This is a genomic window from Pseudomonas sp. BR20 (genome assembly GCF_050780135.1).
In the GTDB taxonomy this organism is placed as follows: domain Bacteria; phylum Pseudomonadota; class Gammaproteobacteria; order Pseudomonadales; family Pseudomonadaceae; genus Aquipseudomonas.
In genome coordinates this window covers 900,281-957,327 of the sequence record NZ_CP172012.1, presented here as the reverse complement: position 1 = coordinate 957,327, position 57,047 = coordinate 900,281, and the positions used below count along the sequence as shown (strand labels likewise).

Genomic DNA, 57,047 nt, shown 5'->3' with positions numbered 1-57,047 from the left:
GGCATTTTTCGAGCAGCACAGCGACCTCAACGCCACGCACAACTGCTGGGCCTGGAAGCTGGCCGATCAATACCGCAGCAGTGACGACGGCGAACCCGGCGGCACCGCAGGGCGGCCGATCCTGGCGGCCATCGAGGCCCAAGGTTTTGATCAGGTCGCAGTGCTGGTGATTCGCTGGTATGGCGGCATACAACTCGGTACCGGCGGCCTGGCCCGCGCTTATGGTGGCGGTGCGAACAAGTGCCTGCAAAATGCCGAGCGCATCGAACTGATCAGCCGCGTGCCGCTGAGTTGCGCCTGCGCTTTCTCCGAGTTGAACCTGGTCAAACTGCGCGTCGCCGAGTTGGGCGGGCTGGTGCTGGAAGAAACCTTCACCGCCAATGGCGTGGAGTTACAACTGGCCCTGGGCGAAGCCCACATCGACACCCTGCAAACCCAGCTCGCCGACCTGAGCCGTGGGCGCATCCTGCTGCAACGCTGAAACTGCTAATGTTGTCTGCTGAACACCCTGAACCGCGACTTTTAAAGGAAGCCTTCATGCCTATGCCAAAAACCGCACTGATCATCGGCGCCTCACGCGGGCTGGGCCTTGGCCTGGTCAAACAATTGCTCCAGGACGGCTGGGACGTGACCGCCACCGTGCGTGACCCGAACAAGGCCGATGCCCTGAAAGCCGTGGGCCCGGTGCAGATCGAGAAACTCGACATGGACGATCAGCAGGCCGTGATCGCCCTGAACCAACGCCTCAAGGACCGCACCTTCGACTTGTTGTTCGTCAACGCAGGCGTCAAGGGCCCCGCCAATCAAGAACCTGGCCATGCCACCCTGGCGGAAGTCGGCCAGCTGTTCTTCACCAACGCCGTGGCGCCGATCAACCTGGCCCAGCGCTTCGTCGGGCAGATCCGCAAGGACAGCGGCGTGCTGGCGTTCATGAGTTCGGTGCTGGGCAGCGTGACCATCCCCGACGGCTCGGACCTGGCGCTGTACAAGGCCAGCAAGGCCGCACTCAACTCCATGACCAACAGCTTCATTACCCAACTGGGCGATCACAAACTCACCGTGCTGTCGCTGCACCCTGGCTGGGTGAAGACCGACATGGGCGGCGAAAACGCGCACATTGATGTCGACACCAGCGTGCGCGGCCTGGTGGACCAAGTGAACGCCTACACCGGTAAGGGCGGCCATCACTTCGTGGACTACAAAGGCGACACCATCGCCTGGTAAGCCGCACAGGGTCGTTATCGAGCGATTGCCGTCGATAACGATCCACGCGTAGACTGCCCACCTCGCCCTCACCGGCGACCCTGGATCAGCAGACAGGGCATCACTGAGCTGGCAAACCTGAACCCATTATTCAGAGGAGCCGGCCAATGCCTGCGACCCGTATCTGGTTAAAAAACCCCCTCGCGATTTTCACCGCCAACGGCCTCGACGCCCGTGGCGGCCTGGTGCTGCAAGACGGTGTGATCACCGAAGTGCTGGCCCAAGGCCAAGAGCCCGCACAGCCCTGCGCCCAAGTGTTCGATGCGCGTGAGCATGTGGTACTGCCCGGGCTGATCAACACCCACCATCACTTCTATCAAACCCTGACCCGCGCCTGGGCGCCGGTAGTCAATCAGCCATTGTTTCCCTGGTTGAAAACCCTGTACCCGGTCTGGGCGCGACTGACTCCGGAAAAACTCGCCCTGGCGTCGAAGGTGGCACTCGCGGAGTTGCTGCTCTCGGGCTGCACCACGGCGGCAGACCACCACTATCTGTTCCCCGAAGGCCTGGAAAACGCCATCGATGTGCAAGTCGACAGCGTGCGCGAACTGGGCATGCGCGCCATGCTCACCCGTGGCTCCATGAGCCTGGGCGAAGCCGACGGCGGCCTGCCACCGCAACAGACGGTGCAACAGGGCCAGGTCATCCTCGACGACAGCCAGCGCCTGATCCGCGAATACCACCAGCGCGGCGACGGTGCGCAGATCCAGATTGCCCTGGCACCCTGCTCACCGTTTTCCGTCACCCCGCAAATCATGCAGGCCAGCGCCGAACTGGCCAACAGCCTGGATGTGCGCCTGCACACCCACCTGGCCGAAACCCTCGACGAAGAGGATTTCTGCCTGCAGCGCTTCGGCCTGCGCACGGTGGATTACCTGGACAGCGTCGGCTGGCTCGGCCCGCGCACCTGGCTGGCCCATGGCATTCACTTCAACCCGGATGAAATTGCGCGCCTTGGCGCCGCCGGTACGGGTATCTGCCATTGCCCAAGTTCCAACATGCGCCTGGCCTCCGGCATCTGCCCGACCCTGGACCTGATCTCTGCCGGCGCGCCCATCGGCCTGGGTGTGGACGGCTCTGCCTCCAACGATGCGTCGAACATGATCCTCGAAACCCGTCAGGCCCTGTACATCCAGCGCCTGCGTTACGGCGCCGAAAAGATCACCCCCGAAGGCGTGCTGGGTTGGGCGACCAAAGGATCGGCGCAACTACTGGGGCGTACGGATATCGGTGAACTGGCCGCAGGCAAACAGGCCGACCTGGCGCTGTTCAAACTGGATGACCTGCGTTTCTCCGGCAGCCATGACCCGATCTCCGCACTGCTGCTGTGCGGCGCGGATCGGGCGGACCGGGTGATGATCGGCGGCAAATGGCGGGTCATCGACGGGCAGGTGGAAGGCCTGGACCTGAAAGGCTTGATCGCCGATCACAGCCAGGCGGCGCGGCAGCTGATCGCCGGAACCTGAGTCAAACACCGGTCAAAATGTGGGAGAGGGCTTGCCTCCTCCCACATTGGAGTGCGCGGTGCTTACAAGCCCAACAGCGACAACATGATAAAGGTCGCAAACAACACAAAATGGGTCATCCCTTCGATGGCATTGGTTTCGCCATCGTTGAGGTTGATCGCGCTGACAATCAGCGTGATCAACACCATCACCGTTTGCACCGGCGTCATCGCCATCTGGAACGGCTGGCCGGTGTAGAGCGCCATGGCTTCCATCACCGGCACCGTCAGGATCACCGTCGACAACGACGCGCCCAGGGCAATGTTCACCACCGACTGCATGCGGTTGGCCAGCGCAGCACGCAAGGCCGTCAGAATCTCCGGTGCCGCCGAAATAGCCGCCACCACGATCGCCGTGATCACCGGCGGTGCGCCCGTGCCTTCCAGGCCTAGGTCGAGGGTCTTGGACATCACCTCGGCCAGCGCACCAATCACAATCACGCCGAACACCAGGGTACCGATGGAAAACGCCAGGTTCACCGGCGGCGAATGCTCTTCCTCCGGCAGTTTCTTGCGGCGCTTTTCCGGGTAGCTATAGCTGAAGAAATAACTGTGCGGCCCCACCTGCATGCGCAGGAACAAAGTGTAGAGCACCACCATCGCGCCGATGGTGAAGGCCGAGTAAATCCTCCAGTCGGCTTCGGGGATAAATTCCGGCACCACCATCGACACGCCCATGGCGGTCAGGATCATTACGCTGTAGGTACGTGCCGAATCATCATTGTAGGACTGTTCGCCATGCTTGATGCCGCCCATCAACGCTGCCAGACCGAGGATGCCGTTGATATCGAGCATCACCGCCGAATAAATGGTGTCGCGCACCAAGGTGGGTGACGGCTCGTTGCTCATCATGATCGCCAGGATCACCACCTCCACCAGCACGGCGGCGAGGGTCAGGATCATGGTGCCGTAGGGGTCGCCGACCTTTTCCGCGAGTTGCTCGGCGTGGTGGGCCACACGCATCGATGCCACCACGATAAAACCGATCAACACCACGCCGGCCAACAGCGCCACCATTTGCCCCCTGTGCAGCATCCAGTGCTCCAACGGGTAGGCGGCGATGGCGGCAATCAGCGCCAGCAACATGAATTTTTCTTGCTTGAGGGATGTGAGCATTCCGGGCCTTTTAGTACGGCAAATCAGTCATTGATGGGGTACAGACTGCGCCAAGCCGCTAACGTTTCGTTACACCTTAGTTCACACGGTCCTTGCGTGAACAAATCGAATACTCTCCTGCTGGTCAGGTTTTGCCGATTATTTCAGCCATGGCCTGTAGAATGCCGCCATTGCACCTGATGAGAATTTAGAAAATGTACGATTGGCTCAACGCCCTGCCCAAGGCTGAATTGCACCTGCACCTGGAGGGCTCGCTGGAGCCTGAGCTGCTGTTCGCCCTGGCTGAGCGCAACAAGATCGCGCTGCCGTGGAACGACGTCGAAACCCTGCGCAAGGCCTATGCCTTCAACAACCTGCAAGAGTTTCTCGACCTGTATTACAAGGGCGCCGATGTGCTGCGCACCTCCCAGGACTTCTACGACCTGACCTGGGCCTACCTGCTGCGCTGCAAAGCCCAGAACGTGATTCACACCGAACCCTTCTTCGACCCGCAAACCCACACCGACCGTGGCGTGCCGTTCGAAGTGGTGCTCAACGGCATCGCCGCCGCGCTCAAAGATGGCGAGCAGCAGCTGGGCATCACCAGCGGTTTGATCCTCAGCTTCCTGCGTCACCTGAGCGAAGCCGAAGCCGAGAAAACCCTCGACCAGGCACTGCCGTTCCGTGACGCGTTCGTGGCCGTGGGCCTGGACAGTTCGGAAATGGGTCATCCGCCGAGCAAGTTCCAGCGTGTGTTCGACCGTGCCCGACACGAAGGCTTCCTCACCGTCGCCCACGCCGGTGAAGAAGGTCCGCCCGAGTACATCTGGGAAGCCATCGACCTGCTGAAAATCCAGCGTATCGACCATGGCGTACGCGCCATCGAAGACGAGCGCCTGATGCAGCGCATCATCGACGAGCAGATCCCGTTGACCGTTTGCCCGCTGTCCAACACCAAGCTCTGCGTGTTCGACGACATGGCCCAGCACAACATCCTCGACATGCTCGAACGTGGCGTGAAGGTAACGGTGAACTCGGATGACCCGGCGTACTTCGGCGGCTATGTCACCGAAAACTTCCACGCGCTGTACACCTCGCTGGGCATGACCCAGGACCAGGCCAAACGCCTGGCGCAGAACAGCCTGGATGCGCGCCTGGTAAAACCCTGACTGCACGCAATGTCATCATCGCCAGTTCCATGGAATCGAAAAAATCCAGGGCGATGATGATAGGGAGTACGCGGCGGTAACCGTCGGCGCTAGGGTTGTTCGGACATGGCCAATCGGGCGATTTCTGCCAGCCCATTATCGTTGAGCTGCACCGCCCGGGACTCGTTGACCAGGCTGATCCAGTTCGATTGCAGGAACAACTGCAACAGCCCCGCGCCCAGCGCGCCGCCCAGGTGCGGTTGCCGCTGGCTCCAATCGAAGCAGTCGCACACCAGTGGCGACGCCAGCGCCTGGGTGTAAATACCCAGGCCCGCCAAGTGCCGTGCGCCCTTGACCGTGACTTCAATGCGTTGTTCATGACGCTCGATCCACCCCGCCGCCAACATCCGCTCATACAACTGCGCCGCCACTTCGCCGCCGAGGTGGCCCTGGCACAGCCGCGCATGTCGCAACAGTGGCGGCGCCACCAACACCGGCGGTGAAGCATGCGGTGCGCTACGTGCTGCGCTGGCCAGGGTCGTACTGGCCAAGGCATCGATGGCGACGCTGACATCGGCAGCCGCCACGCGGAACAGTCGCTTGCCACGCCCGCCCTCGGTACGCAGCAAGCCACTCCCCGTCAGTCGTGCCAGATGGGCATTGGCCGAGGCGGGTGACAGCCCGGCAAGCGTTGCCAATTCCTCCGAGGACTTGGCCGAGCCGTCCATCAGGGACCAGAGCATGGCGGTGCGTTTGGGCTCGGCGAGCAAGCTGGCGATCTGACTGATGCATGGTGCTTCTTCCATCGATTCACTCCCTATCGAATTATTTTTCTGATGCGGTGGGCGCCAAAGTATAGGTGCGTAAACCAGCGGTTCCGCGGTGTCTGACAGCGTGAGTAGGGACAGGAGCTGAGTGAAATTTCCTTGTGTGATGGAGGCTATTACGTCGTACACAATCGCTCCGGCAATTGAGCGGTCAATATCGCACAGCGCGACACGAGCATTTCCCGCAGCAGGTTGATAGGTTTGCTCAACTGGGCCCGGTGGGCGCACAGCAAATTGAGCGGTGTGCGCTCGCCACGCAACTCAGGCAAGACCAGGCGCAAGCGCCCGGCCAGTACATCGGTGCTCACATCCAGCCAGGATTTGTAGGCAATGCCCACGCCCGCCACCGCCCAGCGGCGCACCACATCGGCATCATCGCTGAAGCGGTCGCCACTGACTGTGAGGCTGATTTCACGTTTGCCATCGTGAAAGGTCCAGTGGTCATGGACTCGGCTGCCAAGCATGTAAAGCAAGCAATTGTGCTGAGCCAATTGCTCCAGGTGTCGCGGCTCGCCATAACGCGCGAGGTAGCTGGGGGCTGCGCATAACACACGAACGTTGTGCGGCGCGATGGGCAGGGCGATCAGACTCGAGTCTTCGGGTTCGCCATAGCGCAGGGCAATGTCCACCGGCTGGCGGAACAGGTCGGCAATCCGATCCCCCAACAGCAGGCGTACGGTGAGTTGCGGGTACTCGTGCTGAAATTCGTCCAGCCAGGGCAGTAATTGGTTGCGGCCGAAATCCGAAGGGGCCGAGAGTTGCAACACCCCGCTGACATGGTCCTGACCACTGGCCAATAAGCGCCGTCCTTCGTCCAGGGAACTCAGCGCAGCACGGGCATATTGCAGGAAGCCTTCACCTTCGGCGGTCAGGCGCAGGCTGCGGGTGGAGCGCGCCAGCAGACGCGCGCCCAATTGCTGTTCGATGCGCTTGAGCGCCGCGCTGGCCACGGCGGGCGACAGGTCCATCACCCGCGCCGCCGCCGACAAACTGCCCAGGTCCGCCGCGCGTACAAACAACTGCAAATCGTCAAAACGCAGCATTCACCCACCCATTATCAAAATATTATTGAAACAGAGTGCTGTTTTAGCCGCTTTTATCTTGCAGGGAAATGGCCAATCATCTACCCATCCCGTTATCACGTGTCTGGAGTTGAACATGTCCACAGCCTTTAACGTCATCGCCACGCTGATCGCCAAACCTGGCCAACAGGCCCTCTTGGAGCCGCTGCTGCGCGACTTGCTGGAACCCACGCGTCTTGAAGCCGGCTGCGAGCAATACGACCTGCACCAGGACCTGCAGCACCCTGAGACCTTCTACATGCTCGAACGCTGGAGCGATGACGCAGCACTGGCCGACCACGACCAGAGCGCGCATATCCAAAGTTTTCGCGCTAAAGCCGCTGATGTCATCGAACACTTCGAACTCAAGCGCCTGAAGTTTCTCGCCTGATCACCGCCCATTCCTGTAGGAGCGAGCTTGCTCGCGAAAAACTCAAAGACGCCGCGTCAAACCAGAATGACTGCGTCATTGATGACGATCTTCGCGAGCAAGCTCGCTCCTACAGTTAATACGCCTTTACCGGAGCCCCCATGAAAGCCATTGCCTACTACGCGTCACTGCCGATCAACGATGAAAAATCCCTGCAAGACATCCAGCTGCCGGAGCCCGTTGCCGGTCCCCGCGACTTGCTGGTGGAAGTCAAAGCCATCTCGGTCAACCCGGTGGACACCAAGGTGCGCCAGAACGTCGCCCCCGAAAACGGCGCGGCCAAAGTGCTGGGCTGGGACGTGGCCGGTGTGGTCAAGGCCGTCGGCAGCGAAGTGAGCCTGTTCAAAGTCGGCGACAAGGTGTTCTACGCGGGTTCCCTGATACGCCCAGGCGCTAACAGCGAACTGCACACCGTCGATGAGCGCATTGTCGGCCACATGCCCAAGAGCCTGGGCTATGCCGAAGCCGCCGCGCTGCCGCTGACCGCCATCACCGCCTGGGAGCTGCTATTCGAACGCCTGCAAGTGCGTGAAGGTAAAGAGGCTGAAGGCCAGAGCCTGCTCATTGTCGGCGCCGCCGGTGGTGTGGGTTCGATCCTGACCCAACTGGCCAGCCAGCTCACCGCACTGACGGTGATCGGCACCGCCTCGCGCCCGGAAACCCAGGAATGGACCAAGGCACTCGGCGCCGACCTGGTGATCGACCACAGCCAACCGCTGAGCGAAGCGTTGAAACAAGCCGGCCACCCGCAGGTAACCCACGTCGCCAGCCTGACCCAAACCGAGCATCACCTGGACCAACTGGTCGAAGCGCTGCAACCCCAAGGCAAGCTGGCGCTGATCGACGACCCCAAGGCGCTGGACGTGAGCAAACTCAAGCGCAAGAGCCTGTCACTGCATTGGGAGTTCATGTACACGCGCTCGATGTTCGAGACGCCGGACATGATCGAACAGCACAACCTGCTCAATCGCGTGGCCGAACTGATCGACGCCGGCACCTTGAAAACCACGCTGGGCGAGCACTTCGGTGTGATCAATGCGGCGAACCTGCGCCGTGCCCATGCGCTGCTGGAAAGCGGCAAGGCCAAGGGCAAGATCGTGCTGGAAGGGTTCTGAAGATAACGTCTGTCAGTGTCGTCCGTTATTCGTGTGAGTGATGGACGACACCACTAGTCAGAGAGTTGATCTTTGTCATATTTGTGAGCGTATTCGGGTTTATATTGGCCGCCTTTGCCACGATTCTTTTACGTGAGGAAGTCAGCAATGAAAATCCTGATAAAAGCGTTAGCAAAATCCCCAGGAAACAAATGGCAGGTTCGTCTCGACGGCGATGCGTTCACCTTCCGCAGCGAGGCCGAGGCCCGCGCCTTTGCCGATACCCTGCAAGCCCGTATCCGGGCCCCCCACCGTTTCCCACTCAGCCAGCAACGCTCCGCCGCTGGCTGACCTGCATTTCAGCCCTGCGCCTGCGTGGCCCTTGCCCGTTGCAGGCGCTGGGTCAACATCGCAATCGTCACCGCCAACACCCCGCACAAGCTGATGACCATCGCCATCGGCATCGCCGTGCCGTCGTGCAGCACGCCCACCAACGAAGCCGCCCCTGCCGCCACACCAAACTGAATGCAACCGAGCAAGGCCGACGCACTGCCGGCCCGGGCGCCCTGCCCGCTCATGGCGCAGGCCGAGGTGTTGGGCAGAATGCAGCCCAGGCTGGCGATACAGATGAACAGCGGTACCAGCAACGGCCATAGCGCATCGGTGCGCAAGGCCGCGATACCCAGCAGTGACAGCGCTGCCAGCAGATAAACCCACACCGTACGCGACAGCAGAAACGCCGGGCCACGTTTGGCCAGCAGCCGCGCGTTAACCTGTGCAACCAGGATGAAGCCGGCGGCGTTGGAGCCGAACAGCCAGCCGTAATGCTCAGCGGGCACGCCATAGAGTTTGATAAATACGAACGGGGAGCCGGCGATGTAGGCAAACATCCCGGCAATCGAAATGCCCCCGGTCAGGGCGTAACCGAGGTAGACCCGGTCTGACAACAGCGCACCATAGCGACGCAGCGAGCCGGACAAGGGTTGACGCGGCTGATGGGCCGGAAAGGTCTCCGGCAAACCGACCGCCACGGCGATCGCCGCCATCACGCTGAAGATCGACAGCGCGAGGAAAATCGACTGCCAGCCCCACAACCCGACCATCACACCACCCGCCAATGGCGCCAGGATCGGCGCCAGGCCGGTCACCAGCATCAGTTGCGAGTACACCTTGGCCGAGCCCACCGCATCACATTTGTCACTGACCACTGCACGGGAAATCACCATGCCCGCGCAACCGCCCAGGGCCTGCACGAAGCGTGCGCCAATCAGCCACTCCAGGGACGGCGCATACGCGCAGGCAAAGGACGCCAGGGTAAACAGAGTCACGCCGCTGAGCAGCGGGCCGCGCCGACCAAAGCGGTCCGCCAGCGGGCCGTAGATCAACTGGCCGATGGCCAAGCCAGCGAAATACACCGCCAGGGTCAACTGGATATGTTTTTCGTCGGTCCCGAAGGCCGTCGCCATGGCAGGAAAGCCCGGCAGATAGAAGTCGATCGCCAACGGCGCGAAGGCGCTCAAGGCACCCAGAATCAGGATTATGCGAAGGTTCATCAGGCACCCAAGTGTGTCGGCAGCCCGACAGTTTAGCCGCGCTTGGGTGCATTGAATACGATAGCTCGCTAACTATTTGAATGGGTCAGGCCAGCTTGGCGGTGTAGCCCTCTTCGGTGATCAGGCTAATCACTTCATCGGCAGACAGACGGCTTTCGACGCCCACCTCTTTCGCCGCCAGGTCGACCTTCACGCTGGCCGCGGGGTCCTGGCTCTGCACCGCCTGGGTGACCGCCCGAACGCAATGGCCGCAGGTCATTCCTTCAACGCTGAATATTTGCATGACATGACTCCTTTGATGAGGTTGAACCCAGTCTCGACCTTGCCACGATGGCAAGGTCAAGTTCTGAAACTTTCGGCCGGGCTGGTATTACACCGCGCCGTCGGCCAAGCTTCACCCATCTTTGATTCAAACCACGGAGCATTCGCCATGCGCTGGTCGTTTTTTGGCCTTGTCGGCCTGATGAGCTTATCTGCCGCTGCGCCCCAGGCCCTCGCCGCAGAAGACTATGCGGTGCTGATCATTTCCCGCGAACGCCTGGAAGTACCGACCAATTGCGAGATCGGCCTGTACCTCAATGACCAGCTCGCGGGCCGGCTGTTCCAGGAACAGTCCACCTCATTCAACTTGGCGCCCGGCAATGTTTCGCTGCGCCTCAAGCTGCTGCCAGGCCAGGCCGCGGGCTGCCTGCCGGGCCTGCTCGCACCACCGGCACAGAACATCACGCTCAAGGCCGGTGACGTACGCAAATTACGCATTGCCCAAGGCCAGGACGGCATGTACCTCAAACCCGCCGCACTGGAATACTGAAGACGCTTGACCTTCCCCACAGGTCAAGGTTGATCCTAGGGGCAACTTCTCTGGAGGACTGCCCCATGAATGGACCCATCACCTTTGACCTGCCCATCGGCGGCATGACCTGCGCCAGCTGTGCCGGGCGTGTCGAGCGCGCGCTGGGCAAAGTGCCGGGGGTGCAAAGCGTCAGCGTCAACCTGGCCAACGAGCGCGCCCACGTCGAAGTGCTGGGCCAGATCGATCCGGCCGTGCTGATCGCCGCCGTCGACAAAGCCGGCTACACCGCCAGCCTGCCGCAAAGCGAAACCAAGACCGAAGCCGATCAGGCCCAACGCCTGCACCGCGAGCGCTGGTCGCTGCTGCTGGCGATTGTGCTGGCATTGCCCCTGGTGCTGCCGATGCTGGTGCAACCCTTCGGCCTGCACTGGATGCTGCCGGCCTGGGTGCAATTCGCCCTGGCGACCCCTGTGCAATTCATCTTCGGCGCGCGTTTCTATATCGCGGCGTGGAAAGCCGTGCGTGCCGGCGCCGGCAATATGGACCTGCTGGTGGCCATCGGTACCAGCGCCGGTTACGGCTTGAGTCTCTATGAATGGCTGACCGCGCCCGTGGGCACCATGCCCCATCTGTACTTCGAAGCGTCGGCCGTGGTGATCGCCCTGGTGTTGCTCGGTAAATACCTGGAGAGCCGCGCCAAACGCCAGACCGCCAGCGCTATCCGCGCCCTGGAAGCCCTGCGCCCTGAACGCGCCATTCGTGTACAGGATGGCCGCGAGGACGATGTGGCCATCAGCGCGCTCAAGCTCGATGACCGGGTGCTGGTCAAACCCGGCGAGCGGTTCCCGGTGGACGGCGAAGTGGTAGAAGGCCAAAGCCATGCCGATGAAGCGCTGATCAGCGGCGAAAGCCTGCCGGTGCCGAAACAACCTGGCGACGCCGTGACCGGCGGCGCCATCAATGGCGAAGGCCGCCTGCTGGTGCGCACCACCGCACTCGGTGCCGAAAGCGTACTGGCACGCATCATCCGCCTGGTGGAAGACGCCCAGGCCGCCAAGGCACCGATCCAGAAGCTGGTGGATAAAGTCAGCCAGGTATTCGTGCCAACCGTGCTGGTGCTGGCGTTAATTACGCTGGTGGGGTGGTGGTTATACGGTGCGCCGCTGGAGACCGCGATCATCAACGCCGTGGCGGTGCTGGTGATCGCCTGCCCTTGCGCCCTCGGGCTGGCCACACCGACCGCCATCATGGCCGGCACCGGCGTCGCCGCACGCTACGGCATCCTGATCAAGGACGCCGAAGCGCTGGAGCGCGCCCATGAAGTGAGCACCGTGGTGTTCGACAAGACCGGCACCCTCACCTCCGGCACGCCAAAAATCGCCCACTTGGTCGCGGTGGATGGCAATGAAGCCTTGCTGCTGCAACAGGCCGGCGCGCTGCAACGCGGCAGCGAACACCCGCTGGCCAAGGCCGTGCTGGATGCTTGCAGCGAGCAAGGGCTGACGGTGGCGGATGTAAGTGCCAGCCAATCCCTGACCGGGCGCGGCATTGCCGGTACCCTCGACGGGCGCCAACTGGCGTTGGGAAATCGGCGCCTGCTGGAAGAAAGCGGCCTGGACGCGGGTGGGCTGGCCGACTCCGCCACGGCCTGGGAAGCCGAGGGCCGCACCTTGTCCTGGCTGATCGAGCAAGGCGCGCAACCGCGTGTGCTCGGGCTGTTTGCCTTTGGTGACACGCTCAAGCCTGGCGCGCTGGAAGCGGTGGCACAACTCAAGGCCCGACACATCAGCAGTCACTTGCTCACCGGCGACAATCGCGGCAGCGCCCGCGTCGTCGCCGAAGCGTTGGGCATCGACGACGTACACGCCGAAGTCCTGCCAGCCGATAAAGCCGCCACCGTCGCCGAACTGAAAAAAACCGGCGTGGTAGCCATGGTGGGCGACGGCATCAACGACGCGCCGGCCCTGGCCGCCGCCGATATCGGTATCGCCATGGGCGGCGGCACCGACGTGGCCATGCATGCCGCCGGTATCACCCTGATGCGCGGCGACCCACGCCTGGTCCCGGCCGCCCTGGAGATAAGCCGCAAGACCTACGCCAAAATCCGCCAGAACCTGTTCTGGGCCTTTGTGTATAACTTGATCGGCATTCCCCTGGCCGCGTTCGGCCTGCTCAACCCGGTGCTCGCGGGCGCGGCCATGGCCTTGTCCAGCGTCAGCGTCGTGAGCAATGCCTTGCTGTTGAAAACCTGGAAACCAAGCACTTGGAAACCGTCAGATTTGGAGGATCAACGCCCATGAACATCGGCCAAGCCGCCCGGCAAAGCGGGCTGAGCGCGAAAATGATTCGCTACTACGAATCCATCGGCCTGCTCAAAGCGGCCCATCGCACCGACAGCGGCTACCGCATCTACGGCGCCGATGACCTGCACACCCTGGCGTTTATCAAACGCTCGCGGGACCTGGGGTTTTCATTGGAAGAGGTCGGCAAACTGCTGACCCTGTGGCAGGACCGGCAGCGAGCCAGCGCCGATGTGAAAGCCTTGGCGCGCCAACATATCGATGAGCTGAACCAGAAGATTCTGGAGTTGGGGCAACTGCGCGATACGTTGCAGGACCTGGTCGAACACTGCCAGGGTGATCACCGGCCGGATTGTCCGATTCTCAAGGAGTTGGCGTCGGGAAGCTGCTGCGCGTGACGGAATCTATCTGAATGCATGCAAAACCAAATGTGGGAGGGGCGGTGCGACGATTCGACTTGCTCCCGATAGCGGTGTGTCAGTTACAGATATAGAGACTGACACACTGCCATCGGGAGCAAGTCGAATCGTCGCACCGCCCCTCCCACATTTTGATCTTCATGTACCCGAAGATCACTGCATCCAGGGCGGCGGCGGTGGTTCTTCCGACGCTTTGCTCGGTGGCGCATCATCTGCCGCCCGAACAGCCTGGCGCCGTTCTTCATCCAGCCGCGCCGCTTCGATCTCGCGGATCACACCGCCCACGTCCGCCAGCTCTTCCGGCTCGTCGAACTCGCCGGTCAATACACTGGCCGGGTGCAAGGTGCCGGCTTCGTAGAGCGCCCACATTTCCTTGGCGTACTTGGTCTTCTTCAACTCCGGGGCAAAACGCCCGAAGTAGGAAGCCATGTTGCCCACATCCCGCTCCAGCATGTTGAACGCGTGGTTGTTGCCCGCCGCATCCACCGCCTGGGGCAGGTCGATAATGACCGGACCGGTCGGCGTGAGCAGTACGTTGAACTCGGACAAGTCACCGTGCACCAGGCCGGTACACAGCATCAGCACGATCTGGGAAATCAGGAAGGCGTGGTATTCACGCGCCTGGTCCGGCTCCAAGGTCACGTCATTCAGGCGTGGCGCCGCATCGCCGTACTCGTCGGCCACCAGTTCCATCAACAACACGCCTTCGAGGAAGTCGTACGGCTTGGGCACGCGAACGCCCGCACCGGCCAGACGGAACAACGCCGCTACTTCGGCGTTCTGCCAGGCATCTTCGGTTTCTTTCTTGCCGAATTTTGAGCCCTTGGCCATGGCCCGGGCCTGCCGGCTGTTACGGACCTTACGGCCTTCCTGGTATTCGGACGCTTGACGAAAACTTCGTTTGTTCGCCTCCTTGTAAACCTTGGCGCAACGCAATTCATTGCCGCAGCGCACCACATAAACAGCTGCTTCTTTACCACTCATGAGTGGGCGCAGCACTTCGTCGACCAGACCGTCTTCGATCAGGGGTTCAATGCGTTTAGGAGTCTTCATCAGCTTTTATTGTGGGTCCTTTATTACCAAATACGCGTATGGCACTCGTTATACGGCAATCAGCTCGCCGGTGGGAGGGGCTACCGACCTCTGACCACTCAAGAATGCATCCAATATGCCAATTTCGGCGAATTCAACGTTCGATGATCGCCGTCACGCCCTGCCCGCCGGCGGCGCAGATCGAAATCAGCCCGCGCCCCTTGCCCGCCGCGTCGAGCAGCTTGGCCAGGTTGGCGACAATGCGCCCACCGGTGGCGGCAAACGGGTGACCGGCCGCCAGCGAACTGCCTTTGACGTTCAGGCGGCTGCGATCGATGGCCCCTAACGGTGCGTCCAGCCCGAGGCGCGTCTTGCAGTAATCCGCATCCTCCCACGCCTTGAGTGTGCACAACACCTGGGCAGCGAAGGCTTCATGAATCTCGTAGTAATCAAAGTCCTGCAGCGTCAGGCCATTCCTCGCCAGCAAACGTGGCACCGCATACACCGGCGCCATCAGCAGGCCTTCGGCGCCGTTGACGAAATCCACCGCCGCCGCCTCGCCATCGCGCAGGTAGGCCAGGATCGGCAGACCACGCTCTTGGGCCCAGGCTTCACTGCCGAGCAACACCAGAGAGGCGCCATCGGTGAGCGGCGTGGAATTGCCGGCCGTGAGCGTGCCCTTTTCGCTGCGTTCGAACGCGGGCTTGAGTGCGGCGAGTTTCTCCAGGCTCAGGTCGGGGCGCAGGTTGTTGTCGCGGGTCAGGCCCAGAAACGGCGTGAGCAGATCGTTATGCCAGCCTTCGGCATAGGCAGCGGCCATTTTCTGGTGGCTCTCGAGGGCGAGTTGATCCTGCTCGACACGGGGAATCTGCCAGTTCTGCGCCATCAATTCGCAATGCTGGCCCATGGACAAACCGGTGCGCGGCTCGCCGTTACGCGGCAGCTCGGGCTTGAGGTGATGGGGGCGAAGTTGTAACAAGACTTTTAACTTATCCGCCATGGATTTGCTGCGATTGGCTTGCAGCAGGATCTTGCGCAGCCCTTCATTCACGCCGATAGGGGCGTCGGAGGTGGTATCCACCCCACCGGCAATCCCGCATTCAATCTGGCCCAGGGCGATCTTGTTGGCCACCAGCAACGCCGCCTCGAGTCCCGTGCCGCATGCCTGCTGAATGTCATAGGCGGGGGTTTGCGGCGACAGGCGTGAACCCAGCACGCATTCACGGGTGAGGTTGAAGTCACGGGAATGCTTGAGCACCGCGCCGGCGGCCACCTCGCCCATGCGCAGGCCGTGCAGGTTGTAGCGTTCGATCAGGCCCTCCAAGGCCGCGGTCAGCATCGCCTGATTGCTTGCCGTGGCGTAAGGGCCATTGGAGCGGGCGAAGGGAATGCGGTTACCGCCAATGATCGCTACACGGCGCAATTGAGTCATGGAAAGCTCCCTGTCGGTTGTGGTCTGGATAACTGAGCCTAGTCGAACGACTGCTACCCTGGGATGGTCAACCCTTTGAACCCCAGCCTTCGGAGAGCGTTCCATGTCTGACCGTTATATCGACTTCGCCAACTCAAGCCTCGGCCATCGCCTGGTCGCCGCCCTTGGCCTGCCGTCACCGGTACGCCTGGAACGCTGGCAAGCCGGGCGCCTGCGTCCGGTGGAAGGTGCATTGCTGCTGGGAGGTGGCGCGCTGGCAAGCAACGTACAGGCGTTTGCCAACAAGCTCACCGACGCCATTTACACCTACGGCGCCGAGGCGTCGACGTGGATTCCCGGCCACGGCCCCAAGCTCAAGGCCGTGGTGTTCGATGCCAGCGACCTCCACCACACCGACCAGCTCAAGCAACTGCGTGAGTTTTTCCAACCGTTGCTGAAAAACCTGGATAACAGTGCCCACCTGGTGATTCTTGGCCGTGCACCGGAGAGCCTCAGCGACCCGTTCGCCGCCAGCGCCCAGCGCGCCCTTGAAGGTTTCAGCCGGTCCCTGGCCAAGGAGCTGCGCAACGGCGGCGTGTTGCAATTGCTCTACGTCGGCGACGGTGCCGAAGACCAACTGGAAGGCGCACTGCGCTTTTTCCTGTCACCGAAAAGCGCCTATATCTCCGGCCAGGTGATTCGCCTGAAGGCCTGTGCCACGCCCGTCGAAGACTGGACCCGCCCCCTCGCCGGGCGCAAGGCATTGGTCACCGGCGCAGCCCGTGGCATTGGCGCGTCCATCGCCGAAACCCTGGCCCGCGACGGCGCCGAAGTGATCCTGCTCGACGTGCCCCAGGCCAAGTCCGACCTCGAAGCCCTGGCCGCACGCCTGGGTGCGCGCACAATCGTGCTGGACATCTGCGCCGCAGACGCCGCCGGCCAGTTGATCGAACACCTGCCCGACGGCCTCGACATCCTGGTGCACAACGCCGGGATCACCCGTGACAAAACCCTGGCCAACATGACCCCGGAATACTGGGACGCGGTGCTGGCGGTCAATCTCAATGCCCCGCAAGTGCTGACCAAGGCACTCCTCGACAGCGGCACCCTGCACGACAACGCCCGCGTGGTGGTGCTGGCCTCCATCAGCGGCATCGCCGGCAACCGTGGGCAAACCAACTATGCCGCGAGCAAGGCCGGTTTGATCGGCCTGGTGCAGGCATGGGCGCCGTTATTGGAAGAACGCGGGATCAGTATCAACGCCGTAGCCCCAGGCTTTATCGAAACCCAGATGACCGCGCATATTCCATTTGCACTGCGTGAAGCCGGACGCCGCATGAGCTCGCTGGGCCAGGGCGGTTTGCCGCAGGACGTCGCCGAAGCCGTGGCCTGGCTGGGCCAGCCGGGGTCCGGTGCGGTCAGCGGCCAAGCGCTGCGGGTGTGTGGCCAAAGTCTGTTGGGAGCATGAGCATGGATTGGCAAACCTTAGGCAGTACGCCGTTTCTGCCGCCGTTGTATTGGCGAGCGGCGCTCAAGCGCAAGATCACCGGCAACACGCTGCCCGAGCAAGGGTTGCGCTGCCGGGTGAGCGTCGACCCCAAGCAGGTGGCGGCGTACCGCAAAGTCTGCGGGTTTACCGAGAGCCCCCTGCTGCCGGCAACTTATCCGCACATCCTCGCGTTCGGTCTGCAAATGCAGTTGCTCACCGACAAAAAGTTTCCCTTCCCGCTGCTGGGGTTGATTCACCTGAGCAACCGCATCCGCATCCATCGCCCGCTGGGCGGTGTCAGCGAATTGTCCATCGGCGTGCACACGCAGAACCTCAAGCCCCACCCAAAGGGCGCGACCTTTGAAGTGGTCACCACGGTTGAAGACTCTCTCGGCCTGCTGTGGGAAGCCGAGAGCCGTATGCTGTGCCGGGGTGTAAAGCTCGAAGGCGAAGCGACCGATGATGCCCGTCCCAGCCCCGCCGAGATCAGCGAATTGACTCGCTGGAAGGCCCCAGCCGATATCGGCCGCCGCTACGCGAGAGTATCCGGCGACTACAACCCGATCCACCTCAGCGCCCTGACCGCCAGACTGTTCGGCTTCCCCCAGGCCATCGCCCACGGACTGTGGAACAAGGCGCACACCCTCGCCGCCTTGGGCGAACACTTGCCGGCCGCCAATATCGAAATAGACGTCGAATTCAGGAAACCGGTGCGCCTGCCCAGTGAGGTGACATTGCTGGCCAGCGCCGCCGGCTCCAGCGGAGAGCTGTTATTGAAAGGGGCCGGCGATATTGAGCACATGGTAGGCACATGGCAACCGATAGCAGCGCTTGCCGCCCCTGAAGCGGGCGCGGACTGATTGTCAGCGTGGGGGATAGCTGGAGAGGATGCGGGTCACCGTCGTGCGGATCGCGTTATTACGATCCTGAGGGTTGGGCGTGCTGCTCATCATCTGTTCATCACTGCCGCGCCATACCAGCTTGCCGTCCTTGCCGTCGAGCAGGTCGATCTGGAGGGTCGCCACCTTGTAGGTGATGTTGCGTGTTTCGTTGTACATCGGCCCGCCCCAGTAGCCGTTCCATGGACCGCCCCAGGCGCCGCCATAGTTGGTAGTGACTTGTTGCTGGCGGTCTTCGACGATCAGGTAGGCCTGCACGTTCAGGTCAGCCTTGGTACCTGCTGCTGCCGGGCGCAGACCGCGTTGATCAAGCTGTTCGCCCACCGCCTGGCGGACGCGTTGCTCGGTAAGGTCGCTCTTGATCCGCGGATCATCGGGGCGGTATTGCAGGGCCGGGTCTTTCCAGGCCCAGCTGCGGTAGGCGCCGAAGTCGCGGCTGGCATCAAAATCATGGTTGACCTGACTGGTCTGGCAACCGCCCAGCAGCACAACAAAAGCTAGCGTAGCGATACGACGAAACATGGTTGATCTCCAACAAACGACCGGGCTTTAGATGAGAATAGCTGTTAACTCGGAGGATAGGCGGTCATCGCCTTTTGCACGGCCTGGCGCAACGCATCGGCGCGCTCGCTGAGGCTGCCCTGGCTGCCGGTTTCCGCGCTGGCGCTCCATACCGGCTGACCGCTGCGGGCGTCGAACAGGTTGACGCGCACCACCACCACTTGGACTTCATAGGTGCGCACGATCGGCACCGAGTTGTACATCCCGTAGCCCGGCCCGTAGCGGTTATAGCCGCCGTATCCGTAGCCGTAATCGTCCTGGACTTGCTTGAGGCGTTTCTCCAGGCGCACATCGGCGCTCACCAGCAGGTCCGCCGGGCGGTTGTCGTGCAAGGGGCGCAGGCCGCGCTGGTCAAGGGCGCCGCTGACCGCTTCGGCCACTTGCGCCGAATCCGCCCAGGCCGTGCCCGCCGGCAACTGGCCGTTACGCCAGGCCCAATTGCGGTAGGCGCCATAGTCGCGCACCGGCGCCGGGTAGGCGCTGGCATCAAAGGTCGTGGCCGCCTGCGCAGGCGCCGGCGGCATGGGCGCAGACGCCGCCACGTAAGGGTTAGGGCTGGAGCAGGCGCCCAGCCCGAGGGATAACAGGATCAAACAGAGACGACGCATTTCGACCTCCGCAGACTGGGCCGCTTATACCGGACGGCAGATCCAGTGCAAATAACGCCCAAGTCCGGCAAAGCTTGGGTGACGACGGTGAGCGAGTTCCATCTCGATAAGGTCCGGTAGGTTCGCGCGGGCCTGGAATTCCACCGGCATATAGTCGTGGAATACCCGCACGCCACTTTGGCTTTCGACCTGCCAAAGGCCCTCGAGTTGCGCCGCCAATTCACGCGGGTCGAGGGGCTGTTGCGGGGTCAGGCTCTGCTTTTCGCCAGCCATGTCATTCTTGCGCATTTTGCGGAAGTGGCCTTTGAGCAGGTTGCGATAAATCAGCGCATCGCGGTTGTAGAACGCCAGCGACAACCAGCCACCGGGCAGCGTCAGCTGGTGCAGCACCGGCAGGATCGCGTGGGGTTCGGCCAGCCATTCCAGCACGGCATGGCACAGCACCAGGTCGTAGGGCTCGGTGATCTGGCCGAGCAGGTCCTGCCAGGGCGCATGGATGAAGGTGGCGCTCTGTCCGGCCTCGGCGAAGCGCTGGCGCGCGCCTTCGAGCATCGGCTCGGCGGGTTCGGCCAGGGTCACCTGATGGCCGCGTTCGGCCAGCCACAACGACATATGCCCCAGGCCCGCGCCGATATCCAGCACGCGCAACGGACGGTCCGGCAGGGCCTCAGCCAGGTCTGCCTGGAGTACCGCCAGGCGAATGGCACCTTTTGCACCGCCATAGATTTTCTCGGCAAAGCGCGTGGCCAACTGGTCGAAATGCCGGTCACTCATGGGCAAACCGCCGTTCGCTGTCGGCCAGCTTGGCGCGCACCACCTCGTTCATATCCAGGCCCAGCTCGCTGCACAGCAACAGCAGGTACAGCACGATATCGCCCACTTCCTGGCCGGCGTGGGCGAGTTTGTCGGCGGGCAACTGGCGGGACTGGTCTTCGCTGAGCCATTGGAAGATTTCCACCAGTTCGGCCATTTCCACGCTGGCGGCCATGGCCAGGTTTTTCGGGCTGTGGAATTGCTTCCAGTTGTTGGTATCGCGGATGCGGTGCAGGCGTTCGGTGAGGTGTTCGAGGTTCATAGGGGGCTCCTGAAGGGGTATAGCTTCAGGGGGATGGAGAGTGAAGGCAAGTGAATAGCGGTGGTGTGCTCAGCGACGCCATCGGCGGCCCTAATCCACCACGCTGAATTCAAGCCTGGCGGTTTGACCGGCCTCATCCAACACACTGAGCTGATAGCGGCCCAAGCGTTCGAAGCTGGCGTTGATAAAGTCCTGGTTGGCGCTGTCGACCAGCGGTGCGCCATTGAGGAACCACCAGCGCCGGCCGCTGCCGCCCAGGGCGGAGAGTTTCAGGCGCAGGGCTTGCTGGCTGGCGGCAGGCAGGCGCAGTTGGTCGCCTTCGCGCACGCCGACAATCGACAACGGCGAAGACGCCGCCAGCGCCGGTGGTGGGCAATCGGGGTCGGCAGCGGGAATCCGCGCTTCACGGCGCTCGACCCTCGGTAGCCACGGTTCCAGCGGTGCGGGCCACAGGGCGATGTTCCTGGGCACGGCGCCCGGGCAATGAGCATCCACCCTCAAGCCCTTGGCGTTGACCCAGACACTTTCCATCAAGCCGACGCTCAACGGTTGGTCCAGCGCCTGCAAGGTCGGTGGCGTGGTGTTGTCCAGGGTCCAGGCAAATCGCTGGCGGCGGCAATTCGGATCGCTGCGGTTCATGGGCTGGCCCAGCGGCCAACAGATCGCCGCCACGCCGACATTGGCCGGCACCGGTAAAACCTGCGCGCTGATGCCGCGCTGGCTGTCGCGATTGGTCAGCACGTCGTGCACCTGCAACATCAGCGGCGCCGCCGAGGCCAAACCGAACTGCCCGGGCACCGGCGTGCCGTCCGGGCGGCCGATCCACACACCGATCAAATAGCGCGGCCCCACGCCAATCGCCCAGGCATCGCGAAAGCCGTAGCTGGTCCCGGTTTTCCAGGCCAGGACCGGGCGCTGCACCAGTTCGGCACGCGGGTCGCGATCAGGCCGCGCCTGGCCACTGAGGATGCGCCGCACAATCCACGCGGCCCCTGGCGACAGCAATGGCCGTTCCCTCAGCGTGTCGTCTGGTTGTAATCGAATCGTTGCGCTCTTGCCGGCACGGGCGAAGGCACTGTAGCCGCTGACCAGATCTTCCAGCCGGCTGCCCGCACCACCGAGGATCAGTGCCAGATTGGGTTCGGCCAACGCCGGCAGGGCCAATGGCACGCCACCGATGCGCATCTGCGCGGCAAAGCGCTTGGGCCCGTAGGCTTCCAACAGCTGCACCGCTGGCAGGTTCAGCGAACTGGAGAGCGCCGTGCTCGCCGGCACTGCGCCGGTAAAGCCCATGGAAAAGTTGCCCGGCCGATAATCGCCATAACGCCGGGGCACGTCCTGCAACAGCGATTCGGAGTGAATCAGGCCCTCGTCCAGGGCCATGCCATACAGGAAGGGCTTCAAGGTAGAACCCGGCGAACGCAGCGCGCTGATCATGTCCACATGGCCAAAACGCTTGGCGTCGTTGATGTCCACGGACCCCAGATAAGCCCGCACGGCCATGCTTTCTTCTTCCACCACCAGGATCGCGGCAGAGGTGTGTTCCGGCAACCGCGCACGCCAGCCCAGCAACAGGTCTTCAAGACGGCGTTGCAGGGTGGCATCCAGCGTGGTGCGAATCAGCGGCGGGCTGTCGGGACGGTTCAGGCGGCGGGCGAGCAGCGGCGCCAGGCTGGGCTCCAGGCGCGGCGCGAGCAGCAATGGTTCTTCGAGGGCTTCATCCACCGCCGACTGCGGCCACACCTGGAACTCGGCGAGGCGGCGCAAGACTTTGTCGCGGGCTTCCTGGGCGCGCTGCGGGTGCCGATCCGGGCGCAGGCGACTCGGCGCCTGGGGCAATACCGCAAGCAAGGCCGCTTCGGCGTGGGTCAGCTGTGCCGGGGACTTGCCCAGATACGCCCAACTGGCGGCCGCCACGCCCTGCAATGTGCCGCCAAACGGTGCGCGGTTCAGGTACAGGTTGAGAATCTGTTCCTTGGACAGGTGCCACTCCAACTGCGCCGTGCGCCACAGTTGGCGCAACTTGCCGTGGAAAGTACGCGAGTGCGGGTCGAGCAGGCGCGCCACCTGCATCGACAACGTACTGCCGCCCGACACCACCCGCGCGCCCGTCAAGTTCTGCCACGTCGCCCGCACCAGCGCCAACGGGTTAACACCGGGGTGATGGTAGAACCAGCGGTCTTCGTAGGTGAGCAGTGCATCAAGGTAATACGGCGACACTTCGCTGGTTTGCACCGGGTAACGCCACACGCCGTTGGCATCGGCAAACCGCCACAACGGCGTGCCATCCTCGGCCAGCACTACCCGTGCCAGATCATCCTTGGGCAACGGCAAGGGCCAGATGCGATCAGCCAGCCACAGCAGGGCGATCACCAGCAACAGGCTCGCGAGGGTCCAACGGGCAACTAAACGCAAATTCAAACGGGCAAACCTCTATGCTTGTAGGGAACTAGCCTGTTGCAATAACAACCAAAGGCACAGATACGCCCACCTTCTTATCAGGACACACATATGCAGGTAGAGAGCTTTTTCGAATGGTTGGGCCAGGCGCTCGGTTCCGTCATCCGCTTTATCGTCGACGGGCTCAGCGGATTGTTCGGAGCCTTGACCCACGCCGGCGGCAATTTTGTCGAAGGCCTGTCACGCACGTTGGGCATGGACACCTCGATCATCAGCATCCTCACCCTGATCGTCGGCCTGCTGTTTCTGTACTCGGCCGTACGCGCCTTCATGCGCGCTTCGATCATCTTCGGGGTGATCTGGCTGATACTTGGCCTGTGGCTGCTCAGTTGGGTCGTCCACTAAACCCAAGAATGCCCCTAATCCTGTGTGGGAGGGGGCTTGCTCCCGATAGCAGTGTTTCAGTCAATGCACCTGGCAACTGACCCACCGCTATCGGGAGCAAGCCCCCTCCCACATTAGTTTCGATTCCAAGTTGAGAGATCAGCGTCCTTTGATCACCAGGTCTGCCGGCGTCTCCCCCACTGCCTGCCAGTTCGGCCGGTACATAGACTCCACCTGCGGCGGTGGCACGCGGTAAGTACCCGGTGTCACGGCACGGGCCAGATACAGCAAGTGCGTGGTGCCGTCACCGTCAAGGTTGATGGCCGCTACGTAACGGTCATCACGAAACTCCTGATGCTTGAGCGCCGCGTTCTGCATCGACTCGCGCCACTCCTTCACCTGGCTGCTGGCGTTCTCCAGGCTGGCAGCACTCTGGGCCAGGTTCTGGTTTTCCAGCTCCAGGCCCGCAGGCAACAGGTCGACCACCAAGGCATCCGGCACGCGCTGCTTGGCGCTCACCGCCAGGTGCACCAGCACCAGGTCGCCGCTATTGAGGTTGCGCAGGTTCAGCGGTTGGCCATTCATGCCCAGGTATTCACGGCGGATGCTCAGGTTGTCGCCGCCCGGCACCGGTGGCAGCTGTGGATAACCCGAGATTGTCAGTTGCTGGTACACCGGCGTATCCCCCTGATTGCTCAAGGCCAGGTCGCTGGACAGCAGCTTGCCTTCGAGCTCCAGGGTCGATTGCTGATTATTCAACTCATGCACACCGCCACTGCCGGTCAGGGACACCTGCCAGTCCGACTCCGGCTTGGCAAACCCGAGGCGCCCGGCCAGGAACAGCGAATTGCGCTCCTGGGTCGACAGATACGGGCTGGCTGCCAATTGGTCCGACAGGGTAAACAAACGCTCCTCACGTTTGCCCTTGGCCAAGTCGTTTTCTTCCAGCAACGCCAGGATCATCGCCTGGTCGCGCAGCGGGCTGCCGTAGTCGGCCAGCCATTCCTTGGCGCTGCGTTGCGCCGCCAGGCCGGCCAGCAAGGCTTGATCCGCGCGCGGCTGGTCACCCATCTTCTGCAAGGCGATGGCCAGTTGCACCAACGGCAACCCGGAGCGCGCGTCACTGCGCCGCTCGAAAATACTCCGTAACGCGCCCAACGGCGCCTGCTGACTGCGCGCCAGCACCATGCCGGCGTAGGCCTGCACGGCAAAGCGCGTGTGGTCGGCGTTGTCGCTGTAGTCGACTTCGATCAGGTTGCGTTCCTGCACATAACGGAGCAGGCGCTCGCTGGCTTTCTTCAACGCTTCGGGCGGTACCGCGAAACCCTGGTCACGGGCACGCAACAGGAAGTCGGTGACATAGGCCGTCAGCCAATATTCCTCTTCGCCATCCGCGCCCCACAAACCGAAGCTGCCGTTGTAGCGTTGCATGCCCAGCAGGCGCTCGATGCCCAGTTCAATCTTGCGTTTGCGCTCGGCATCCGGCTCACCCTTGATACTCAGGCGCTTGAGCAACGCATCGTCGGCATACAGCGACGGGTACAAACCACTGGCGGTCTGCTCCAGGCAACCATAGGGGTAGGCCTTGAGTGCCGAGATCTGCGCGCCGAGGTTCAGCGGTGGCCGGCTCGACAGGCTCAGCAGCGCCTCACGCCCAGAGGCATCGAATTGATCCAATGCGCCGATTGGCAGACTCCACGGCTCGCCCTTGAGCACCGCGCGGTAATGCTTGAGCAACGCCGGGTAGGCCGGACGCACGCCCAGGGACCATTCGCGGCTGAACGGCGGCAGGTGCTCACCGGGCAGGTCCAGGCCATTGACGGTGACCTTCACCTTGCCTTGACCCAAACCACCCCAGGCTTTCACCGGGATACGCAGGGTGGTGCGCTGGCCTTGCTTGAGTTCGACGGTTTGAGCACCACCGTTGACCAGCTCCAACTGCCCTTCGGCACTCAGTTGCACATCGAGTTTCTGCGCCTTGCCCGACAGGTTGGACAGGTCCAGGGCCAACGTTGTCTGGTCACCGCCAGCGAGGAAGCGCGGCGCCGACAGCTCGGCGATCAGCGGTGCTGCGATCACGGTCTTGCCTTCGGCCATGCCGTAGCGGTCATCGCTCCAGGCCTGGGCCATCAGGCGCAGTTCGCCGTTGAAGTCGGGGATATTGACGCTGACCTCACCCTCGCCCTGCTCATTCAAGGTCACCGGCGCGCTTTGCAGGGCAACGATGGTCACGCTGGTGTCCGGCCGCTTGCCGCCCTTGGCCAGCGCGGCGTCACCACCAAAAGCCAAGCTGGCCAGGCGGCCCTGCCCGGCTTCGATCAATTGGCCGTAGATGTCGAACTGGTCCACGCCGTAAGCCTTGCGACCGAACAGGCTGGAGTAAGGGTCGGGTGTCGGGTATTCGGTGATATTGAGGATGCCCACGTCCACCGCCGCCACCAGCACGTGCACCTGTTTCGGTACGCTGCCATCGGCATTCTTGGCGGCAATCTTCACCGTCAGCGGTTGTTTGGGACGCATTTTTTCCGGCGCGGTCAGGGTCACGCCAAGCTTGCGCTGGGTGCGATCCAGCGGCAGATGCAGCAGGCCCACCGCGCGTTTCGGGGTGATATTGGCTTTGCGCTCACCTGGGCGAATCACCAGGGCGCTGACGTAAAGGTCATGGCGCGACCATTTCGGGTCGAGCTTCACGGCAAAACTTTTGCCCTCGGCCGGCACGTCGATTTCCTGCCACCACAGCGGCCCTTCGGCGGATTCCACCAGCAGGTAACCTTTACCGGCAGCCGGCGGCGTGACCGTGACGTTGGCGGTATCGCCGTCGCCATACGCGGGTTTATCCAGCGCCAGCTTGACCTGGTCGGGGCGCACGGCGCCGCCTTCGGTGTTGTCCTGGGCCTGGTAACCGGCCCAGAAACGCAGGCTGCTGACCAGCCCGGTCTGCGGGTCTTCGACCTCGACACGGTACGGGCCCCACTCCACCTGGAAGCTGACCTTGGCGGTATCGCCGGCCTTGATGTTCAGGGTCTGTTCGTCGAGGTTGAGGAATTTCTCGTTGTAGTGATAGCTCCAGCCATCGCTGTCCGAGTAATTCCAGTAGTAGTCACGGCGCTCGCGCACCAGGCGGACCTTGAGGTTTTGCGCGGCGAGTTTCTGCCCGTCCTGGTTGGCCAACAGCACTTCGAATTCCGCCGGGCCATCGCCATTGGTTTCCTTGCCGTCAAACAGGCCGCGCAGGCCCGGCAATTGCTCGGCCGGCCAGATCGGCTGCACCAGGCGCCGGGTGATCGGCCGCCCACCCGACTCTTGCAGGCTGGCTTGCACGATCAGTTGCAGAGGGGATTTGGCGTCGGCCCATTTGCTTTCCAGGGTCAGTTCTTCCTGGCCCTTGGCGTCGAGTACGCTTTCGTCCAGCTCGAAGTCCTGGCTCAGTTCTTCTTCGGTGACGGAGCCGAATTGATAACCCGGCAGCGACTTGACCGCTTCGCGCAACGGTCGCACATAGACTTGCCCGCTGACGCGGTTGCCCGACGCCGGCGCACCATAGAGGTAGCGACCATTGACCTTAATCACCGGGTTATCCGCCGGGCTCAATGCCGTGTCGCTGCCCTTGAGTTCCAGCGCCAGGCGCTCGGGCAGGAAGTCTTCGACGAGGAATTCATACAGCTGCGGCTTGCCATCACCCAGGTCGAACACCAACTGCCAGCGCCCGGTCGGGGCTTCACCGGCCAGTTGCAGTTGATATTGATAGAGGCCGGAGGCGTCGGCATCCCATACAAACTTGCGGCTCACCTGTTCATCCGGGCGACGCACTTCGACGCTCACCGGTTGCGGCTTGACGGCGTTGCCGTCCTTGTCGCGCAGCAGGGCGTTGAGCAACACGGTTTCGCCGGGGCGATACAGGTCGCGCGGGCCGAACACAAAGAACTGCAGGGGGTGCGAAGGCTGGCCGCCAATGTCGAACTCCGCCAGGTCAAGGGCGGCGCTGTCCAGGCGCAGCAGACTGGTCTGCTCGCCCTGCTTGGCCAGCAGCACCTGGGCCTTTTTCGGCAACGGCAGTTCAGCGTGACCGCCCTTCTCGGTCTTGCCCTGGCCCAGCACACGGCCATCGGCATCGAGCACTTCGAGGTCGACGCCATCCAATGCCTTGCCACCTTCCAGCGCCTGGGTAAACACATCCAGGCGATTGGCGTAGCGGTGCACCGACAGGCCGATATCGCTCAAGGTAAACAGCGTGGCCGGTTGCGAATAGTTGTAGGTGCCCGAGGCGCGCATCACCGCCAGGTACACGCCCGGCTGCTGCAATTGCTTGAGGCCGGCGATCGGCAGCAACAGCGTTTCGCGGGTATTGCGCGCCGGGTTCAGGTCGAAACGGCCGCCGTAGACCAGGTCAGCCAGCGGCAGCAATTCGCGGGACTCATAACTTTGCAGGCTGGTATTGCGCCCCCACTGCGCCAGGAACGACGGCAGGGATTCGGGCTTGATCCGGAAGAACTCAACGTCGATCTTGTCGACGTTCAGCGCGATCACCGGCAGGCCTTCGGCCAAGCGCGTCGGCAACAGCGTGCCACGGCTGGCGAAGCCGACGGTGGCTTGCAGGTCGCGGGTCTCAAGGCGCGCGCTGTACTCGGCGGCGAGCGTGTTGGCGTTGACCGCCTTCACCCCGGCATCCACCGTCAGCACCAGTTTGCGCTGGGGCTCCAGGTGGCGCAGGCGCAGTTCCATGAGGTTATCGGACAGCTCCCAGGCGCCGTCGACCTTGCCGGACTTGCTGTCGACCAGATGGAGTTTGTCGGCAAATTTCTGCTCCGGATCCAACGGAATGGAAAAGCTCACCGACAAGGTGCTGGCCCCGTCCAGCTGCACCTCGGACACGTCCACCACACTCAGCTCACGCCCGGCGTAACGCTGCTTCAACGCCGCCACATCCACTGCCGCCTTGGCCGGTTTCGGCGCTGCAGCCACAGTGGGCGCAGGCGGTGCAGCCGGTTTATCGGAGGAATCGCAGGCGCTCAGCAGGGCCAGCGCGCAGGCCAGGAACAATCCTTTGTTAAGCATGGGGCACTCGTCGTCAGAGGGAACCGAGGGATGAACTATATATCAGCGTCGGCAAAGCCGATGTGGCGCTGGTCACATTGACCGACGGAGGGTGGTTTGGTTCTGGGCGTGTTACGCGTCCCAGCCAAATCCCACAGGCATTGGAGATCAATATGTGGGAGGGGCCCCATTCCACATTGACCCTGTTGCGGTGCCAATGGACGGTTACAATGCCACTCCCCCAAGGAGCCTGCATGTCCACCTTACTGACCGACTGGCGCGATCGCCCTACCCATCGCCGTGTATGGGCTCTGGCTGCACCGATGATTCTTTCGAACATCTCCGTGCCGTTGGTGGCACTGGTCGACAGCATGGTCATCGGCCACCTGCCCCACGCCCACCAACTGGGCGCCGTAGCCGTCGGTGCCAGCCTCTATACCTTCCTCGCCTGGGCCATGGGCTTTCTGCGCATGGGCTCCACCGGTTTCGCCGCCCAGGCCGCCGGACGCAGTGATGGTGCGGCACTGCGGCAAATCCTGCTGCAAGGCCTGTTGCTGGCGCTGGGGTTGGCGATGCTGCTCAGCACCGTCGGCATTCCGCTGAGCCATCTGGCCCTGGAGTGGATGCAGCCCTCCCCCGAACTCAACCAACTGACCCGCGAGTTCTTCCACACCCGCCTGTTTGGCCTGCCTGCCGCCCTGGCCAGTTATGCGCTGGTGGGCTGGTTCCTGGGCACGCAAAACGCCCGCGCGCCGCTGGCGATTCTATTGACCACCAACCTGGTGAATATTGCCCTCAACCTGTGGTTCGTCCTCGGGCTGGACTGGGGTGTGGTCGGCTCCGCCCGCGCGTCGGTGCTCGCCGAATGGACCGGCGCCTTGCTCGGTCTGGCCCTCACGCAAAAAGCCCTGCGCGCCTACCCCGGGCATATCGCCTGGGCCGCGTTGAAGCTGTGGGAAAGCTGGCGCCCGTTGCTCGCGGTGAACCGCGACATTTTTATCCGCAGCCTGGCGTTGCAGTCGGTGTTTTTCATGATCACGGTACAAGGCGCACGCCTGGGCGATGCCACCGTGGCGGCCAACGCGCTGTTGCTCAACGGCCTGCTGCTGACCGCCCACGCGCTGGACGGGTTGGCCCATGCGGTGGAAGCCCTGTGCGGCCATGCCCTCGGTGCCCGTGATCGCCAATCGTTGCGGCGCTCACTGGTAGTCGCGGGCGGGTGGTCATTGATCGCCAGCGTCGGTTTCGCCCTGCTCTTCACCGTCGCCGGCCACCTGTTTATCGCCATGCAGACCGATATCTCCAGCGTGCGCGAAACCGCCGATATCTACCTGCCATACCTGGCGGTACTGCCGTTGATTGCGGTGTGGAGTTATTTGCTGGATGGGCTGTTTATCGGCGCTACGCGCGCGCGGGAAATGCGCAATGGCATGTTGCTGACGGTGCTGATGGTGTTGCCCTTTGCCTGGGCGCTGCAAGGCCTGGAAAACCATGGGCTGTGGATGACGTTCCTGCTGTTCATGGCCTTGCGCAGCCTGACCCTGGGCGTCATTGCCTGGCGGCTCAAGCAGCGAGGGGAGTGGTTCGGTACCCGTGCTGACTGAACCTACCTGTTAGTTCTGACAGGTTACAAACCGACACCCCAGGCGTTGAATGGCCGTGGGTAAGAAACATCCCAGACATTCAAGGAGAGTCGGATATGAACATCAAAAAAACGCTGTGGGTCGCCGCCGCTTGCACACTGGCAACCATCGCCGGATGCACCAATGGGCAAGGGCCCAACACGGTGGCGGGCACATTGCGGGTCACAAACAGCAGCCAGTCCAACCTGACGGTGATCCAAGGGGGCGAGTTTCACCCCCTCGCTCCAAACGCACAGATTGAACTGCCCATCAACAGCAGAGGTGTCACGGTGGCGCGTACCAACGGCAATGCTGACAAGATTGACCGGGTTGTCCTTGAATTCAACCCGGGTCAATGCCCGCACAGTCTGTGCCTGGTCGCGCAATGATCCGCGAGAATCACCGCGCGTCATTCAACCCAGTGTCAGGAAGATAGGTAAGAAGACCGCGTCAGCCCCAACCGCAACGCATCCAGAAACTGCGTACGCTCACTGGCACTGATCTTCGCGCTGGCGCACTTGTCACGGTAGTGGGTCATCAACTCCTCCGGCGACAAGTGCACATAACGCAGCATGTCTTCGATGGTGTCGTGGGTCTCGATACCGGCGCTGTACACCGAGCCGTCCTCGCGCTGGTAGATGTTCACCGAGTCGGTGTCACCGAACAGGTTGTGCATGTCGCCAAGGATTTCCTGATAGGCGCCAACCAGGAAGATACCCAGCAGGTAGTCTTCACCGTCGTTCAAGGCGTGCACCGGCAGGCTGGTCTCGATGCTCTGCTCGTCGACGTATTGCTTGATCTTGCCGTCGGAGTCGCAGGTCAGGTCTTGCAGCACCGCGCGGCGCAGCGGTTCTTCGTCGAGGCGGTGCAGCGGCAAAATCGGCAGGACCTGGCCTATGGCCCAGGTGTCCGGCAGGCTCTGGAACACGGAGAAGTTGCAGATGTACTTGTCGGCCAGCTTGTCGTTGAGTTCGTCCAGCACCTGGCGGTGCGAGCGCTGGCGGGCTTTGAGCGAGTTGTGCAGGCGGCGGCACACGGCGAAGTAGCACTGTTCGGCCAGGGCTTTCTCGGCCAGGGTCAGTTTGCCGTCGGCATACTGGGTGGCCACGTCGCTCATGTAGTGAGTGGCGCGCCAGTAGGTTTCGGTGACCATTTCGATGTCGGTCGGGCCGAGCAGGTCTACCAGCCATTGCACGGTTTCCGGCAGGCTTTCCTTGTTTTCGATGACCGGGATTTCGTCGTTGTGTTTCTCGACGTCGGTCACCTGCACCACCAGCATGGCGTGGTGGGCGGTCAGCGAGCGGCCGCTTTCGGAGAAGATGTTCGGGTGCGGCAGGCTCTGCGCGTCGCAGAATTCCTTGAGCATGCCCACGACCACGCCGGCGTAGTCGTCCATGTCGTAGTTGATCGAGCTGGCGTTACGCGAGTGAGTCCCGTCGTAGTCCACGCCCAGGCCGCCGCCCACATCGATGTGGTCCACCGGCAGGCCAAGGTTGCGCAGTTCGCCGTAGTAACGAATGGCTTCCTTGAACCCATGCTGGTAGTCGGCCAGGTTGGCGATCTGCGAGCCCATGTGGAAGTGCAGCAGGCGGATGCCCTGGTCCAGGCCCGCCGCGCGGAAGCGCTCGACCACCGACAGCAGTTGCGCCGCCGACAAACCGAACTTGGACTTCTCGCCACCGGTGTCCGCCCATTTGCTTGACGCCAGGGACGACAGCCGCACACGCAGGCCAACCTGTGGCTTGACCTTGAGGCTGGCGGCCTCTTCGATCACCAGTTCAACTTCTGACTCTTTCTCGATCACGATAAATACGTTGTGGCCGAGCTTTTGGCCCATCAGCGCCAGGCGGATGAACTCGCGGTCTTTATAACCGTTGCAGACGATGGTGCCGCCCTTCGGCGCCAGGGCCAGTACGGCCAGCAGCTCAGGCTTGGAACCGGCTTCCAGGCCGATAGACACGTTCTGGGTGGCGATGATGTTTTCGATCACCGCTTCCTGCTGGTTCACTTTGATCGGGTACAGCGCGGTGTACTTGCTCTGGTATTCCAGGCGCTCGATGTTGGCGTCAAAGGCACCGGTCAACTGGCGGACACGGTCTTGCAGGATATCGGGGAAGCGCACCAGCAATGGCAACGACAGGCCGCTTTTGCGCAACTGGTCGACTTGTTCGTACAGGTCGACAGGCGTGCTGTTCGGGCCGTTCGGACGGACTTCAACGCGACCGGCATCATTGATCGCGAAATACCCGGCCCCCCAATGGCGAATCCCGTAAACACTGCGGCTGTCCGCAACTGTCCATTGGCTGCCATCGTCTTTGCGTGTGCGTCGTACGGACATCGAAGTCCCCTATAAATGAAGGCGAAGGCGCCGCCTCGCGTTCGAGGCTGGCGCAGTCTAAAGAATGAAAATGACGATTTGCCTGTAAGCAAGGTAGACCCCACTCGCAGGACAGAGTTTAGACACAGGTTGGGAAGAGGCTTTCAGCCGCCGGACTTCTTGGCCTTGTAACCGAGCTTGATCAGCTCGGCCAACAGCAGTTCGACGTGATCGCCCTGGATCTCGATAACCCCGTCTTTCAACGCGCCACCGGTACCACAGCGCTTTTTCAGCGTGGTGGCCAATTCCTTGAGCGCGTCTTCAGCCAGGGGCACGCCGGTGATAGTGGTCACCGTCTTGCCGCCACGGCCTTTGCTTTCGCGGCGCACGCGGGCAATACCGTCGCCTTCAGGGATCAGGGTCTGTTTGCAGGTACACGAATCCACGGGCTGACGACAGTCCGGGCAGTGTCGACCTGCGTCGGTGGAAAATACCAGGCCGCCGAGGGCGGCGAAGGATGCGGCTTTTTTGGCCACCGGCAATCCTCTCGGGAGGACAAAGACTGATCGGCCTCCGCTAAGGGACGACCGACCGCGAAGCCCCACTCAGGCAGGGGCAGCGCTACCGAGCCGCCAAGGCGGTTCGGGTGAAAAGTCGCGCAGTGTAACGGCAAAAAGCCGACTTGCTAAGGGCCAAATGGCGCCAATTTATGCAGCTTTAGCGACGTGAGGCCAGATAGCGCCGCAGCCCCTCTTGGGCGTCCGGGCAGTAAGGCTTTTGCTGCGCTTCCTGCAGGACCGTTTCAACGGGCAAAAAGCGCGCTTCCATGACTTCTTCAGGCTGCAGGCGCAGAGGCCCGTCCCAGGTCGCAGAATAGGATTTGCACCAGAGTCGGCTGTCGCCATCTTCGAAGTAGAAATGGTCATGTTCGATCAATTCCACCCCGCCGACACCCAGTTCTTCTTCGAGCTCGCGGGCAGCCGACAACGCGTAGGATTCGCCCGCCGCGACCATCCCGCCCGCCGCCGTATCCCAGAAACCCGGGTACAGGGCCTTGCTCAGGGTGCGCCGATGCACACACAGCTCACCCTTGGAATTGAACAGGAAGATAAACGTGCAACGGCCGATCAGGCCGCGCTGGCGCAGGTCTGACCTGACGAGGTGGCCGAGCAGGTTGTCCTGCTCGTCGACCCAGCAGATCAGTTCGGCATCGGAGGCTACGCGGTGCGCAGCCTCCTTTTGAGTCGCGTCCATCATCAACCCTGGTTGAGCAGTTGACGCAAATCGATCACCGCCGCGTTGGCCCGGGAAATGTAGTTGGCCATGACCAGCGAATGGTTAGCCAACACGCCGAAGCCGCTGCCGTTGAGGATCATCGGGCTCCATACCGGCTCTTGCGAAGCCTCCAGCTCACGAATGATCTGGCGCACGCTGACGGTGGCGTTTTTCTTGGCCAGCACGTCGGCAAAGTCGACTTCGATGGCACGCAGCAGGTGGGACAGCGCCCAGGCCTGGCCACGGGCTTCGTAGAACACGTTATCGATCTGCATCCATGGGGTTTCCACCACTTCTTCGTCGACCTGCGGCACTTCACCCGGCGCCAGGGCTTCGGTTTTCAGTGCGGTGTTCAATTTGACCCGGCCCACGCTGGCCGACAGGCGTTGCGACAGCGAACCCAGGCGGGTGGCCACATCGCCCAGCCAGTTGTTCAGGTTGTCGGCGCGGGCATAGAACAAGGCGCCACGCTGATTCGGGTCGGACAGACGCGCTTCATAGCGGTTCAGGGAGTTGATGCCTTCCTGGTACTCCGACTCACTGGAGGGCAGCACCCAGCTCTTGTTGTCGAAGTTGAAACGCGGCTCGGCCTTGGCCAGATCGGCGTCTTCGGCCGACTGCGACTGGGAACGGGCGAAGTCTTTACGCAGGGCGCGGGTCAGGTCGCGCACCTGCACCAGCACGCCGTACTCCCAGCTCGGCATGTTGTCCATCCACAGGCCCGGCGGGAAACGGTCGTTGGAAATATAGCCACCGGGCTTGTTCAGCAACGTGCCGACCACGGTCTTGAGGGTTTCGACGGTGGTATAGCCCACCACCATCTGCTTGCCTTCCTTCTCGGCGGCAAGCTGCGCATTCTGCTGGACCGGGAACAGCGCCGGCTCTTCGCTCCAGTACCAGCCCAGGGCGCCGGTGACCAACAGATACAGGCCGAGCACGCTGAGCACGGCTCGGCTCATCAGCAAAGTACGAAAATAGCTGCGGTTGGCCGACTTGGGCTCAGGGGCAGGGCCTTTGGCACTGCCCGCACGGTTTTTCCAGTCCAGCATGGCGATATCCTTTCAATCACTTGAGTTCATGCACTTGAATTGAGGGCGTGCGTTCAAACACTCCGACCACAACCCTACCCCATCGTGCCCGCCCATGCGGGGCTTTTCACCAAACGTGCAGACGGGAAGTATTCGACTATAAAGGATGCACGCCTTTTAAGCTGCGCGACCATCAATCAGGTCACCCACTGAATATCAGGGATACGCAGTTAATTGACATATGACACTCATCCCATTGAAAAGAGGTGCTAGCATAGAGCCATCAGTTCGACCTCAGCATGCACCCTAACTAGTAGTCAGGATATGACCGAGCCAGAAGACCCCAGCCGTGAGCGTCTCAAGCAGCATTTTGCCCAGCGGGTAATTCATCAGGCACGTCAAATTCTTGAGATCTGGCAGCGCCTGCAACGCAGCGAATGGTCAAGCGCCGACCTCTCCGAACTCAGCGAAGCCAACCTGCGCCTGCTGCGCTTTGCCGAGCGCTTCGAACAACCCGAGCACGGCCAGTTGGCGCGGCACATCGGCGACTCACTCAAGGCGGTGGACGAAAACCGCGGCCGCTTGAGTAGCCACTTGATCACCGAACTCAACCGCTTGATGCAGCGCTTGTCCCGCACCGGCCTGCGCCAGGGCGACCAGTTGGAACAAACCTTCCTGCCGCCGATGCGCAAGCCGATCTACGTGATGCTGGCCGATCACGACCGCGCCGAGCGCCTGGCCAAGCAGCTGGAATTCTTTGGCATGAGCGCCCAGTCCCTGGACAGCGTGGCGGCGTTTCGCACCTCGATGAGCGAGCGCCTGCCCTCAGTCATTGTCATGGACGTGGATTTCTGTGGCGCCGGTCTGGGCCTCAGGCTCGCGGCCGAGGCCCAGGAAGGCCTGGAGCATAAGCTGCCGCTGTTGTTTTTCAGCCTGCATGAAACCGACACCCCCACTCGCCTCGCCGCCGTGCGCGCCGGCGGCCAGGAATTCCTCACCGGCACGCTGGAAGCCTCCAGCCTGCTGGAAAAGATCGAAGTGCTGACCTGCGTCGCCCAGTACGAACCATACAAAGTGCTCATCATCGATGACTCGCGGGCCCAGGCGCTGCACACTGAGCGGTTGCTCAACAGTGCCGGCATCGTCACCCGTACCTTGATCGAGCCGATCCAGGCCATGGCCGAGCTGGCGGACTTCCAGCCCGACCTGATTATCCTCGACATGTACATGCCGGCCTGTACCGGCACCGAACTGGCCAAGGTCATTCGCCACAATGACCGTTACGTCAGTGTGCCGATCATCTACCTGTCGGCCGAAGACGACCTGGACAAGCAGCTGGACGCCATGAGCGAAGGCGGCGACGACTTTCTCACCAAACCGATCAAGCCGCGCCACCTGATCACCACGGTGCGCAACCGCGCCGCCCGTGCGCGCAACCTCAAGGCGCGGATGGTGCGCGACAGCCTGACCGGGCTGTACAACCACACCCATATCCTGCAATTGCTCGAAGACTGCAGCTTCCGCGCGCGCCGCGAGAACAAGCCGTTGAGCTTTGCCATGCTCGACATCGACCACTTCAAGCGGGTCAATGACAGCCACGGCCACCCCATGGGTGACCGCGTGATCAAGAGCCTGGCGCTGTTTCTCAAGCAACGCCTGCGCAAGACCGATTACATCGGCCGCTATGGCGGTGAAGAGTTCGCCATCGTGATGCCCGACACCGACCTGGAATCGGCCTGCAAGGTGCTGGATGAAATTCGTGGGCGCTTTGCCGAAATTCACTACCCGGCCCAGCCCCAGGACTTGTGGTGCACCTTCAGCGCCGGGGTGGTGGAGCTGTGCGACGACTCCGACAGCCTGATGATGGCCGCCCAGGCCGACGAGGCGCTGTACCGCGCCAAGCATGCCGGGCGTAACCGCGTGCAAGCGGCGCGCACGCAAAGGCAAAGTGCCATCTTTTCACCAGAATCCAGTGATTCCGTCATAACCCTGTAATGAAAACGCAATAACTTCAGGCACTTACCTTTTGCCGTCGGTTGATATCCCGCATGCGCCTGAAGCTGCTGACCAATCTCAATACCCTCCTGCTGGTGGCCGTTTGCCTGGCGCTTGGAGCGACGCTGTGGTGGTCGCAACGGGCGCTGGAACGCCCTTATTTGCTGATGGAACGCTACCTCGGCCTGTCACAGACCTTCCAGAACCAGGCCGCGCGCAATATCGACGACTACCTGGGCAGCGGTGATGCATTGCGCTTGAGCAGCGCCAGCCAGAGCCTGGAAAGCCTGTTGCAGCACCTGGATGAACTGCCAGCCGACCTCGCGCAAAAGCTGCGTCCCAGCCTCGCGGACCTGGATACCTTCAGCAAGACCGACCTGCTGGCGGCCGGTAAGTTGGCGGGCGACCCGCAAGCCTTGTTGCTGCAAGCCGAGCGGGAGCTGGGCGCCAATCTGGAGCAACTGCGCCAGTACGCAATGGGCGTCAACACCCCCGAAGCTGCGCGCTACCTGCCACCGCTGCTGGCCGCCTCGCAACACCTGGGCAAGCTGTCCCTGGCCCGCGGCAAACTGGTGAGCAGCGGTCGCGCGGAACTGGCGGACGATGTAGAGCGTGAAGTTGGCAATATGCGCAGCCAGGCAGATCTGCTCGAACAACTGCCACTGCTCGGGGTAAAAACCAGCGCAGAATCCAACACCGATGATTTTTCGGCCTTGATGGGCCTGGAAAATACGCAAAAAGCCGAAGCCCAGGACACCGGCGTCGACCTCAAGCGCGAACTCAACGGCCTGCTGGCCCGCTACCCCGCCGAACTCCAGCGCACCCGCACGCAGATCCAGCAACGTGCCGACCTGGCCGCTGCCACCCATTTGAAAATCGCTGCCGTTCAACAGGCCATCGCCGGCCTGGAGCCGGTGGTGCGTGCGCAACACGGCAAGATCCAGGGCGAAGTGCGCCTGATACAAGGCGTGATGATCGGCCTGATCCTGCTGATCGCCCTGCTGATCGACACCCTGCAACGACGCCTGGCGCGGGTGCTGACCAACCTGGCCCCGGCCTTGTCGACCTGGGGCGAAGGCGATTTCAGCCAGCCGATTATCGTGGGCAAGACCAATCGCGAACTGCGCGACATCGAAGCATCCCTTAACCGCTTGCGCGCCTATCTGGTGGACCTGGTGGGGACCATCCGTGGCAATGCCGAAGAAGTGGCCGGCAGCAGCCGCGCCCTGGCCGAGCTGAGCAGTGGCCTGCACGACGGCGCCGAACGCCAGGCCGGGGATACCGCGCAGATTCGTGATTCCCTGGGCGAACTGGAAGCCACCATCCAGCAAGTCGCCGGGGATGCCAGCCAGGCGGCCGGCGCCAGCCGCAGCGCGGGCCAGGCGGTCGAGCAAGGCCAACGCGTGATCGGCCTGAGCCTGACCGGCCTGCACGCCCTGGTGGGTGAAGTGCAGCAAAATGCGCAGATGATCGAGAAACTTGCCGAAGAGTCCGCCACCATTGGCGGCGTATTGACCGTGATTCGCTCGATTGCCGACCAGACCAACCTGCTGGCGCTCAACGCCGCCATCGAAGCCGCACGCGCCGGTGAGGCCGGGCGCGGTTTTGCCGTAGTCGCCGACGAAGTGCGCACCCTGGCCCAACGCACCGCTGGCGCCACCGCCGAGATCCAGGGCTTGATCACCGGCCTGCAAACCGCTGCGCACCAATCGGTGCAGGGCATGCGCGCCCAGGTCGAACACGCCGAGGCCACCGCCCAGCAAGCCCAGGCGGCAGATGGCGCACTGGATGAAATCGTCGGCGCGATCCAGACCATTTCCGCCACCGCCGTGCGTATTGCCGATGTAACGGCGCAGCAAAGTGGCGCCGTGAGTGAGATTCGCGATAACAGCGAGCGGATTCATCAGCTGGGTGAGGACAACCTGCTGCGCATCGGCCAGGGCCGCAGCCAGGGTGAGCATTTGCTGGTGCTGGGTGGGCAGCTTAATACGGCTGTGCAGGCGTTCCGTGTCTGACCTGCCCCCTGAAGATCCACAATCAAATGAAGATCAAAATGTGGGAGGGGGCTTGCTCCCGATTGCGGTGGATCAGTTACAGATGCTGAGACTGACACACCGCAATCGGGAGCAAGCCCCCTCCCACATTTGATCTCCACGGGATTCAAAGGCGTATTACCAATGACCGGATCCCGACCCCCAGTCACAAATTTTGCGCAATCCTCGCTAATTGTGCCGCCTACTGCATAGAACTGGACAGTCACAAAGGCTTTGCGGCATAGTCGCCGGGTTCTGCCTTGCCCACATCAATAACAAGGAACAGCCGATGGCGACCTTACTGGTTCTTCACGGACCCAACCTGAACCTGCTCGGCACCCGTGAACCGGGCGTCTACGGGGCAGTAACCCTCGATCAGATCAACCTTGACCTGGAACGACGGGCACGTGAAGCCGGCCACCATCTGCTCTACCTGCAAAGCAATGCCGAGTATGAATTGATTGATCGCATCCATGCCGCGCGTGGCGAAGGCGTGGACTTTATCCTGATCAATCCCGCCGCTTTTACGCACACAAGCGTTGCATTACGTGACGCGCTGCTGGCGGTGAGCATCCCATTCATCGAAGTGCATTTATCGAACGTGCACAAACGCGAACCTTTCCGCCATCACTCCTACTTCTCCGACGTTGCGGTAGGAGTGATCTGCGGCCTTGGCGCCAGCGGTTACCGACTGGCCCTGGAGGCCGCCCTGGAACAGCTTGAAGAACAGGCCAAGCGCCCCTGACCGACCCTTGGGAGTTGATGATTCATGGATATCCGTAAAGTTAAGAAACTGATCGAACTGCTGGAAGAATCCGGTATCGACGAGCTGGAAATCAAGGAAGGCGAAGAGTCCGTACGGATCAGCCGCCACAGCAAGACCCCGGCCCAACAGTTCTACGCGCCACAGATGCAGGCACCGGCACCGGCTGCTGCTCCGGCCGCCGCGCCTGCTGCTGCCGCTGCACCTGCCGCACCGGCAGCCCCTGCGCTGAACGGTTTCGTGGTCAAGTCGCCAATGGTCGGTACGTTCTACCGCACCCCGGCACCGACCTCGCCAGCCTTCGTTGAAGTGGGCAAGACCGTGAAAGTGGGCGACACCATCTGCATCGTTGAAGCGATGAAGATGATGAACCACATCACGGCCGAAAAAGCCGGCGTCATCGAATCCATCCTGGTAGAAAACGGTCAGCCGGTTGAGTACGACCAGCCGCTGTTCACCATCGTTTGAACCGCGGAGCGCCTTCGATGTTGAAACCTGCGAAGAAACTGCAAAAAGTCCTGATCGCCAACCGCGGCGAGATCGCGCTGCGTATCCTGCGCGCCTGTAAGGAAGAGGGCATCAAGACCGTCGCTGTTTACTCGACGGCCGATACCGAATTGATGCACGTGAAACTGGCGGACGAAAGCATCTGCATTGGCCCGCCACTGGCCACGAACTCGTACCTGAAAGTCTCGAACATCATCGCCGCAGCAGAAGTGACCGGCGCTGATGGCATCCACCCGGGCTACGGCTTCCTCGCGGAAAACGCCGATTTCGCCGAACAGGTGGAAAAATCCGGGTTTGCCTTCATCGGCCCGAAAGCCGAAACCATTCGCCTGATGGGCGACAAGGTATCGGCCAAGGACGCCATGATCGCCGCCGGCGTGCCAACCGTTCCAGGCTCCGACGGCCCACTGCCTGAAGACGAGGAAACCGCACTGCGCATTGGTCGCGAAGTCGGTTACCCCGTGATCATCAAGGCCGCCGGTGGCGGTGGTGGTCGCGGCATGCGCGTGGTGCACAAGGAAGAAGAGCTGATCGAAGCGGCCAAGCAGACTCGCTCCGAAGCGGCTGCCTGGTTCGGCAACCCGATGGTCTACCTCGAGAAGTACCTGACCAACCCACGTCACGTGGAAGTGCAGGTACTGTCCGACGGCCAGGGTCACGCCATCCACCTGGGCGACCGCGATTGCTCGCTGCAACGTCGTCACCAGAAGGTGTTGGAAGAAGCACCGGCACCGGGCCTGGACGAAACCGCTCGCCAGGAAGTCCTGGCTCGCTGCGTCAAGGCGTGCATCGACATCAACTACCGCGGCGCCGGCACCTTCGAGTTCCTCTACGAGAACGGCCGCTTCTACTTCATCGAGATGAACACGCGCGTGCAGGTAGAGCATCCGGTGTCGGAGATGGTCACCGGTATCGACATCGTCAAGGAGATGCTCAGCATCGCCGCCGGCAACGTGCTGTCCTTCACCCAGGACGACGTGAAGATCCATGGCCACTCCCTGGAGTGCCGGATCAACGCCGAAGACCCGAAGACCTTTATCCCAAGCCCTGGCCTGGTCAAGCATTTCCACGCGCCCGGCGGCAACGGCGTACGTGTGGATTCGCACCTGTACAGCGGCTACAAGGTTCCGTCCAACTACGACTCGCTGATCGGCAAGCTGATCACCTGGGGCGCCACCCGCGACGAGGCCATGGCCCGTATGCGCAATGCCCTGGACGAAATCGTGGTCGACGGCATCAAGACCAACATCCCGCTGCACCGGGACCTGGTTCGTGATGAAGGCTTCTGCGAAGGTGGTGTGAACATTCACTACCTGGAACATAAGCTGGCCAACCAGTAAGTGCTCCACCCAAAAAAGCCGCCTTCGGGCGGCTTTTTTGTTTGTGGGCCCTTTATTTTGAAGATGTACACAGTCCAAATGTGGGAGGGGGCTTGCCCCCGATGGCGGTGGATCAGTTACAGATACTGAGACTGACACCCTGCAATCGGGGGCAAGCCCCCTCCCACATTTGACCGGCGTGCAGTCAGTAGTGTCGTCTTCTGCCCGCCGCTCGCGTAAACTTGCGCGCTTTCGCAGCCTACCCCGCTGCACACTCATTTTTTCAAAGGTGCCCGCCATGCCTTGGCTGCAAGTCCGTCTCGCCATCAGCCCAGAACAAGCCGAAACCTACGAAGACGCTTTCCTCGAAGTGGGCGCCGTCTCGGTCACCTTCATGGACGCCGAAGACCAGCCGATCTTCGAACCCGAGCTGAACACCACCCCGCTGTGGTCCCACACCCATCTGCTGGCCCTGTTCGAAGACGGCGCCGATGCCGCCGCCGTGCTGGCCCATATGGAGTTGCTCACCGGCAGCCCATTGCCTGAGCATCACAGCGAAATCATCGAGGACCAGGACTGGGAACGCAGCTGGATGGACAACTTCCAGCCGATGCGCTTCGGCCAACGCCTGTGGATCGTGCCGAGCTGGCATGCCGCCCCGGAGCCGGACGCGGTCAACCTGCTGCTGGATCCGGGCCTGGCGTTCGGCACCGGCACCCACCCCACCACCGCGCTGTGCCTGGAGTGGCTGGACGGCCAGGACCTGACTGACAGCCACGTGCTGGATTTCGGCTGCGGCTCGGGGATCCTGGCGATTGCCGCCCTGTTGCTGGGCGCCAAAGAAGCCGTGGGCACCGATATCGACGTGCAGGCCCTGGAAGCCTCCCGCGATAACGCCGGGCGCAACAACATTCCTGAAGGCAAATTCCCGCTCTACCTGCCGCAGGATTTGCCCCAGGTGCAGGCCGACGTGCTGGTCGCCAATATCCTCGCGGGCCCGCTGGTTTCCCTGGCGCCGCAACTGTCGAGCCTGGTCAAGCCGGGTGGGCGCCTGGCGCTGTCGGGCATCCTCGCCGAGCAAGGCGAAGACGTCGCCGCCGCCTACGCCAAGGATTTCGAGCTGGATCCGATCGCTAACCGTGATGGCTGGGTACGCATCAGCGGACGTCGGCGCTAGAATGAGCGCTTGCCTGAATCGGATGGCCGCATGACCGACAGTTTCGTCACCCAGTGCCCGCATTGCCAAACCCGCTTTCGCGTCAATCACGCCCAATTGAGCGTGGCTCGCGGCGTGGTTCGCTGCGGCTCGTGCCTGCAAGTCTTCAACGCTGCCCGCCAGTTGCTGGAACAGCGCGCCCAGGCGCCTGCGCCGGAGCAGCCGGCCGTGATCGAACCCGCGCGCGAAGCAGCGCCTGAGCCACAGCGGGCAATCAGCCAGAAGCAGTGGAGCGCCGAAGAGCTGGACCTGGACAACCTGGACCTGGACAAGGAACTGGCCAAGCTGGAACGCCGCGAGATTCAGCATACCCAGCCCGTGGGCGCGGAACGCCGCCAGCCCGGCGCCGACCGTCGGCAGAAAGAAGACGCCCTCAGCGCCAGCCGCGAAACCGTCAAGGCCGAAGAAGAAAAATGGGCCGCCAGCCTGTTCAGCGAGCCGGCTGAAGAACGCGCCAACGCTTCCGAAGAAGAACCCGAACCGAGCAAAGCCCCTGCGACCAGGCAACGCACCGAGCCATCCATGTCGTTGCACATCGACGACAGCGACGATGAGCCAGCGCTGCGCTCAACCCCGGAAGATGAACACACCGACCCGCCGTTCACGCCCCTGACAGCGGCAGCGGAAGCGGAGCCCGAAGAGCGCGCGCAATCCCGTCGCAAGCGCCCACGCCCCGAGGCCGGCGTCCATGACGACCTGCTCCAGGACTTGGAAGACGACCCTCTGCACTTGTACGCGCAAAAACGCCCGCAGGGCCTGGGACGCCGCCTGATCTGGATGCTGCTGGTACTCATCGCCGCCGCCGGCCTGGCCGCGCAGTACATTGCCTATCAATTCGACGATCTGGCCCGCCAGGACGCTTACCGCCCGTGGTTCCAGCAACTGTGCCCCACACTGGGCTGCACGGTGCCGTCGCGGGTCGATATCGCCCATATCAAGAGCAGCAATCTGGTGGTACGCAGCCACCCGGAGTTCGCCGGGGCGCTGGTGGTGGATGCGATCATCTATAACCGCGCGACGTTCTCCCAGCCCTTTCCGCTGCTGGAGCTGCGTTTCGCCGACATCAACGGCAACCTGATTGCCAGTCGTCGCTTCAAGCCCGCCGAATACCTGAGTGGCGAGTTGGCTGGGGTGAGCGAAATGCCATCACAGACCCCGATCCATATCTCCCTGGACATCCTCGATCCGGGCAATAAAGCCGTGAATTACAGCTTGAGCTTCCACTCGCCCGAGTGAATCGGCTCACGCACCGAAGCTTGACGGTGGATTATTGACTGGGCGCCGCCCATCCAAACCGGCGGCGATAAAGAAATAACTGTTCAGATTTTATCCAATTCAGCCTTTATCCAGTCATCGAGAGCGGGTATCATGCCAACCCTTTTTCGAACTCTAATGATCCGGCCCCACAACAGGGAAGTCCTATGTCGGCGGTACGCATCGGCCCATATACATTGCAGAATGGCTTGATTCTCGCCCCGATGGCGGGCGTCACCGACCAGCCCTTTCGTCAGCTGTGCAAGCGTTTGGGCGCGGGTCTAGTAGTCTCGGAAATGGTCACCAGCGACATGAGCTTGTGGAACACCCGCAAATCGCGGATGCGCATGATCCACGAAGGTGATCCCGAGCCCCGCTCGGTACAGATCGCCGGCGGTGATGCGCAAATGCTGGCGGATGCGGCCCGAGCCAACGTGGAGTTGGGCGCACAGATCATCGATATCAACATGGGCTGCCCGGCCAAGAAGGTCTGCAACAAGGCCGCCGGTTCCGCGCTGTTGAAGGATGAGCAGTTGGTTGCCGAGATCCTGCAGGCCGTTGTTGCCGCAGTGGATGTGCCGGTGACCCTGAAGATTCGTACCGGCTGGGACCGGGACAACAAGAACGGCCTGACGGTGGCGAAGATCGCCGAACAGGCAGGCATTACAGCGCTGGCAGTGCATGGCCGCACCCGCGCCGACCTTTACACCGGTGAAGCCGAGTACGACACCATCGCCGCGATCAAGCAGGCGGTGTCGATGCCGGTATTTGCCAATGGCGACATCGACTCAGCCGAAAAAGCCCGGCGCGTGCTGCAAGCCACCGGTGCCGATGGTGTGTTGATTGGCCGGGCCGCACAGGGGCGACCGTGGATTTTTCGTGAGATCGAGCATTTTCTGCGTACGGGTGAAGTCCTGCCTGCGCCGGAACTGGTCGAAGTGGAACGTATTCTGCTAGAGCATCTGGCTGCACTTCACACCTTCTATGGAGAGGTGATGGGCGTGCGTATTGCTCGCAAGCATGTGGGTTGGTATCTCGCAACCCTGCCGGGCGCCAGGGAGTTTCGCGCCGGCTTCAATCGTTTGGATGAAACGCAAGCACAGGTCACCGCCGTTCGTGAGTTTTTTGCCGAACGAGACAAGAGCCTGAGAGCAGGGGACGGAGAATGGGTGGCCGCATGACGATGATGACCGAGACTTTAGTGAGTGGAACAACACCCGTGAGCGACAACGTCAATTTAAAACAGCACCTCAACACGCCGAGCGAAGAAGGCCAGACCCTTCGCGGGAGTGTCGAGAAGGCGCTGCATAATTATTTCGCCCACCTTGAGGGCGCTTCCGTCACGGACGTGTACAACCTGGTGCTCTCCGAAGTCGAGGCGCCCCTGCTCGAAAGCGTGATGAACTACGTCAAGGGCAACCAGACCAAAGCCAGTGAGCTGCTGGGCCTCAACCGTGGCACCTTGCGCAAAAAGCTCAAGCAATACGATTTGCTGTAAGCATTCAATCAAACCAGAAAGGCGCCCGCGTAAAACCGGTCGCCTTTTTTGCTGACTCCTTTGCTTTTGATGGAAATTGAAATGACCGACCAGACTACCCGCCTGCCGATCCGCCGCGCCTTGATCAGTGTCTCCGACAAGACCGGGATCCTCGAATTTGCCCGGGAGCTGGAAGCCCTGGGTGTGGAAATCCTCTCCACGGGCGGGACCTTCAAACTGCTGCAGGACAACGGCGTGGCCGCAGTGGAAGTGGCGGACTACACCGGCTTCGCAGAAATGATGGACGGTCGCGTCAAGACCCTGCACCCGAAAATCCACGGCGGCATCCTCGGCCGTCGCGGCATCGACGACGCCATCATGACCGAGCACGGCATCAAGCCGATCGATCTGGTGGCCGTTAACCTCTACCCGTTCGAAGCCACCATCAACAAGCCAGGCTGCGACCTGCCGACTGCCATCGAAAACATCGATATCGGCGGCCCGACCATGGTTCGCTCGGCGGCCAAGAACCACAAAGACGTGGCCATCGTGGTCAACGCCGGCGACTACGCCCAAGTGCTGGAAAGCCTGAAAGCCGGCGGCCTGACCTACGCCCAGCGTTTCGACCTGATGCTCAAGGCCTTCGAACACACCGCCGCCTACGACGGCATGATCGCCAACTACATGGGCACCGTGAACCAGGCCGCCGAAACCCTGAGCACAGAAGGCCGCAGCCAGTTCCCGCGCACCTTCAACAGCCAGTTCATCAAGGCCCAGGAAATGCGCTACGGCGAGAACCCGCACCAGAGCGCGGCGTTCTACGTGGAAGCCAAGCCTGCCGAAGTGGGCATCGCCACCGCGACCCAGTTGCAAGGCAAAGAACTGTCCTACAACAACGTAGCCGACACCGACGCCGCGCTGGAATGCGTGAAGAGCTTCGTCAAGCCGGCCTGCGTGATCGTCAAGCACGCCAACCCGTGCGGCGTGGCCGTGAGCCCGGACGCTGAAGGCGGCATCCGCCAGGCATACGAACTGGCCTACGCCACCGACACCGAATCGGCCTTCGGCGGCATCATCGCGTTCAACCGTGAACTGGATGCCGAGACCGCCAAGGCCATCGTCGAGCGTCAGTTCGTCGAAGTGATCATCGCCCCTTCCGTGAGCGAAGAAGCCCGCGCCATCGTGGCAGCCAAAGCCAACGTGCGCCTGCTGGCCTGCGGCGAGTGGTCGGCTGAACGTGCCGCTGCCTGGGACTACAAGCGCGTCAATGGCGGCTTGCTGGTACAGAGCCGCGACATCGGCATGATCGGCAGCGCAGACCTCAAAGTGGTGACCAAGCGCGCCCCGACCGAGCAAGAGATCAACGACCTGATCTTCGCCTGGAAAGTGGCCAAGTACGTTAAATCCAACGCCATCGTCTACGCCAAGAACCGCCAGACCATCGGTGTCGGCGCTGGCCAGATGAGCCGCGTGAACTCGGCGCGTATCGCCGCGATCAAGGCTGAGCACGCCGGTTTGCAGGTGGCCGGTTCGGTGATGGCGTCCGATGCATTCTTCCCGTTCCGTGATGGCCTGGACAACGCCGCCAAAGCGGGCGTGACTGCCGTGATCCAACCGGGCGGCTCGATGCGTGATGCCGAGGTGATTGCCGCTGCTGATGAAGCCGGCATCGCCATGGTCTTCACCGGTATGCGCCACTTCCGTCACTAAACACCCCTGCTTTCCTACTGTAGGAGCGAGCTTGCTCGCGAAAAGCCCGAGAACGCCACGGGGAGTCAGATGCCCCCGTTATCGTTGACGATCTTCGCGAGCAAGAACTAGGCGTCCCCCTCGCTCCTACAGAAAGCACAGCGTTTCACAGAGGTTTTTGAAATGAATGTTTTGATCATTGGCAGCGGTGGCCGTGAACACGCCCTGGCCTGGAAAGTTGCCCAGGACCCACGGGTCCAGAAAGTCTTCGTCGCCCCCGGCAACGCCGGTACCGCCATCGAAGCCAAGTGCGAAAACGTCGCCATCGACGTACTGGCCCTTGAGCAACTGGCCGACTTCGCCGAGAAAAACGTCTCCCTGACCATCGTCGGTCCGGAAGTGCCATTGGTTGCCGGTGTCGTAGACCTGTTCCGCAGCCGCGGCCTGGATTGCTTCGGCCCTACCGCCGGCGCTGCCCAGCTGGAAGGCTCGAAAGCCTTCACCAAGGATTTCCTGGCGCGCCATAAGATCCCGACGGGCGACTACCAGAACTTCACCGAGATCGAGCCGGCCCTGGCCTACCTGCGTGAAAAAGGTGCGCCGATCGTGATCAAGGCCGATGGCCTGGCCGCCGGTAAAGGCGTGATTGTCGCCATGACCTTGCAGGAAGCCGAAGACGCCGTGCGTGACATGCTCGCCGGCAATGCCTTTGGTGACGCCGGGTCGCGTGTGGTCATCGAAGAATTCCTCGACGGCGAGGAAGCCAGCTTTATCGTGATGGTCGACGGCAAGAACGTCCTGCCGATGGCCACCAGCCAGGACCACAAACGCGTCGGCGACGGCGACAGCGGCCCGAACACGGGCGGCATGGGTGCCTACTCCCCTGCCCCGGTGGTCACTGCCGACGTGCATCAGCGCGTGATGGACCTGGTGATCTGGCCGACCGTGCGCGGCATGGCCGACGAAGGCAATGTGTACACCGGCTTCCTGTACGCCGGCCTGATGATCGACAAAGCCGGCAACCCGAAAGTCATCGAGTTCAACTGCCGCTTCGGCGACCCGGAAACCCAACCGGTGATGCTGCGCCTGCAATCGAGCCTGGTGCTGCTGGTGGAAGCCGCCCTCGCCCAGGCCCTGGACAAGGTTGAAGCGCAGTGGGATCCACGTCCGAGCGTTGGCATCGTGCTGGCAGCCGGCGGTTACCCTGCCGACTACGCCAAGGGCGATGTGATTGAAGGCCTGGACGCGGCGGCCACCCTGGAAGGCAAGGTGTTCCATGCGGGCACCGCGCTCAAGGACGGCAAGGTCGTGACCGCCGGCGGCCGTGTGCTGTGCGCCACCGCAATGGGGGCCAGCGTCGACGCTGCACAGCAACAGGCGTACAAGCTGGCCGCGAAAATCGACTGGAAAGGCTGCTTCTACCGCACGGACATCGGCTACCGCGCCATTGCCCGTGAACGTGGCGAAAGCCAGTAACGCTAGCTATCCGTTCGGTTAGGCAAGGGCTTCTGGCCCTTGCCGTATACAGGCCTCCCCGCGCATAGTTAACCGTGCATCAACCTACGAAGGGATTTCGCCGTGCGCTGGCTCAGGATCGCCATAGGTTTCACTGTCAGTCTGCTGACGTTGCTCTGCCTGTTCCCGGCCCAGGCCGCCGCGCAAGGCAGTGGCTGGGCAGTATTGCTTGATGAACAGGCCGACCTGCAGCTGAGCGACATCCGCTCCTCACGCTACACCAATCAATTCAGCCCCATCGAACTGGACCGCATTACCGCCGCGGAACCGGACGGCGCGTTGTGGGTACGTTTCAAGCTGCAACCCGGCAAGCACGAGCAAGTGCTGCGGGTATTCGCACCGGACCTGGCGCACCTGAGCCTCTATGTGCTGGACGGCGACACCCTGGTCGAACAACAAAGCAGCGGCACCCGCCAGCCCCAGGCGGAACGCCCGCTGCCCAGCAACGACTTCATGCTGCCGATGCCCCAGAGCCAAAAGACCCTCGACGTCTACCTGCGCCTGGTTTCGGAACACGAACTGCGCCCCTATATCACCTTGGAATCGGCCGTGCTGGCCGCCGCCGATCAGACCCAGACGTTGATCTACGGCCTGCTGTTCGGCTGCCTGCTGATGCTGATCCTGCACAACCTCACGCGCTTCGCTTACCACCGCTCGCGCAGCAGCCTGTGGCTGGCCGCCTGCGAACTGCTGCTGATGCTCAGCCTGGCGCTGCTGCTCAACCTGGTAGGCCCATGGCTGCCGAACTGGCACGCGGTCCAGACCCCAGGCGCCTACCTGGCCCTGCTGCTGACCGCGCCGTGCGGGCTGATGTTTGCGTATCGCTTCTTCATGCCCCTGGGTCCGCACCCGTTGAACAAACTGTTGATGGCCGACATCCTGTTTATCGTGCTGTGCGGCCTGCTGTTGTTGTTCGTCAGTACCCTGCCGCTGAACATCATCACCTACGCGCTGGTGGCCTTGGCGGGCCTGAGCATGCTGTTTGTCTCGGCGTATCACTGGCAGAAAGGCTACCGCCCGGCGCGCTTGTTCGTGGCGGGCATGGTGGTGTTCAACATCGGCACGCTGATCATTCTCCCGGCCTTGCTGGGGCTGACGATGGTGTCGCCCCAGGGTTTGATCGTCACATTGCTGGCCTTTATCTGTCTGAGCGGCCTGTTGATGAGCCTGGCCCTGGGCGAGCGCCAGCGCGCGATTGTCGAGGCCCGCTTCAGCCTCAGCCGCGACCTGGCCGCCAGCAATGCCGAGATCGCTGCCAAGGCCGAATTCCTGGCCAAGATCAGCCATGAAATCCGCACCCCCATGAACGGCGTGCTGGGCATGACCGAACTGCTGCTGGGTACGCCGCTGTCGGTGAAGCAGCGCGACTACGTACAAACCATCCACAGCGCCGGGAACGAACTGCTGACATTGATCAACGAGATCCTCGACATCTCCAAGCTCGAATCCGGGCAGATCGAGCTGGATGACGTGCAATTCGACCTCAATGCACTCATCGAGGATTGCCTGAGCATCTTCCGCGCCAAGGCCGAGCAGCAGAACGTCGAGTTGATCAGCTTCATCCAGCCCCAGGTACCCCGCGTCATCAGCGGCGACCCGACACGCCTGCGCCAGGCGCTGCTGAGCCTGCTGGAAAACGCCCTGCACAAAACCGACGAAGGCGAAGTGCTGATCGTCGTCGCCTTGGACGATCGCAGCACCAAGCCGCGCCTGCGCATTGCCGTGCAGGACAGCGGCCTGCCAATGGAAGCCACCGAACGCGAGGCACTGCTGCACAGCGAACTGCACAGCAAGAACTTCCTCTCGGCTACCCGTTTGAGCGGCCACCTGGGCCTGGTGATCGCGCGCCAGCTGATCCTGTTGATGAACGGCGAGTTCGGCATCAAGAGCGGCAGCCATCAGGGCAGCACGTTATGGCTGACCCTGCCGCTGGACCCGGAACGCCTGGAACGCCCCACCTCGGACCTTGACGGCCCGCTCAAAGGCGCGCGCGTGCTGGTCGTGGACGACAACGATACGTGCCGCAAAGTGCTGGTGCAGCAGTGCTCGGCCTGGGGCCTGAATGTCAGCGCCGTACCGTCGGGTAAAGAGGCCTTGGCCTTGCTGCGCACCAAGGCGCACCTGCGCGATTACTTCGATGTGGTGCTGCTGGACCAGAACATGCCCGGCATGACCGGCATGCAACTGGCGGCGAAGATCAAGGAAGACCCGAGCCTGAACCACGACATCCTGCTGATCATGCTCACCGGCATCAGCAATGCGCCGAGCAAGATCATCGCGCGGAACTGCGGGATCAAACGCATCCTCGCCAAGCCGGTTGCCGGTTACACCCTCAAGACCACCCTGGCCGACGAGTTGACCCAGCGCAGCAAAGGTGGCGCGCAGCCCCGTCCGCCCCTCAGTGTTCCGGCGGCGGTGACCGTGCCCAGCGATTTCAGGATCCTGGTGGCCGAAGACAACAGCATCTCCACCAAAGTGATTCGCGGCATGCTCGGCAAGCTCAACCTCAACCCGGACACGGCCAGCAATGGTGAAGAAGCGCTGGAGGCGATGAAGGCCCAGCGTTATGACCTGGTGTTGATGGACTGTGAGATGCCGGTTCTCGATGGTTTCTCGGCCACCCAGCAACTGCGGGCGTGGGAAGTCAGCCACCAGCGCATTCGCACCCCCGTGGTAGCGCTCACGGCGCATATCCTCTCGGAGCACAAAGAGCGCGCACGCCAGGCCGGCATGGACGGGCATATGGCCAAGCCGGTGGAGTTGTCGCAGTTGCGTGAGCTGGTGGAGTTCTGGGTGGCGCAGCGTCAACAGCGGCCTGAGCACGCGCCCTCTTGACCTGAAATGCTGTCCCCATGTGGGAGGGGGCTTGCCCCCGATGACGGTGGTTCGGCTACAGATAATCTGACTGTTACACCGCAATCGGGAGCAAGCCCCCTCCCACATTTGATCTCTGGCGCCTGATAGACTCTCCACACTTTCCCCGCCCGCGAGCCACTCCCATGCTCCACGTGTTATTCAGCGTTTACCTGAAGATGCTGGTGCTCTACAGCCCATTCTTCGTGCTGTCCTGCTTTATCAGCCTGACACGTGGTTATTCGAGCAAAGAGCGGCGACGCCTGGCCTGGAAAGTGGCGCTGGCAACCCTGGTATCGAGCGTGTTGCTCTACCTGTTCGGCCGGGTGATCTTCAGCGTGTTCGGCATCACCGTCGACGCCTTCCGCATCGGCGCCGGCAGTGTGCTGTTTATCTCCGCCCTGGGCATGGCCCAAGGCAAATCGGCGGTGCAGACCGACAACGTGCAGCAGGACGTGACCATCGTGCCGCTGACCATCCCTCTCACCGTCGGCCCCGGCACCATCGGTGCACTGCTGGTCATGGGCGTCAGCCAGCCGCACTGGGATGACAAGATCACCGCCATTCTCAGCATCGCCCTGGCCAGCCTCACGGTCGGCGTGGTGCTGTACCTGTCCAACCGTATCGAACGGATTCTCGGTGACCAGGGCTTGCAGATTGTCAGTCGTTTGATGGGATTGTTCGTGTGTGCCCTCGCCGCGCAGATCATCTTTACTGGGGTGCGCGGCTACCTGGTGCCTTAGATGCGGTATTTGGCAATCGCCGACTGCACCTTGTCGCCCGCACTCTCACGCATCAGTCGGATGGTTTTTTCGCTGACCACTGAGGTATTCAGCACCAGGCAGGTCTGCCCGCTGAAGGCCTCGAACTGGGTACTGTCCCATTCCAGAAAAGGCAGCCCAACCTGCTTGCTCACGCCGTGGCTGCTGTAAGTCACCAGCACCATCGTCAATTCGCCGTCCGTTTCGGCGCATGACGCCAGGCCAAAATCACCGCCCTCGTGCACGCTGCTATTGCGCTTGAACAGCTCGAAGGATGCCGGCTGCTGCTTCAGGGCCTCCAGCGCATCAGCGGCCAGTTTGGGCAGTGCAGTGAGCAACGGCCAGGTCAGTGACGTCGACGCCAACAGGCTGGCGATGATGTTCAGCGCCGCAAGTTGCACCGTCAGGCCCTTGCCGGAGCTTGAAACCCGCTCGAAACGACTGCGCACCGGCAGCCAACCCAAACCGATCATCACCTTGATGAATTCGTCGTACCAGGCCTCGGTACCTCGGTGGATTTTCAATACATCGCTGACATAGCTGCTGGCCAGCAGATAGCTTTTACGGATGTATTCCCGGTTCAGCCCGGACAGCCCCTCGGCAAACGAAATCACACCGTTGTTGACCACCGCCGCATTGCAGTCGTCCTCCGTGTCGAGGGGCAATGAAGGCTGCGCACCTGACGCCCTCGGTAATGTGTAGGCCGCAATCAACTTGCGCCGTTTTGTGTTGTTGATCCTTCTGTGATGTCGCTCCATTTTCAGTTCTCCACAAACACCCCGACTCGGGGCTTGTGTCCACACTAGTCCAGCCACCGGCGGCTCTTCCATGCCACAAACATCGCTTGCCGGCACACGGCAAAAACCCCTGCCCAGCAACGACGGGGCGCTCCTCGAACCCCTCCGGTTTTCGTGGCCAAAAAAAGAAAAAGCCCCGAGCGACAGTAGGCAATCACCCATTGTCATTCGGAGCTTTCGTGCAGCCACCCAGGCGTTTTCAGGAGGCGGGCTTGGCACCGTACCAGCGCGGGGTGTACACCCATTCACCGCCACCGGCGCGAGGGAATGTGCAGGTGGTGGATGAGCCGATCAGCACCATGGTGCGCATGTCCACCTGGTCTGGCGTGAGGTGCCCCAGGGTGGTGACGCGCAGGGTCTGGCCGGGGCGACCGATATCGCGGCCCAGCACCACCGGGGTTTCAGGCGTGCGGTGTTGCGCGACGATTTCCAGGGCGCGCCCCAACTGCCAAGGCCGCGAACGCGAGATCGGGTTGTAGAACGCCAGCGCCAGGTCGGCCTGGGACGCGAGGTCCAGGCGCTTTTCAATAATCGACCAGGGTTTGAGGTTGTCCGACAGCGACATCACGCAGAAGTCATGGCCCAGCGGCGCACCGGCCTGGGCGGCGGTGGCCAGGGAGGCCGAGACGCCCGGCAGGATTTCCAGCTCGACCTGATGCCACGCCGGATCGCCAGACTCGTGCAACGCCTCGATCACCGCCGCCGCCATGGCGAAGACGCCGGGGTCGCCGGACGACACTACCACCACCGAACGGCCCTGGGCGGCCAGCTCAAACGCATGGCGGGCGCGTTGCATCTCTTCGCGGTTATCGGTGCAGTGCTGCACCTGGTCGTTACGGAACGGCCCGGCCATGCGCACATACGTTTCGTAGCCCAGCACATCGGTGCAGCGCGCGAGTTCGGCCTTTACCGCCGGCACCATCAACTCGGCGGCGCCAGGGCCCAGGCCGATCACGGCAAGGCGACCACGGCGGCGACCGACCTGGGCCAGGTCCAAAGGCTGCTCGGCAACACTGATGACGATGTCTGCACTTGGCGCCACGTCGGCAAACCGCAGCGGCACCCCCAACTGCAACGCCGCTTCATGCAGCGACGCTTCGGCCATCTGCCTATCGCTGGCCAACAGGCACGCCAGGGATTGCACGGCGATGCCCGCCTCGTGCAACGCCGTGCGGACACGCTCCGCCAACTGCGCACCCGGCCTGCAGGTCACGCACACAGTCTTCGGATAGATCAGCAACTCGTTAGCGGCGGGCACACGCTCGGCACTGCCCACGTGGATGGCTAAATGCGCCTGCTGGTCCTGGGGCAAATTCGCCTGATCCAACCACGGCGCCGCACCTTCGATACGCACGCTTTCGCCGGCCAGCAGGTCGGACACAAAGCGCTTGCCCAGCTCCAGGTCCGCCAGTTCATAACCTGCGGGCGGGTTGAGCAGGCAGGTACCGAAACGCAGCTCGCCACTGGTGGTGATCGCCGCAGCAACGCCCAGTACCGCTGCGATGTCCCGCGCCATGACGTTCACACCACCCAGGCCACCGAGCAACGGCACCACGGCGCTGCCGTCTTCCGCCACGGCCAGCACGGCGGGTTCTTCGCCTTTCTCCAGCAGCAGCGGCGCCAGTGTGCGGATCACGATGCCGGCCGCACACAGGACGATCAGCGGCGTGCCCTGCTGGTACAACTGACGCAGGGTCGCGCCGAATTCGCTGTAAGACTGGTCTGCACCCTCAACTCGACCCGCCAGGCCGTGGATCAGTGCGCCAGGGTAAACCTGCTGAATGGTGCGCGCGGTGGCCAGGCTGCCCTGGCCCAGAATGACAATCGCCGGGTTCATCAACCTTGCCACCTTTCACCCGGCACGATGATCAGCGAGAAGTACGGCGAAGACATCGGCTGCACCTGGTCCAGCGGCACGATTTTCTGGTTGGCCATGGTCGCGCGTTCTACATACAGCGCGCGCTCGGCCAGGCCGAGCTCTTCGAGTACCTGGCGCACCTTGGGGAAGTTGCGCCCCAGCTTCATGATCACCGCCGCGTCGGCATCTGCCAGGCGGCGCTTGAGGTCTTCGTGAGGCAACACGCCCGAGAGCACCGAGAGACTCTGGTTGCGATACACCAACGGCGCGCCGAGTACGGAGGCGCCGCCGAGCATCGAGCACACGCCTGGGATGACCTGGGCTTCGTAGCGCTCGGCCAAACGGTCATGCAAATACATATAGGAGCCGTAGAAGAACGGGTCGCCCTCACAGATCACCGCCACGTCGCGACCGGCGTCCAGGTGCACAGCCACATCGACACTGGCGGTGTCGTAGAAGTCGCTGATCACTTGCTCATAGGACAACGGCGCCGGCAGCGCTTCGGTGGTCACCGGGTACACCAGTGGCATCAAGGTTTGCTGAGGCACCAAGTGGTCTTCGATGATGCCGAAGGCGTTGCCCTTCTTGCCCTTGGCCACGAAATACGCCACCACCGGTGATTCGCGCAGCAGGCGCAGGGCCTTGAGGGTAATCAGCTCCGGGTCTCCAGGGCCGACGCCCAGGCCGATCAAACGTCCGCGTGCCGGCATTATTCGACCTCCGTGGCGAGCGCATTCACCGCCGCGGCGGCCATGGCACTGCCGCCCAGGCGGCCCTGCATGATCACGAACGGTACGCCACGGCTGTCCGCCGCCAGCATGGCCTTGGATTCGGCCGCGCCGACAAAGCCGACCGGGAAGCCGAGGATCAACGCCGGTTTCGGCGCACCGGCATCCAGCATCTCGAGCAGGTAGAACAACGCCGTCGGCGCGTTGCCGATCACTACCACGCTGCCTGCCAGGTGCGGACGCCACAACTCCAGGGCGGCGGCGGAACGGGTGTTGCCCAGCTCCCGCGCCAACTCCGGCACGCTGTCGTCGCGCAGGGTGCAGATCACTGGGTTGTTGGCCGGCAGGCGCGCGCGGGTAACGCCCTCGGAGACCATCCGCGCATCACACAGAATCGGCGCGCCAGCGGCCAGCGCATCCCGCCCGGCCTTACCCGCACCTTCGGAGAACTGCAGGCCGTCGATGGCCTCGACCATGCCGCACGCATGAATCACCCGCACCGCGAGTTTCTCCAAATCAGCCGGGATACGCTCCAAGTTGGCTTCCGCGCGAATAATGGCGAAGGAGTTGCGATAGATCTCCTGACCGTCGCGGATGTAATCAATCATCGGTGTTGCTCCGTGGGTGAGCGCGCAGCAAGGCGCCCGCCGCTTCAATGGAAAGAGTGCGCGCGTGCAGCCGGCCGAAACCGGGGTGGGCTGCCTCGCGAAAATAGAGGTCGTAGTGGCCGGGGCTCACCGCCAGCAAGGTGACCGGCGCAACGTGCGCGGCGGCGCAGGAGCGCGAGCAGCCGGACAGGTGCACGTCATGGCCGGGATGCAACGCGGCCAGTTGCACGGCGTCGGCCTTGGTGTCGGCGAGGGCCTTGCCGCAACCGCTGGAGCCGGTGCAGGCGATCATGTGCGCCAGGGGTTGGTCGGCTGAGCAGAGAAAGCCCAATTGCGTCAGGCGCTGGGTCACGGCGTGAGGTTTTTCGACGTTGGGCAGTAGCACACCTTGCCAAGGGGTGAAGCGCAATGTGCCGTCGCCATGTTCCTTGGCGAGTTGCGCGACGCCCTTGAGCATCGTCGAATCCAGGCGCCCCAAGGGGGCTATGGCTGCGACGTAGAATTGATTTTTTTGAGCCTGTGGATAACTCCCGATATGCAGCAAAGCGCCGCTGGGCGGGCGTTTGAAGCCGTCGACCGGCAGCAGCGGCAGGCTGAGGCGGCTTAGCAACTTATCCACAGCCAGATGGCGCATGCGGGTTTGCTCTGGGGTGGCAAGGTCAAGAAACGCCTCCAGCACCGCCACCACCAACCCATGACCCTGCTCCAGCGGCACGGCCGCCAACGGCGCATCCAGCCCTGGACACCCTGCCAGGCCGAAAGCGAGGAGCGTCTCGCCATTGCGTACGAACGCCGACAGCCACAGATCATGATGATGTTCGAGCATCGCCAGGGCTTCGCCGCCATCCAGTTGCACGGCGAACTTGGCCGACAGCTCATGGAAGCGCGGATGATTTTGCAAGGTGGCGAGGATCTGCTCGGCCAGCGGCCGGGTGTCGAACAGCATCTGCGGATCGATACCGGCGCTGGGGCTGAGCATCAGGTTGCGTACGTCGTCGCCAGCAGCGTTACTCGGGCCCAGGTCGGCGGCCAGCAGCATGGCAATCAAGGCG

The 57,047-nt window shown here is 62.4% G+C and carries 50 protein-coding genes (2 of these 50 running past the window's edge); 28 read left to right on the top strand and 22 right to left on the bottom strand.

Annotation, left to right across the window (positions count from 1 at the left end; translation table 11 throughout):
* The 3 genes from ACHPFG_RS04160 to ACHPFG_RS04150 form a co-directional block, all read left to right on the top strand.
* Window positions 1–481 carry the 3' portion of a YigZ family protein gene (locus tag ACHPFG_RS04160; protein ID WP_131696665.1) on the top strand. The gene continues 101 nt to the left of window position 1, outside the view, so the window shows 481 of its 582 coding nt (coding positions 102–582); its start codon lies beyond the left edge, outside the window; the stop codon is at window positions 479–481.
* A 56-nt stretch (window positions 482–537) separates the two neighbouring features.
* A complete protein-coding gene (locus ACHPFG_RS04155) occupies window positions 538–1,224 on the top strand; it encodes an SDR family oxidoreductase (RefSeq protein ID WP_431701668.1) in 687 nt (228 codons plus the stop codon).
* Window positions 1,225–1,370: 146 nt separating this feature from the next.
* On the top strand, window positions 1,371–2,729 hold the full coding sequence (locus tag ACHPFG_RS04150) for an 8-oxoguanine deaminase (protein ID WP_431701667.1): 1,359 nt from the start codon (window positions 1,371–1,373) through the stop codon (window positions 2,727–2,729).
* Window positions 2,730–2,791: 62 nt separating this feature from the next.
* Here ACHPFG_RS04150 and ACHPFG_RS04145 read toward each other — a convergent pair whose 3' ends face one another.
* Window positions 2,792–3,883 carry a calcium:proton antiporter gene (locus ACHPFG_RS04145; RefSeq protein ID WP_431701666.1) on the bottom strand — a complete coding sequence of 364 codons (1,092 nt, stop codon included), beginning with the start codon at window positions 3,881–3,883 and terminating at the stop codon, window positions 2,792–2,794.
* Between the two features lie 194 nt (window positions 3,884–4,077).
* Between ACHPFG_RS04145 and ACHPFG_RS04140 the strand changes: the two genes are divergently transcribed.
* The gene (locus ACHPFG_RS04140) at window positions 4,078–5,031 is read left to right on the top strand and encodes an adenosine deaminase (RefSeq protein ID WP_043051475.1); all 954 of its coding nucleotides are present in this window, start codon (window positions 4,078–4,080) and stop codon (window positions 5,029–5,031) included.
* 89 nt (window positions 5,032–5,120) lie between these two features.
* Here the strand turns inward: ACHPFG_RS04140 and ACHPFG_RS04135 are convergent, their stop codons facing one another.
* Window positions 5,121–5,816 carry an ArsR/SmtB family transcription factor gene (locus ACHPFG_RS04135; RefSeq protein ID WP_167656889.1) on the bottom strand — a complete coding sequence of 232 codons (696 nt, stop codon included), beginning with the start codon at window positions 5,814–5,816 and terminating at the stop codon, window positions 5,121–5,123.
* Window positions 5,817–5,953: 137 nt separating this feature from the next.
* On the bottom strand, window positions 5,954–6,880 hold the full coding sequence (locus tag ACHPFG_RS04130; protein WP_431701665.1) for a LysR family transcriptional regulator: 927 nt from the start codon (window positions 6,878–6,880) through the stop codon (window positions 5,954–5,956).
* Between the two features lie 115 nt (window positions 6,881–6,995).
* Between ACHPFG_RS04130 and ACHPFG_RS04125 the strand changes: the two genes are divergently transcribed.
* The 3 genes from ACHPFG_RS04125 to ACHPFG_RS04115 all read left to right on the top strand — a co-directional run bounded on the left by ACHPFG_RS04125 (window position 6,996) and on the right by ACHPFG_RS04115 (window position 8,773).
* Complete coding sequence (locus ACHPFG_RS04125) at window positions 6,996–7,289, top strand: putative quinol monooxygenase (RefSeq protein ID WP_431701664.1); 294 nt, start codon at window positions 6,996–6,998, stop codon at window positions 7,287–7,289.
* Between the two features lie 140 nt (window positions 7,290–7,429).
* Window positions 7,430–8,443 carry a zinc-binding alcohol dehydrogenase family protein gene (locus tag ACHPFG_RS04120; protein WP_131696672.1) on the top strand — a complete coding sequence of 338 codons (1,014 nt, stop codon included), beginning with the start codon at window positions 7,430–7,432 and terminating at the stop codon, window positions 8,441–8,443.
* A gap of 147 nt (window positions 8,444–8,590) precedes the next feature.
* Window positions 8,591–8,773, top strand: a complete 183-nt coding sequence (locus ACHPFG_RS04115; RefSeq protein WP_131696673.1) for a hypothetical protein — start codon at window positions 8,591–8,593, stop codon at window positions 8,771–8,773.
* 8 nt (window positions 8,774–8,781) lie between these two features.
* On the opposite strand, the gene ACHPFG_RS04110 is transcribed toward ACHPFG_RS04115, so the two are convergent.
* Complete coding sequence (locus ACHPFG_RS04110; protein WP_131696674.1) at window positions 8,782–9,975, bottom strand: multidrug effflux MFS transporter; 1,194 nt, start codon at window positions 9,973–9,975, stop codon at window positions 8,782–8,784.
* Between the two features lie 85 nt (window positions 9,976–10,060).
* Entirely contained in the window at window positions 10,061–10,258 is a 198-nt protein-coding gene (locus tag ACHPFG_RS04105; RefSeq protein WP_053134724.1) for a heavy-metal-associated domain-containing protein, read from the bottom strand.
* A gap of 147 nt (window positions 10,259–10,405) precedes the next feature.
* Between ACHPFG_RS04105 and ACHPFG_RS04100 the strand changes: the two genes are divergently transcribed.
* From ACHPFG_RS04100 to cueR, 3 genes are all read left to right on the top strand, one after another.
* Window positions 10,406–10,786 (top strand): hypothetical protein, encoded by a 381-nt coding sequence (locus ACHPFG_RS04100; RefSeq protein WP_145336101.1) that lies wholly within the window; start codon window positions 10,406–10,408, stop codon window positions 10,784–10,786.
* A 65-nt stretch (window positions 10,787–10,851) separates the two neighbouring features.
* Window positions 10,852–13,068 (top strand): heavy metal translocating P-type ATPase, encoded by a 2,217-nt coding sequence (locus ACHPFG_RS04095; protein ID WP_431701663.1) that lies wholly within the window; start codon window positions 10,852–10,854, stop codon window positions 13,066–13,068.
* Entirely contained in the window at window positions 13,065–13,466 is a 402-nt protein-coding gene (gene cueR / locus ACHPFG_RS04090; protein WP_131696676.1) for a Cu(I)-responsive transcriptional regulator, read from the top strand. The genes ACHPFG_RS04095 and cueR overlap by 4 nt, the downstream gene beginning before the upstream one ends.
* 174 nt (window positions 13,467–13,640) lie before the next feature.
* Here the strand turns inward: cueR and ACHPFG_RS04085 are convergent, their stop codons facing one another.
* On the bottom strand, window positions 13,641–14,540 hold the full coding sequence (locus ACHPFG_RS04085) for a PA4780 family RIO1-like protein kinase (protein ID WP_131696677.1): 900 nt from the start codon (window positions 14,538–14,540) through the stop codon (window positions 13,641–13,643).
* Window positions 14,541–14,673: 133 nt separating this feature from the next.
* On the bottom strand, window positions 14,674–15,951 hold the full coding sequence (locus ACHPFG_RS04080; protein WP_145336097.1) for an acetyl-CoA C-acetyltransferase: 1,278 nt from the start codon (window positions 15,949–15,951) through the stop codon (window positions 14,674–14,676).
* Window positions 15,952–16,054: 103 nt separating this feature from the next.
* Here ACHPFG_RS04080 and ACHPFG_RS04075 point away from each other — a divergent pair, with 103 nt between their 5' ends.
* Both ACHPFG_RS04075 and ACHPFG_RS04070 read left to right on the top strand, forming a co-directional pair.
* Window positions 16,055–17,398 (top strand): 3-oxoacyl-ACP reductase, encoded by a 1,344-nt coding sequence (locus tag ACHPFG_RS04075; RefSeq protein WP_145336095.1) that lies wholly within the window; start codon window positions 16,055–16,057, stop codon window positions 17,396–17,398.
* Between the two features lie 2 nt (window positions 17,399–17,400).
* Window positions 17,401–18,279, top strand: a complete 879-nt coding sequence (locus ACHPFG_RS04070) for a MaoC family dehydratase (protein ID WP_145336093.1) — start codon at window positions 17,401–17,403, stop codon at window positions 18,277–18,279.
* A gap of 3 nt (window positions 18,280–18,282) precedes the next feature.
* On the opposite strand, the gene ACHPFG_RS04065 is transcribed toward ACHPFG_RS04070, so the two are convergent.
* The 5 genes from ACHPFG_RS04065 to pbpC form a co-directional block, all read right to left on the bottom strand.
* On the bottom strand, window positions 18,283–18,840 hold the full coding sequence (locus ACHPFG_RS04065) for a DUF4136 domain-containing protein (protein WP_431701662.1): 558 nt from the start codon (window positions 18,838–18,840) through the stop codon (window positions 18,283–18,285).
* Between the two features lie 44 nt (window positions 18,841–18,884).
* On the bottom strand, window positions 18,885–19,487 hold the full coding sequence (locus tag ACHPFG_RS04060; RefSeq protein ID WP_027607983.1) for a DUF4136 domain-containing protein: 603 nt from the start codon (window positions 19,485–19,487) through the stop codon (window positions 18,885–18,887).
* A gap of 24 nt (window positions 19,488–19,511) precedes the next feature.
* Entirely contained in the window at window positions 19,512–20,261 is a 750-nt protein-coding gene (locus ACHPFG_RS04055) for a methyltransferase domain-containing protein (protein ID WP_145336089.1), read from the bottom strand.
* Window positions 20,254–20,562: a MazG-like family protein gene (locus ACHPFG_RS04050; protein ID WP_131696700.1), complete on the bottom strand. Its 309-nt coding sequence runs from the start codon at window positions 20,560–20,562 to the stop codon at window positions 20,254–20,256. The genes ACHPFG_RS04055 and ACHPFG_RS04050 overlap by 8 nt, the downstream gene beginning before the upstream one ends.
* Before the next feature lie 90 nt (window positions 20,563–20,652).
* Entirely contained in the window at window positions 20,653–22,983 is a 2,331-nt protein-coding gene (gene pbpC / locus ACHPFG_RS04045) for a peptidoglycan glycosyltransferase PbpC (RefSeq protein ID WP_431701661.1), read from the bottom strand.
* Window positions 22,984–23,073: 90 nt separating this feature from the next.
* Between pbpC and ACHPFG_RS04040 the strand changes: the two genes are divergently transcribed.
* The gene (locus ACHPFG_RS04040) at window positions 23,074–23,367 is read left to right on the top strand and encodes a hypothetical protein (RefSeq protein ID WP_027607987.1); all 294 of its coding nucleotides are present in this window, start codon (window positions 23,074–23,076) and stop codon (window positions 23,365–23,367) included.
* 138 nt (window positions 23,368–23,505) lie between these two features.
* Here the strand turns inward: ACHPFG_RS04040 and ACHPFG_RS04035 are convergent, their stop codons facing one another.
* Entirely contained in the window at window positions 23,506–28,401 is a 4,896-nt protein-coding gene (locus ACHPFG_RS04035) for an alpha-2-macroglobulin family protein (RefSeq protein ID WP_431701660.1), read from the bottom strand.
* A gap of 233 nt (window positions 28,402–28,634) precedes the next feature.
* Between ACHPFG_RS04035 and ACHPFG_RS04030 the strand changes: the two genes are divergently transcribed.
* Together ACHPFG_RS04030 and ACHPFG_RS04025 are read left to right on the top strand one after the other, a co-directional pair.
* On the top strand, window positions 28,635–29,984 hold the full coding sequence (locus ACHPFG_RS04030) for an MATE family efflux transporter (RefSeq protein WP_431701659.1): 1,350 nt from the start codon (window positions 28,635–28,637) through the stop codon (window positions 29,982–29,984).
* Between the two features lie 95 nt (window positions 29,985–30,079).
* Window positions 30,080–30,391, top strand: coding sequence for a hypothetical protein (locus tag ACHPFG_RS04025; RefSeq protein ID WP_431701658.1), 312 nt, complete (start codon window positions 30,080–30,082; stop codon window positions 30,389–30,391).
* Between the two features lie 35 nt (window positions 30,392–30,426).
* Here the strand turns inward: ACHPFG_RS04025 and speA are convergent, their stop codons facing one another.
* The 4 genes from speA to ACHPFG_RS04005 form a co-directional block, all read right to left on the bottom strand.
* Window positions 30,427–32,340 carry an arginine decarboxylase gene (gene speA, locus ACHPFG_RS04020; protein WP_131696705.1) on the bottom strand — a complete coding sequence of 638 codons (1,914 nt, stop codon included), beginning with the start codon at window positions 32,338–32,340 and terminating at the stop codon, window positions 30,427–30,429.
* A 143-nt stretch (window positions 32,341–32,483) separates the two neighbouring features.
* Window positions 32,484–32,855: a translation initiation factor Sui1 gene (locus ACHPFG_RS04015; protein ID WP_005784408.1), complete on the bottom strand. Its 372-nt coding sequence runs from the start codon at window positions 32,853–32,855 to the stop codon at window positions 32,484–32,486.
* Window positions 32,856–33,036: 181 nt separating this feature from the next.
* A complete protein-coding gene (locus ACHPFG_RS04010; protein WP_131696706.1) occupies window positions 33,037–33,573 on the bottom strand; it encodes an NUDIX hydrolase in 537 nt (178 codons plus the stop codon).
* Window positions 33,574–33,575: 2 nt separating this feature from the next.
* Window positions 33,576–34,553 carry a DUF2333 family protein gene (locus tag ACHPFG_RS04005; RefSeq protein WP_370671257.1) on the bottom strand — a complete coding sequence of 326 codons (978 nt, stop codon included), beginning with the start codon at window positions 34,551–34,553 and terminating at the stop codon, window positions 33,576–33,578.
* A 393-nt stretch (window positions 34,554–34,946) separates the two neighbouring features.
* On the opposite strand from ACHPFG_RS04005, the gene ACHPFG_RS04000 reads away from it, so the two are divergent.
* The 13 genes from ACHPFG_RS04000 to ACHPFG_RS03940 all read left to right on the top strand — a co-directional run bounded on the left by ACHPFG_RS04000 (window position 34,947) and on the right by ACHPFG_RS03940 (window position 51,986).
* Window positions 34,947–36,617 (top strand): diguanylate cyclase, encoded by a 1,671-nt coding sequence (locus tag ACHPFG_RS04000; protein WP_431701657.1) that lies wholly within the window; start codon window positions 34,947–34,949, stop codon window positions 36,615–36,617.
* A gap of 53 nt (window positions 36,618–36,670) precedes the next feature.
* Complete coding sequence (locus ACHPFG_RS03995) at window positions 36,671–38,632, top strand: methyl-accepting chemotaxis protein (RefSeq protein ID WP_431701656.1); 1,962 nt, start codon at window positions 36,671–36,673, stop codon at window positions 38,630–38,632.
* A gap of 307 nt (window positions 38,633–38,939) precedes the next feature.
* A complete protein-coding gene (gene aroQ / locus ACHPFG_RS03990) occupies window positions 38,940–39,395 on the top strand; it encodes a type II 3-dehydroquinate dehydratase (RefSeq protein ID WP_003171482.1) in 456 nt (151 codons plus the stop codon).
* Between the two features lie 24 nt (window positions 39,396–39,419).
* Entirely contained in the window at window positions 39,420–39,881 is a 462-nt protein-coding gene (gene accB, locus ACHPFG_RS03985) for an acetyl-CoA carboxylase biotin carboxyl carrier protein (RefSeq protein ID WP_027607997.1), read from the top strand.
* A 17-nt stretch (window positions 39,882–39,898) separates the two neighbouring features.
* Window positions 39,899–41,260 carry an acetyl-CoA carboxylase biotin carboxylase subunit gene (gene accC / locus ACHPFG_RS03980; protein WP_131696710.1) on the top strand — a complete coding sequence of 454 codons (1,362 nt, stop codon included), beginning with the start codon at window positions 39,899–39,901 and terminating at the stop codon, window positions 41,258–41,260.
* A 277-nt stretch (window positions 41,261–41,537) separates the two neighbouring features.
* Window positions 41,538–42,416, top strand: coding sequence for a 50S ribosomal protein L11 methyltransferase (gene prmA / locus ACHPFG_RS03975; protein WP_131696711.1), 879 nt, complete (start codon window positions 41,538–41,540; stop codon window positions 42,414–42,416).
* Window positions 42,417–42,446: 30 nt separating this feature from the next.
* The gene (locus ACHPFG_RS03970) at window positions 42,447–43,691 is read left to right on the top strand and encodes a DUF3426 domain-containing protein (protein WP_431701655.1); all 1,245 of its coding nucleotides are present in this window, start codon (window positions 42,447–42,449) and stop codon (window positions 43,689–43,691) included.
* Between the two features lie 185 nt (window positions 43,692–43,876).
* On the top strand, window positions 43,877–44,890 hold the full coding sequence (gene dusB, locus ACHPFG_RS03965) for a tRNA dihydrouridine synthase DusB (RefSeq protein WP_131696713.1): 1,014 nt from the start codon (window positions 43,877–43,879) through the stop codon (window positions 44,888–44,890).
* Window positions 44,887–45,207, top strand: a complete 321-nt coding sequence (gene fis, locus ACHPFG_RS03960; RefSeq protein WP_002555375.1) for a DNA-binding transcriptional regulator Fis — start codon at window positions 44,887–44,889, stop codon at window positions 45,205–45,207. The genes dusB and fis overlap by 4 nt, the downstream gene beginning before the upstream one ends.
* Window positions 45,208–45,288: 81 nt before the next feature.
* Window positions 45,289–46,896, top strand: coding sequence for a bifunctional phosphoribosylaminoimidazolecarboxamide formyltransferase/IMP cyclohydrolase (purH, locus tag ACHPFG_RS03955; protein ID WP_131696714.1), 1,608 nt, complete (start codon window positions 45,289–45,291; stop codon window positions 46,894–46,896).
* A gap of 162 nt (window positions 46,897–47,058) precedes the next feature.
* Complete coding sequence (gene purD, locus ACHPFG_RS03950; protein WP_431701654.1) at window positions 47,059–48,351, top strand: phosphoribosylamine--glycine ligase; 1,293 nt, start codon at window positions 47,059–47,061, stop codon at window positions 48,349–48,351.
* A gap of 102 nt (window positions 48,352–48,453) precedes the next feature.
* Window positions 48,454–51,225 carry a response regulator gene (locus tag ACHPFG_RS03945; RefSeq protein ID WP_431701653.1) on the top strand — a complete coding sequence of 924 codons (2,772 nt, stop codon included), beginning with the start codon at window positions 48,454–48,456 and terminating at the stop codon, window positions 51,223–51,225.
* A 164-nt stretch (window positions 51,226–51,389) separates the two neighbouring features.
* The gene (locus ACHPFG_RS03940) at window positions 51,390–51,986 is read left to right on the top strand and encodes a MarC family protein (protein WP_003217330.1); all 597 of its coding nucleotides are present in this window, start codon (window positions 51,390–51,392) and stop codon (window positions 51,984–51,986) included.
* On the opposite strand, the gene ACHPFG_RS03935 is transcribed toward ACHPFG_RS03940, so the two are convergent.
* The 5 genes from ACHPFG_RS03935 to cobG all read right to left on the bottom strand — a co-directional run.
* Window positions 51,983–52,762, bottom strand: coding sequence for a hypothetical protein (locus ACHPFG_RS03935; protein WP_431701652.1), 780 nt, complete (start codon window positions 52,760–52,762; stop codon window positions 51,983–51,985). The genes ACHPFG_RS03940 and ACHPFG_RS03935 overlap by 4 nt on opposite strands.
* Window positions 52,763–53,000: 238 nt before the next feature.
* On the bottom strand, window positions 53,001–54,638 hold the full coding sequence (gene cobJ / locus ACHPFG_RS03930) for a precorrin-3B C(17)-methyltransferase (protein ID WP_167655528.1): 1,638 nt from the start codon (window positions 54,636–54,638) through the stop codon (window positions 53,001–53,003).
* Entirely contained in the window at window positions 54,638–55,369 is a 732-nt protein-coding gene (locus tag ACHPFG_RS03925; protein WP_431701651.1) for a precorrin-2 C(20)-methyltransferase, read from the bottom strand. Before ACHPFG_RS03925 ends, cobJ begins: the two co-directional genes overlap by 1 nt.
* The gene (locus ACHPFG_RS03920) at window positions 55,369–55,995 is read right to left on the bottom strand and encodes a precorrin-8X methylmutase (protein WP_131696719.1); all 627 of its coding nucleotides are present in this window, start codon (window positions 55,993–55,995) and stop codon (window positions 55,369–55,371) included. Before ACHPFG_RS03920 ends, ACHPFG_RS03925 begins: the two co-directional genes overlap by 1 nt.
* Window positions 55,988–57,047: the 3' portion of a precorrin-3B synthase gene (gene cobG / locus ACHPFG_RS03915; RefSeq protein ID WP_431701650.1), read on the bottom strand. Its footprint extends 287 nt past the window's final position; only the last 1,060 of its 1,347 coding nucleotides appear in the window; its start codon lies off the right edge, out of view; it ends in the stop codon at window positions 55,988–55,990. The genes ACHPFG_RS03920 and cobG overlap by 8 nt, the downstream gene beginning before the upstream one ends.

Coding starts and splice junctions, on each gene's coding strand:
- ACHPFG_RS04155 (WP_431701668.1), top strand. CDS start 538: ATGCCTATGCCAAAAACCGCACTGATCATCGGCGCCTCACGCGGGCTG.
- ACHPFG_RS04150 (WP_431701667.1), top strand. CDS start 1,371: ATGCCTGCGACCCGTATCTGGTTAAAAAACCCCCTCGCGATTTTCACC.
- ACHPFG_RS04145 (WP_431701666.1), bottom strand. CDS start 3,883: ATGCTCACATCCCTCAAGCAAGAAAAATTCATGTTGCTGGCGCTGATT.
- ACHPFG_RS04140 (WP_043051475.1), top strand. CDS start 4,078: ATGTACGATTGGCTCAACGCCCTGCCCAAGGCTGAATTGCACCTGCAC.
- ACHPFG_RS04135 (WP_167656889.1), bottom strand. CDS start 5,816: ATGGAAGAAGCACCATGCATCAGTCAGATCGCCAGCTTGCTCGCCGAG.
- ACHPFG_RS04130 (WP_431701665.1), bottom strand. CDS start 6,880: ATGCTGCGTTTTGACGATTTGCAGTTGTTTGTACGCGCGGCGGACCTG.
- ACHPFG_RS04125 (WP_431701664.1), top strand. CDS start 6,996: ATGTCCACAGCCTTTAACGTCATCGCCACGCTGATCGCCAAACCTGGC.
- ACHPFG_RS04120 (WP_131696672.1), top strand. CDS start 7,430: ATGAAAGCCATTGCCTACTACGCGTCACTGCCGATCAACGATGAAAAA.
- ACHPFG_RS04115 (WP_131696673.1), top strand. CDS start 8,591: ATGAAAATCCTGATAAAAGCGTTAGCAAAATCCCCAGGAAACAAATGG.
- ACHPFG_RS04110 (WP_131696674.1), bottom strand. CDS start 9,975: ATGAACCTTCGCATAATCCTGATTCTGGGTGCCTTGAGCGCCTTCGCG.
- ACHPFG_RS04105 (WP_053134724.1), bottom strand. CDS start 10,258: ATGCAAATATTCAGCGTTGAAGGAATGACCTGCGGCCATTGCGTTCGG.
- ACHPFG_RS04100 (WP_145336101.1), top strand. CDS start 10,406: ATGCGCTGGTCGTTTTTTGGCCTTGTCGGCCTGATGAGCTTATCTGCC.
- ACHPFG_RS04095 (WP_431701663.1), top strand. CDS start 10,852: ATGAATGGACCCATCACCTTTGACCTGCCCATCGGCGGCATGACCTGC.
- cueR (WP_131696676.1), top strand. CDS start 13,065: ATGAACATCGGCCAAGCCGCCCGGCAAAGCGGGCTGAGCGCGAAAATG.
- ACHPFG_RS04085 (WP_131696677.1), bottom strand. CDS start 14,540: ATGAAGACTCCTAAACGCATTGAACCCCTGATCGAAGACGGTCTGGTC.
- ACHPFG_RS04080 (WP_145336097.1), bottom strand. CDS start 15,951: ATGACTCAATTGCGCCGTGTAGCGATCATTGGCGGTAACCGCATTCCC.
- ACHPFG_RS04075 (WP_145336095.1), top strand. CDS start 16,055: ATGTCTGACCGTTATATCGACTTCGCCAACTCAAGCCTCGGCCATCGC.
- ACHPFG_RS04070 (WP_145336093.1), top strand. CDS start 17,401: ATGGATTGGCAAACCTTAGGCAGTACGCCGTTTCTGCCGCCGTTGTAT.
- ACHPFG_RS04065 (WP_431701662.1), bottom strand. CDS start 18,840: ATGTTTCGTCGTATCGCTACGCTAGCTTTTGTTGTGCTGCTGGGCGGT.
- ACHPFG_RS04060 (WP_027607983.1), bottom strand. CDS start 19,487: ATGCGTCGTCTCTGTTTGATCCTGTTATCCCTCGGGCTGGGCGCCTGC.
- ACHPFG_RS04055 (WP_145336089.1), bottom strand. CDS start 20,261: ATGAGTGACCGGCATTTCGACCAGTTGGCCACGCGCTTTGCCGAGAAA.
- ACHPFG_RS04050 (WP_131696700.1), bottom strand. CDS start 20,562: ATGAACCTCGAACACCTCACCGAACGCCTGCACCGCATCCGCGATACC.
- ACHPFG_RS04040 (WP_027607987.1), top strand. CDS start 23,074: ATGCAGGTAGAGAGCTTTTTCGAATGGTTGGGCCAGGCGCTCGGTTCC.
- ACHPFG_RS04035 (WP_431701660.1), bottom strand. CDS start 28,401: ATGCTTAACAAAGGATTGTTCCTGGCCTGCGCGCTGGCCCTGCTGAGC.
- ACHPFG_RS04030 (WP_431701659.1), top strand. CDS start 28,635: ATGTCCACCTTACTGACCGACTGGCGCGATCGCCCTACCCATCGCCGT.
- ACHPFG_RS04025 (WP_431701658.1), top strand. CDS start 30,080: ATGAACATCAAAAAAACGCTGTGGGTCGCCGCCGCTTGCACACTGGCA.
- speA (WP_131696705.1), bottom strand. CDS start 32,340: ATGTCCGTACGACGCACACGCAAAGACGATGGCAGCCAATGGACAGTT.
- ACHPFG_RS04010 (WP_131696706.1), bottom strand. CDS start 33,573: ATGGACGCGACTCAAAAGGAGGCTGCGCACCGCGTAGCCTCCGATGCC.
- ACHPFG_RS04005 (WP_370671257.1), bottom strand. CDS start 34,553: ATGAGCCGAGCCGTGCTCAGCGTGCTCGGCCTGTATCTGTTGGTCACC.
- ACHPFG_RS04000 (WP_431701657.1), top strand. CDS start 34,947: ATGACCGAGCCAGAAGACCCCAGCCGTGAGCGTCTCAAGCAGCATTTT.
- ACHPFG_RS03995 (WP_431701656.1), top strand. CDS start 36,671: ATGCGCCTGAAGCTGCTGACCAATCTCAATACCCTCCTGCTGGTGGCC.
- aroQ (WP_003171482.1), top strand. CDS start 38,940: ATGGCGACCTTACTGGTTCTTCACGGACCCAACCTGAACCTGCTCGGC.
- accB (WP_027607997.1), top strand. CDS start 39,420: ATGGATATCCGTAAAGTTAAGAAACTGATCGAACTGCTGGAAGAATCC.
- accC (WP_131696710.1), top strand. CDS start 39,899: ATGTTGAAACCTGCGAAGAAACTGCAAAAAGTCCTGATCGCCAACCGC.
- prmA (WP_131696711.1), top strand. CDS start 41,538: ATGCCTTGGCTGCAAGTCCGTCTCGCCATCAGCCCAGAACAAGCCGAA.
- ACHPFG_RS03970 (WP_431701655.1), top strand. CDS start 42,447: ATGACCGACAGTTTCGTCACCCAGTGCCCGCATTGCCAAACCCGCTTT.
- dusB (WP_131696713.1), top strand. CDS start 43,877: ATGTCGGCGGTACGCATCGGCCCATATACATTGCAGAATGGCTTGATT.
- fis (WP_002555375.1), top strand. CDS start 44,887: ATGACGATGATGACCGAGACTTTAGTGAGTGGAACAACACCCGTGAGC.
- purH (WP_131696714.1), top strand. CDS start 45,289: ATGACCGACCAGACTACCCGCCTGCCGATCCGCCGCGCCTTGATCAGT.
- purD (WP_431701654.1), top strand. CDS start 47,059: ATGAATGTTTTGATCATTGGCAGCGGTGGCCGTGAACACGCCCTGGCC.
- ACHPFG_RS03940 (WP_003217330.1), top strand. CDS start 51,390: ATGCTCCACGTGTTATTCAGCGTTTACCTGAAGATGCTGGTGCTCTAC.
- ACHPFG_RS03935 (WP_431701652.1), bottom strand. CDS start 52,762: ATGGAGCGACATCACAGAAGGATCAACAACACAAAACGGCGCAAGTTG.
- cobJ (WP_167655528.1), bottom strand. CDS start 54,638: ATGAACCCGGCGATTGTCATTCTGGGCCAGGGCAGCCTGGCCACCGCG.
- ACHPFG_RS03925 (WP_431701651.1), bottom strand. CDS start 55,369: ATGCCGGCACGCGGACGTTTGATCGGCCTGGGCGTCGGCCCTGGAGAC.
- ACHPFG_RS03920 (WP_131696719.1), bottom strand. CDS start 55,995: ATGATTGATTACATCCGCGACGGTCAGGAGATCTATCGCAACTCCTTC.